A 47739-nucleotide genomic window follows, 5' to 3' on the forward strand; every position below is an offset into this window, starting at 1 on the left:
CGCGGTCCGCAACAAGGAAGACGGCCACCTCGATCCGTCGGGCGTGACGCATGCCTATGCCAAGGCCGCGCGGAAACTGGGGGCGGAGGTCGAGCGCTTCACCAAAGTCGAGGACATCGTGCGCCGCCCGGATGGGCTGTGGCGCGTCATCACCAACAAGGGCGAGGTCATCGCCGAGCATGTCGTCAATGCCGGCGGTCTATGGGCGCGCGAGGTCGGCCGCATGGTCGGGCTCGAATTGCCGGTGCTGGCCATGGAGCACATGTACCTGATCACCGAGGATATGCCGGAGGTCGCCGACTGGAACGCCAAGACGGGCACCGAGATCATCCACGCGGTCGATTTCGACGGTGAGCTTTATTTGCGCCAGGAACGCGGCGGCATGCTGATGGGCACCTATGAGAAGGCCAACAAGGTCTGGTCCGAATTTTCCACGCCATGGAATTTCGGCCACGAGCTGCTGGAGCCGGATATCGATCGGATCGCGCCGTCGCTGGAAGTCGGCTTCCGCCATTTTCCCGCCTTCCAGAAGACCGGCATCAAGCAGATCATCAATGGCCCGTTCACCTTCGCGCCCGACGGCAATCCGTTGGTCGGCCCGGTGCGCGGCCTGCCCGGTTTCTGGGTCGCCTGCGGCGTCATGGCGGGATTCAGCCAGGGCGGCGGCGTCGGGCTCGCGCTCTCCAACTGGATGATCGAGGGCGATCCGGGCGCCGACATCTGGGCCATGGACGTGGCGCGCTATGGCGACTGGGCGACGATGGCCTACACCAACGCCAAGGTGCGCGAGAATTACTCGCGGCGCTTTTCGATCCGCTTCCCCAATGAGGAGCTGCCGGCCGGGCGTCCGCTCAAGACGACGCCAGTCTACGACACGCTTGCCGCCAAAGGCGCGCAATGGGGCGTGTCCTACGGGCTGGAAGTGCCGCTCTGGTATGCGCCGGACGGCGTCAAGGATGAATTCTCGTGGCGGCGCTCGACCGACTTCGACCATGTCGGCAAGGAGGTTGCGGCGGTCCGCAACTGTGTCGGCCTGTCGGAGATCTCCAACTTCGCCAAATATACGGTGACAGGCGCAGGCGCGGCTGCTTGGCTCGACCGCATCTTTGCCTGCAAGTTGCCGAAGCGCGGTCGCATGACGCTGGCGCCGATGCTGAAGGACGACGGCAAGCTGATCGGCGATTTCACTTTAGCTAATATCGACGATAACGAATGGTTCATCGCCGGCTCCGGCATCGCCGAGCAATTCCACATGCGCTGGTTCGAGGCGCATTTGCCCAAGGACGGTTCGGTGCGCATCGAGGCCTTCGGGCAAAAGCTCACCGGCCTCGCCATCGCCGGGCCGCGGGCGAGGGCGGTGCTGGCGAAGGTCACCCGCGCCGATGTCTCCAACGCCGCATTCCCCTTCATGGCGGTTGCCAGGATGGACATCGGCATGGCGCCATGTCTTGTCGGCCGGGTCAGCTACACCGGCGATCTCGGCTACGAAATCTGGGTGGCGCCGGAGTATCAGCGCGCCGCTTATCAGGCGCTGCTGGCGGCGGGCGAGGAATTCGGCATCGGCCTGTTCGGCTCACGCGCGCTTAATGCGCTGAGGCTCGAAAAGAATTACGGCTCATGGGCGCGCGAATACCGGCCGATCTATGGGCCGCTGGAAGCCGGGCTCGACCGGTTCGTCGCTTACGGCAAGGACGCCGATTTCGTCGGCAAGCAAGCGGCGCTCGCCGAGCGCAAGCAAGGCGGCAAGCTCCGGCTGCGCGCCTTCATCGTCGATGCTGGCGACGCCGATGTCATCGGCGACGAGGCGATCTGGCATGATGGCGCCGTGCAGGGCTGGGTGACGTCCGGCGGCTATGCGCACAACGCCAAGAAATCGGTCGCCTTGGGCTATGTGCCGAAGGAGATCGCCGACAACACAGATGGATTCGAGATCGAGATCCTCGGCAAGCGTCACGCGGCTCGACTTCAATCGGCGCCGCTGTTCGATGCCAATTTCGAGCGGATGCGCGGCTGAGCCAGACGCCCATCGTCGCGGAGCTTCAGGCGTTGCGGCGGTTGTCCAGCGCGAAGGCGCCGGCGCCGGCGAACACCAGATAGAGGAAGATGAAGCAGAACGAGATCGCCGCGTCGCCGCTGTTGTTGACGGGGAAGAAGTCGCGCGGGAAGTGCGCCGTGAAATAGGCGATCGCCATTTCGCCGGCCAGCAGGAATGCGACGGGCCGGGTGAACAGGCCGAGCGCCAGCAGGATGCCGCCGGCGAATTCGAGAATGCCGGCTGCCGTCGTCAGCCCGGTGAGGGCGTGCGGCTGTGCGCTGACCGGGAAGTTGAACAGTTTCTGCGAACCGTGTTCGACGAACTGCAACGCCGTCATGATGCGCAATATGCCCAGCGCCTGGGTCCGGTACTGGGCAAGGCCCTCGAAAAGCTTCATCTAAAACTCCATTTTTCCGACCGTCGGCCCGGCCATAGATTATCGCCTGGCGAGGGACTATTCACATCCCATGGCCGGCCATCAACATTCGGTGATGGAAATGGGTTCCCCCGCTTCGATCTTGTATAATTTTGTTCTCTCTATGGTTGCATTTATATCGCTATGGTTGTATTGATATCCGGATGCTCCAACCCATGTGGATTCCCTTCGTCATGAAAAAAATCGTCATCAGCCTCTTCGCGATCCTTGCAGGCACCGGCTTTGCCATGGCTGACGATGCCGGCTGTGCCGCCTTCAAATGGCCTGTGGCGCGTGAGCAATCCTTGTTTGCGACAGCGCCCGCCGCGCAGCCTGGCGCCTCCGTTACGGTTGGCGCAGCCGCGGATCTGAAACTTGCGCCGGTCGACACGATCAGCTTCGCCGTACCGCCCGGGCACGCCCCGGCTGCCGGCACGTTCGGCGCGACGGCGAATGTGACTGTGCCGCCGGAAGGCGAGCTCCAGATCAGCCTGTCCGGCGACGCCTGGATCGATGTCGTCCAGGACGGCCATGCCACGAAGTCGGCGGCGTTCAGCGGCGTGAAGACCTGCCCGGGCATTCGCAAGAGCCTGCGTTTCAAGCTCGCCGGCGGCGCTGCGATCATTCAGGTCAGCGGCGCCAAGACGGCCGAGCTCAAGGTGGCGGTGCTGGCGCCTGAGTGAGACCGGCGTCAGTTTGTCGAGTGCCGGTCAGCGCGCCGGTGCAATCAGCGCGAAATGCGCGCCTTGCGGGTCTTGGCACTGGATGATCCATTGCCCGCTCGGCACGTCCATGGGACCCATGATGACCTTGCCGCCATTGTCCGTTACGCGTTTGGCAGCGGCGTCGATGGCATCGACGTTGAAATAGAATTGCCAAAACGGAACCGGGATCTGCGGCGGCTTGTTCATGATGCCGCCGCCGGATTCCGGGCCGGCCGAGAAAGTCTGATAGATGCCCATCTCGCCCATGTCGAACTGGCCGGCGCTCGTCCAGCCAAACTGGCTGGAATAGAAGTCGAAGGATGTTTTCCAGTCGACTGTGTAGAGCTCGTGCCAGCCGACATGGCCGAGTGTCGTCGCCGGCACCGGGGGCTGGTCGGGTTGGTTCGGCTTCAGGAACATGAAGGAAGCGCCCTGCGGGTCGGCTACGACGGCGAAACGGCCAACGCCGGGGATGTCGTCCGGGGCTCGGTGGACAGCGCCGCCGGCCTTCTTCACGGCCTCAGTCGAGGCGTCGACATCCCGGGAATAGATATAGCCGATCCAGGACGGCGGCATGCCCATCTTGGCGGCATCTTCCGGCATGGTCATCAGGCCGCCGACGCCGCGCACATTTGAATTCACGACAATGTAGCGCGGCATGCCCGGCGCCTTGTCGAAAGGCTCGGCCTTCCAGCCGACGACGGCGGTGTAAAATGCCTCGGCGGCATCGAGGTCGGTGGTCATCAGTTCGTACCAGAAGAAGGGCGTTTGGGAATTCGGCATGGTCGGTCTCCTCACCGGTTCAGGCAGCGATCGCGGTTCGATCCATCCTAGGACGTTCTCGGCAACAGGAATCCGACATCTGGGCCAGAAATCAGCAACGGCAAGGCGCTTGGCTTCCGATCTTGCGTGGGCGGCGATTTTCGACTTTGCTTAAGTCAAAGAGGGGCCTGCATTTCCATGCGTCGAATGTCGCTCACGCCTGAGCTTGTCGCGCTCTGCCATCGCGAAGAGGTCGATCCCGGTCCGAACGGGGCGTGGACGCAGCTTGGCGATGAAGATTATCAAACACTCGCGCTACGTCTCGCCGATGAAGCCGACGAGGGACCGCTCTGGGTGTTCGCCTATGGCTCGCTGATCTGGAAGCCGGCCTTCGAATCGGTCGACCAGCGGCGTGCGGCGGCGCATGGCTGGCACCGCTCGTTCTGCCTCGACATACAACGCTGGCGTGGCAGCCGCGAACAGCCTGGATTGATGATGGCGCTGGAACGCGGCGGGCGCTGCGACGGCGTCATCTACCGCCTGCCGGACGGCGACAAGCCCGCACAGATCGAACGGCTGTTGCGACGCGAGATAGACGACCGTGAAAGCGTCAGTTCGGTGCGATGGGTTCCGGTGCGCACAGCCCAGGGCCGGTTGCGGGCGTTGGGCTTCTGGGTCGGGGTGACCGGCAGAGGCACGTCCCTCGGGCAGCCGCTAGAGAAGGTGGCGCAAATACTGGCACGCGCCTGCGGCCATGTCGGCTCAGGCGCCGAATATCTCTACAACACCGTCAGCCACCTCGAGACCTTCGGCATTCATGACCGCAATCTGTGGCGGCTGCAAGAATTGGTGGCGGACGAGATCCGGTCGATCCATCCTTCCAGGATCGAAAGCGCGGGGCTGCCTGACGTCGCGACCATGGCTATAACATGACTACTTTTATCATGTTTTTATGCAAGCAATACAGTGCCTTGGCCAAAAATTGACCAATTGATAAAAAAATAAAACGTGCTAGCCTTCCCCAAAACGACAAGAAGGGGAACTGGAATGGCGACTGGTCATTTCCTCGAAGGCATTGCCGGCGGCCGGCTGTCGTCCGAGCAATATGCCGATAATTTTTCCGACCTGCACCCGCCGCTCGACCATCACGAGGCGCTCGTCGAATCCGACCGCTGCTACTTCTGCTACGATGCGCCATGCATGAATGCATGCCCGACCTCGATCGACATTCCGCTGTTCATCCGCCAGATCGCGACCGGCAATCCTCTGGGGTCTGCAAAGACCATTTTCGACCAGAACATTCTGGGTGGCATGTGCGCCCGCGTCTGCCCCACCGAGACGCTGTGCGAAGAGGTCTGCGTGCGCGAGGTGGCGGAAGGCAAGCCGGTGCAGATCGGCCGGCTGCAGCGCTACGCCACCGACGTCGCCATGAGCGAGGACAAGCAGTTCTACAAGCGCGCCGAGCCGACTGGGAAGACGGTTGCCGTGGTCGGCGCTGGACCGGCCGGGCTGGCGGCCGCGCATCGGCTCGCCCGCCACGGTCATGACGTGACGATCCTGGAGGCGCGGCCGAAGGCCGGCGGCCTCAACGAATACGGCATTGCCGCCTATAAGAGCGTCGACAATTTCGCCCAGGCCGAGGTCGACTACGTCACCGCGATCGGCGGCATCGACATCCAGAACGGCAAGGCGCTCGGTCGCGATTTCCAGCTTTCGGATCTGATGCGCAACTACGACGCCGTGTTCCTTGGCATGGGGCTGGGCGGGGTCAACGCGCTGCGCGCCGATGGCGAGGAAACGGACGGCGTTGCCAACGCCGTCGAGTTCATCGCCGAGCTGCGGCAAGCGAGGGACCTTTCCAGCCTGCCGGTCGGCCGCCGCGTTGTCGTCATCGGCGGCGGCATGACAGCGATCGACGCCGCTGTGCAGTCCAAGCTGCTCGGCGCCGAAGAGGTGACGATCTGCTACCGGCGCGGCCAGGAGCATATGAACGCTTCCGGGTTCGAGCAGGATCTGGCCGCCGCCAACGGCGTCACCATTCGTCATTGGTTACAGCCCAAGCGCGTCATTGCCGAGAACGGCAAGGTGTCTGGAATAGAGCTCGAATACACCGCGATGAATGGCGACAGGCTCGCCGGCACCGGCGAGACGCTGACTTTGGTCGCCGACCAGGTGTTCAAGGCGATCGGTCAAAGTTTCACGCCCGCGGTGCTCAACGGCAGCGGCGAACAGATCGCGCTTGAAGCCGGCCGCATCAAGGTCGATGCCGAAGGCCGCACCTCGCTGACGAAAGTCTGGGCCGGCGGCGACTGCATCTTTGGCGGCGACGACCTGACCGTCTCTGCCGTGGCGCAAGGGCGCGACGCTGCCGAGAGCATCAACCGGGCACTGACCTCGAACGGGAGGGCATGAGCATGGCAGACATCCGCAACAATTTCGTTGGCATCAAGTCGCCCAATCCATTCTGGCTGGCCTCGGCGCCGCCGACCGACAAGGCCTACAACGTCATCCGCGCTTTCAAGGCAGGGTGGGGCGGCGTGGTGTGGAAGACGCTTGGTGAGGAAGGCCCGCCGGTCGTCAACGTCAACGGCCCGCGCTACGGCGCGATCTGGGGTGCCGACCGGCGCCTGCTTGGCTTGAATAATATCGAGCTGATCACCGACCGCGACCTGCAGACCAATCTGCGCGAGATGAAGCAGGTCAAGATGGATTGGCCGGATCGCGCGCTGATCGCCTCGATCATGGTGCCTTGCGAAGAGGCGAGCTGGAAAGCGATCCTGCCTTTGGTCGAGGAAACCGGCGCTGACGGCATCGAGCTCAATTTCGGCTGCCCGCACGGCATGTCGGAACGCGGCATGGGCGCCGCCGTCGGCCAGGTGCCGGAATATATCGAAATGGTAGTGCGCTGGTGCAAGCAGTATACGCGCATGCCCGTCATCACCAAGCTGACGCCCAACATCACCGACATTCGCAAGCCCGCAAGGGCGGCGCATGCCGGCGGCACCGACGCGGTGTCGCTGATCAACACCATCAACTCGATCACAGGCGTCGACCTGGACAGTTTCGCGCCGATGCCGACCATCGACGGCAAGGGTTCGCATGGCGGCTATTGCGGCCCGGCGGTGAAGCCGATCGCCATGAACATGGTGGCCGAGATCGCGCGCGATCCCGAAACAAGCGGCCTGCCGATCTCGGGCATCGGCGGCATCACCACCTGGCGCGACGCGGCCGAATTCCTGGCGCTTGGCGCCGGCAATGTTCAGGTCTGCACGGCGGCGATGACCTACGGCTTCAAGATCGTCCAGGAAATGATAGCCGGTCTTGAAAACTGGATGGACGAAAAGGGCCATCGCTCGCTCGACGATATCATCGGCCGCGCCACGCCCAACGTCACCGACTGGCAGTATCTCAACCTCAACTATGTCGCCAAGGCGCATATCGACCAGGACGCCTGCATCAAATGCGGCCGCTGCCACATCGCGTGCGAGGACACCTCGCACCAGGCGATCACCAGCATGGTCGACGGCTTGAGGCACTTCGAGGTGATCGAAGCCGAATGCGTCGGCTGCAATCTGTGCGTCAATGTCTGCCCGGTCGAAGGCTGCATCACCATGGAGCCGCTGGCGGCGGGCGCCATGGACGAGCGCACCGGCAAGCCGGTGTCGCCGATCTACGCCAACTGGACGACGCACCCGAACAACCCGATGGCCAAGGTGGCCGCGGAGTAGGGTGGCCTTAGCAGAATTTGGGTTCCTCGCCCCCCGATCGACGGCTACATCTTCTGTGACTGGCGTGACTGATCGGCCCGAGGCTTGATTGCCAGGTGGTTCCCCCAATCCGTCGCTGCTTCGCAGCGCCACCTTTCCCCCCTCCGGAGGGAAAGGAAGGGAGCGTTGCGGGACGAGACGGCAAAAGCTTGGCGCCTTCCTCTACCCCGTCGATCGGGGAAGAGGTGGCTCGGCGAAGCCGAGACGGAGTGGGGGTCGACCAGCGCAGCATTAGACAATGCATGCGCCGAGCTGGCATGCACGCTATCGCCAAGACCAACCGCATGGAAATGTGTGCACCCCGTAGCGCAGAGCGGGGTGCGAGGAACCCAAGTCATGTGAAGCCATAGCGAACGTGTGGAATTCGCGTTTTTCCATTGCAGATAAAAATTATCCACGATATAAGACATCCATGAATTGGAGACCAACACCATGAAGCTGGGCGAGGGCGTTGAGGCGGCCATCCACTGCGTGTCGACGCTGGCGAGCGTCGACGGCAACAGCACCATGCCGGGCGCCGCACTGGCGGAGTGTTTCGGCCTTTCGCCGAGCTATCTCCTGAAACATCTCAACCAGCTGACCGCGGCGCGCATTCTGGAATCGGTGTCGGGTCCTGCCGGCGGGTACCGGCTGGCGCGGCCGGCCGAGCACATCACGCTGCTCGACATCGTGCTGGCGGTCGAGGGTCGCGAGCCGGCGTTTCGCTGCGGCGAAATCCGCCGCAACGGCCCGGTCAAGATCGATGCCTCAGCCTATGTCAAACCCTGCGGCATCAATGCCGCGATGCTGAAAGCGGAGCGCGCCTATCGCGCCGCGCTCGCCGAAGTGAAGATCTCCGACGTTGTGGCCGACTACGCCGCGGAAGGCGATCCGCGATCGTACGCCGCGAGCTGCGCATTCGTCGCGCGGCACCAGCGGCCGCAGAAAGCCGCTTCACGCAAACAGATTTAACCCGCCAGACAAATGTGAAAGGCAAAGACGATGAAACAGAGACTGCAATTTTTCGCCAAGGCGCCGCAAATCATGAAAGCGGTGTCGGCGCTCAACGAAGCGGTCGAGAAATGCGGGCTCGATGCCGGCCTGATGCATCTCGTCAAGCTTAGGGCTTCGCAGATCAACGGCTGCTCCTATTGCGTCGAGATGCACAGCCGTGAGGCGAGGCGCGACGGCGAGACCGAGACCAGGCTCTATCTGGTCGCCGCCTGGAAGGAATCGCCGCTGTTTTCCGAGCGCGAGCGCGCTGCATTGGCCTGGACCGAGACGGTGACGAACATTTCCGACAATGGCGTTCCGGACGATCTCTATGCGCGCACGCTCGAGCATTTCTCCGAAGAGGAACTGGTCAAGCTCACCGTGGTGATCGGCATGATCAACACCTGGAACCGGCTCTGCATTTCCTTCCACGCCATCCATCCGATGCCGTCGGCGAAGGCTGCTTGAACGATTGAGCAACGCCGAGGGGCGGTTGTCGGCGAGCTGTTTTGTTGATGCCGGCGCCCCCCCTCATTGCCCTGCCGGGCATTTCTCCCCGTGAACGGGGAGAAGATGGCGGCAGCCAGATGAGGGGCAGCGCAGACATTCGATTTGCCGCCATGCCATTTACGCCGCGAACCTAAGGCCACCATCGCAGGTCAGCACCTGGCCGGTCATGAAGCCGTTGGAGACGAGGAAGGCAATCGCGTCGGCGACATCCTCGGCGCGGCCGATGCGGCCGACCGGGGTCTTGCCGGCATATTCGGCGAACACCGCCCGCCGCTGCTCGCCGGGCAGGAAATCCCACCACGGCGTGTCGATGACGCCCGGCGCCACGACATTGACGCGCAGCGGTTTCAGCTCGACCGCCAGGATCGGCGCGACAGTCAACAGCATGCCGTTGATGGCGCCGATGCCGGCGACGCCGGGCGCCGTCATCTGAGCGGATACTGCCGAGATGAAGGTGACCGATCCGGATTTGTTCAGCGTCGGCAGGGCCGCTTGCAGACAGGACAATTGCGGCCGCACTTTCTCCTCGACGCCGCTGCCGATATCGGCAAGGTCGAGGGTTCCGAACGGCCCCAGGCCCTTGCCGCCGCTCGCCGCCAGCACGAGGTGATCGAACGGGCCGAGACGTTCGAAGAATTGACGGACCTCATCGGGTTTCGAAGCGTCGAAGGCGGCCTTTTCGGCGGCGCCACCAAGGCCCTTCCAGGCGCTGACGAGTTTGTCCTGGTTGCGCCCGGTGATGGTCACCTTCATGTCCGGACCGAGGAGCTTGCGCGCGGTTGCCAGGCCGATGCCGGAGGAACCGCCGATGATAACGGTGTGCTCTGTTTTGCTGGTCATGAATTCTGTTCCTTGAATTTTGAGGCAGCCAGTCCGACAAGGTCGAGGCTTAGGCTTCGCAATTGTTGTCTTGCCCTGGCGTCGTATGCCTGGGCATCCGCGCGAGACTCGCGCTGGCCGTCGAAATAGAGGCCGCTGCGCCCCTCGAGCGCCGGCGACGTTGCAAGGTTGAGGATGGCGTCGGCGCCGGTCTCGACCGAGCTCCACGGCTGGACGCCGGCCTGGCGGACCATGGTCGTGTCCATGTAGCTCGCCGGATGCAGGGCGTTAACCGTGACGCCGGCGCCTTTGAGCTGTTCGGCCAGATCGACGGTGAACAGGATTTGCGCCAGCTTGCTCTGGCAGTAGGCGCGCACGCCGCTATAGCCATGCGTCAGCATGACGTCGTCGAAGTCGATCGCCTGCTGGCCGGCCGAGGCGACATTGACGATGCGCGCCGGTGCGCTGGTCTTCAGCAATGGCAGAAGTTCGGAGGTCAGCAGGAAACCTGCAAGATAGTTGACGGCGAAACGCAATTCGTAGCCGTCGGCGCCGAGCTGCCGCTTGGCGCTTGCCGTGCCGACGCCGGCATTGTTGATCAATATGTCGAGCCGGTCGGTCCTGGCCCGGACGGCATCGGCAAGCCGCCGTACCTCGGCCAGCGACGACAGGTCGGCGATAAGGAATTCGGCCTTGCCGCCTTTGGCTTCGATGGCGGCGACGACTGTCTTGGCGCGGCCCTGGTCGCGGCCATGCACCAGCACACGGGCGCCGGCGGCGCCAAGCCGTTCGGCAACGACGCGGCCGACACCGTCGGTCGAGCCGGTGACGAGAACTGTTTTGTTTGTGAGATCCATGTTCAGAGCCTCCTTGTGCTGCTCTGAACGCAAAGATGGGACAAAGCGCCGATCCCAAACAGTTCAAACTTTATCCTGGTATCGGTACTGCTATAATAGCTCCATGGACACCATCGCCCCCGAAGATCACCGCCGCCGCGAGCTTGGCGCTTTCCTGCGCTCGCGCCGCGAGCGGCTTGCGCCCGAAACCGCCGGCATTGCCTGTGGCGCGCGGCGGCGCACGCCGGGCCTGAGGCGTGAGGAAGTGGCGATGATCGCCGGTGTCGGCACCACCTGGTACACCTGGCTGGAGCAGGGCAGGGACGTGCGGCCGTCGGTCGAGGTCCTGACCGCGTTGTGCGAGGCGCTGCGGCTCGACGGCGCCGAGCAGCGGCATCTGTTCACGCTCGCTGGCCGCCAGCAGCCCGAACAGCGGCGCATCGTTGCGGGAAAGGTCGAGGGGCCCTTGCTGCATATGCTGCAGAGCCTGGTGCTGCAGCCCGCTTACATCGTCGGCCCGCGCTGGGACGTGCTGGCATGGAATGACGCGGCGGTTGCCATCTTCGGCGACTACGGCCTGCTCGAGGGCGACGCCCGCAACATCATCCACGGCGTGTTCACCGATCCGCACCGGCGGCATTTGCTGGTGGACTGGGAACAGCTCGCCCGCGCGACCCTTGCCGCGTTTCGCGCCGAGAGCGCGAAATATGTCGGCGATCCAGATTTCGAACGGCTGATCGCACTGATGATGCGCTCAAGTCCCGAGTTCCGGGAATGGTGGCCGCAGCGCGATGTCGTCCACCGCCTGTCCGGCATGAAGCATCTGCGCCACCCGGTCGCCGGCGCGATGGTGTTCGAGCACATGAGCCTGTCGATCGATGACGGCTCGGACATGAAGCTGATCGTCTACACGCCGCTGGCCGAACAGAACTCGATCGCCAAGCTGCGCAAGTTGCTTGAGGCGCGGCCGGCGGAGAAGCGCAGCGCTTGAGGGTGGCTGGTGGCAGCCCCTCCGCCTCGCCCTAGAATGACGAAACCATTTTTAGCCTTTCGGCTTCAGCCCATCCAGGAACAGCTGCTCCAGGAAACGTGCCGCGTCCTCGAAGCGGCCGTCGCCGCCGCGGTCGGGCCCAAGCACCGCGCGGACCTGGACGTCGAAATCGGCATAATGCTGCGTCGTTGCCCAGATCGAGAAGATCAGGTGCCAGGGATCGGTTCGGGCGATCTTGCCGGCGCGCATCCAGCCCTTGATGACGTTGGCTTTCTCGTTGACCAGCGTCTTCAGCTCGCCCTCCAAGAGCGGCATGATGCGCGGCGCGCCTTGCAGGATCTCGTTGGCGAACAGCCGGCTCTCGCGCGGGAAATCGCGTGCCATTTCAAGCTTGCGGCGGATGTAGCTCCTGAGCTCAGTCAGCGGATCGCCGATGTCGTCCAGTTCCTTGAGCGGCGCCAGCCAGGTGTCGAGCAGGCGCTGCATCAACGTCTCGTGAATGTCTTCCTTGCGACGGAAGTAATAGAGAAGGTTCGGCTTCGACATGCCGGCGGCATCGGCGATCTGGTCGATGGTCGAGCCGCGAAAACCGTTGGTCGAGAACACCTCAAGCGCGGCTTCCAGGATGAGCTCACGCTTTTCCTGCTGGATGCGGGTACGACGAGGGGCTTCCGTACCGGTGTTCACCGTTGCCAACCCTCGTGTTGATGGCCGTCTGGACCAATTCTCTGGACCAGTTTTTCCCCAGGCTGTGGAACGCACTTCAGCAGCCGCATTTCCGCTAGTAATCCCTTGACCGCCGACAGGGCGGTGCTAACGTTTGTCCAACCGGTCAAAATTTTGCGTAGCACGAAAACGCAGCAAAGACCAAGCGTTGGCCGCATCGAAACAGGTTACAAGGGGAAGTCTTGGTCATGTCCAACCGGCTGAAAGTCACGCCGAACGATCTCAGCGCATTCTGGATGCCGTTTACGGCAAACCGGCAGTTCAAGCAGGCGCCGCGCATGTTCGTGTCCGCAAAGGACATGCATTACACCACCAGCGATGGCCGCAAGGTGCTGGACGGCACCGCCGGCCTGTGGTGCGTCAATGCCGGCCACTGCCGGCCGAAGATCACCGAGGCGATCCAGAGCCAGGCCGCCGAGCTCGACTATGCGCCGGCCTTCCAGATGGGCCATCCCATCGTCTTCGAGCTGGCGAACCGCCTGGTCGACATCGCGCCGCAGGGCATGGACCATGTCTTCTTCACCAATTCCGGTTCGGAATCGGTCGAGACCGCGCTGAAAATGGCGATCGCCTATCACCGCGTGAAGGGCGAGGGCTCGCGCACCCGTCTCATCGGCCGCGAGCGCGGCTATCACGGCGTCAATTTCGGCGGCATCTCGGTCGGCGGCATCGTCACCAACCGCAAGATGTTCGGCACGCTGCTCGGCGGCGTCGACCATCTGCCGCATACGCATCTGCCGGAGAAGAACGCTTTCACCAAGGGCGTGCCGGAATATGGCGCGGAGCTCGCCAATGAACTGGAGCGGCTCGTCACGCTGCATGACGCCTCGACCATCGCGGCCGTCATCGTCGAGCCTGTCGCCGGCTCCACCGGCGTCATCCTGCCGCCGAAAGGCTATCTGCAGAAGCTTCGGGAAATTTGCACGAAGCACGGCATATTGTTGATTTTCGATGAAGTGATCACCGGTTTCGGCCGTCTCGGCGCGCCGTTCGCGGCTGATTATTTCGGCGTCGTTCCAGACATCATGACCACCGCCAAGGGCGTCTCCAACGGCGTCATCCCGATGGGCGCGGTGTTCGTGAAGAAGGAAATCCACGACGCCTTCATGACCGGCCCCGAGCACATGATCGAGTTCTTCCACGGTTACACCTATTCGGGCAATCCGATCGCCTGCGCCGCCGCGCTCGGCACCTTGGACACCTACAAGGAAGAGGGCCTGCTCACCCGTGGCGAAGAGCTGGCGCCGTATTGGGAAGACGCGCTGCATTCGCTGAAGGGCGAGCCGCATGTCATCGACATCCGCAACATCGGCCTGATCGGCGCGATCGAACTGGCGCCTATTCCCGGCAGCCCCACCAAGCGGGCCTTCTCGGCCTTCGTCAAGGCGTTCGAGCGCGGCGCGCTGATCCGCACCACCGGCGACATCATCGCGATGTCGCCGCCGCTGATCATCACCAAGGGCCAGATCAACGAACTGATCGACCATGTGCGTGAAGTGTTGAGGTCGATAGACTGACCGATCCAAGCCAACCGGGCGGTGGCGGGAACCACCGCCCGGCTGGCGACATGAAATAAGAGGGTTTTGAATGGCCGCCCCCGGCGAGAATCTGCGAATCAATTCAGACCGTTTGTGGGACTCCCTGATGGAGATGGCGAAGATCGGCCCCGGCATTGCCGGCGGCAACAATCGCCAGACCGTGACCGATGAGGACGGCGAGGGCCGGCATCTGTTCAAGCGTTGGTGCGATGCCGCCGGGCTCGAAATGGGCGTCGACGAGATGGGCACCATGTTTGCCCGTCGCGAAGGCGCCGACCCAAGCCTGCCGCCGGTCTATGTCGGCAGCCACCTCGATACGCAGCCGACCGGCGGCAAGTATGACGGTGTGCTCGGCGTTCTCGGCGGGCTGGAGATCATCCGATCGCTCAACGATCTCGGCATCAAGACCAGACACCCGATCGTCGTTACCAACTGGACCAACGAAGAAGGCTCGCGCTTTGCCCCGGCGATGATGGCGTCGGGCGTGTTCGCCGGCGTGCTCGACCAGGCCGATGTTTATGCGCACACCGACAAGGCCGGCAAGAAATTCGGCGAGGAGTTGGAGCGCATCGGTTGGAAAGGCACCGAGAAGGTCGGTGATCGCAAGATCCACGCCTTCTTCGAATTGCATATCGAGCAGGGGCCGATCCTGGAAGATGAAGGCATCGACATCGGCGTCGTCACCCATGGCCAGGGCCTGAAATGGCTGCAGGTGACGCTGACCGGCAAGGAAGCGCATACCGGCTCGACACCGATGCCCAAGCGCCGCAATGCCGGGCTCGGCATGGCCCGCGTCATCGAGCTGGTGCATGAGATCGCGATGGACTACCAGCCGGACGCCGTCGGCGCGGTCGGCCATATGGAGATCTATCCCAATTCGCGCAACATCATTGCCGGCCGCACCGTGTTCACCATCGACATCCGCTCGCCGGAAAAGGAAGTGCTGGATGCGATGAACGCCCGCATCCGCGAAGGCATCGACACGATCTGCGAGGCGCTCGACATCAAGCATGAAATCCAAGAGGTCGGCGCTTTCGATCCGGTGACCTTCGACAAGAGCTGCGTCAAGGCGATCCGCGACGCGGCCGAACGCCTCGGCTATACGCACCGCAACATCGTGTCCGGCGCCGGTCACGACGCATGCTGGATCAACCGCGTCGCACCGACCGCCATGGTGATGTGCCCGTGCGTTGACGGGTTGTCACACAACGAGGCCGAGGAAATCTCCAAGGAATGGGCGAGCGCCGGCGCCGACGTTTTGTTCCACGCGGTGGTGGAAACGGCGGGAATCGTGGCGTGAACTGAAATCCGGTTTCAAACGACGCTCAAAAGAAGCGCGGCAAGAACAAGGGAACACGACAATGACCAAAGTTATCCGCAACGGGACCGTTGTGACCGCCGACCGCAGCTGGAAGGCGGACGTGCTGATGCAGCACGGCAAGATCGTCGCCATCGGCTCTAACCTGCATGGCGATCATGAGTTCGACGCCACAGGCTGTTATGTCATGCCGGGCGGCATCGATCCGCACACGCATCTCGAAATGCCCTTCATGGGCACCTATTCGGCCGACGATTTCGAATCCGGCACCCGTGCAGCGCTTTCCGGCGGCACCACGATGGTCGTCGATTTCTGCCTGCCGGCGCCGCAGCAGTCGCTGCTCGAAGCGCTGCAGATGTGGGACAACAAAACCTCGAAGGCGGCCTGCGACTACTCCTTCCACATGGCGATCACCTGGTGGGGCAAGCAGGTGTTCGACGAGATGGCTAAAGTCGTCGACCGCGGCATCACCTCGTTCAAGCACTTCATGGCCTATAAGGGCGCGCTGATGGTCGACGACGACGAGATGTATGCGTCGTTCCAGCGCTGCGCCGATTTGGGCGCGCTGCCTTTGGTCCATGCCGAGAATGGCGACGTCGTCGCGGCGCTGTCGCAAAAACTGCTGGCGGCCGGCAACAACGGGCCGGAAGGTCACGCCTATTCGCGTCCGCCGGAAGTGGAAGGCGAGGCGACAAACCGCGCCATCATGATCGCCGACATGGCCGGCGTGCCGCTCTATGTCGTGCATGTCTCGTGCGAGCAGAGCCATGAGGCGATCCGCCGGGCGCGCCAGAAAGGCATGCGCGTGTTCGGCGAGCCGCTGATCCAGCATCTGACGCTGGATGAGACCGAATATTTCAACAAGGACTGGGACCATGCGGCGCGGCGCGTGATGAGCCCGCCCTTCCGCAACAAACTGCATCAGGATTCGCTGTGGGCCGGCCTGCAGGCCGGATCGCTGCAAGTGGTGGCGACCGACCATTGCGCCTTCACCACCAAACAGAAGCGCAACGGCGTCGGCGATTTCACCAAGATCCCCAACGGCACCGGCGGCCTCGAAGACCGGCTGCCGATGCTGTGGACGACCGGCGTCAACACCGGCCGGCTGACGATGAACGAGTTCGTCGCGGTGACCTCGACCAACATCGCCAAGATCCTCAACATGTATCCGAAGAAGGGCGCGATCGTCGAAGGTGCGGATGCCGACATCATCGTCTGGGATCCGAAGCGCAAGAAGACGATCACAGCCGGAAAGCAGCAGTCGGTGATCGACTACAACGTCTTCGAAGGGTTCGAGGTGACCGGCCTGCCGCGCTTCGTCTTCTCGCGTGGCGAACTCTCGATCCAAGAAGCCGAGGTCAAAGCCAAGATGGGCCATGGCGAGTTCGTCGCCCGTGAGCCGAACGCCGCAGTCAACCGGGCGCTGTCGACCTGGAAGGAGATTTCCGCGCCGCGCAGGGTCGAACGTACCGGCATTCCGGCGACGGGGGTTTGAGATGCGGCGCGGGGGGCTGGTTTTCACCGCTGTCTTGATCGTTGCCGCCAGCCATGCGTCGGCGGCCGGCATCGACCTTTCGAAGCCCTATGGCGACAAATATGGCTGCATCAATCGGAATGGCCAGGAAGTCGCCGCCGACCAGATGCTGCTTTTGACCGACAAGGAACTGATCACGGCTGCCAGCGCCTGCACCTTCAGCGACACCAAGGCACAGGCCGACGGATCGTTGGGGGTCACCGCAAAATGCGAGGCGGAAGGCGAAGAGGGGCAGGCGCCGACCAAGTTCACCATCAAGCGCAGCGCAAAGAACGCAAAGAAGCTGGTGGTGGCCGATGACGACGGCAATGTGATGGGCGAAGTCTCCCGGTGCAAATGACGACGGGAGGGTTTCACCCTGTTTCAGGCAACCAGCGCATCCAGTTCCGGCAGCAGCACGACGCTTTCCTGCTCGTTGGGATCGGTGCGGGCGATCACGGCCGAAGAGGGGGCGTTGCTCAGATTGGCCGGCAGATGCGGCACGCCAGCCGGGATGTAGAACAGGTCGCCGGCCTTGACGACGATGTGGTGTTCGAGCCGGTCGCCATACCAGGTGTGAACCTCGCCGGAGAGCACGTAGATCGCGGTCTCGTGGTTCTCGTGCAGATGCGCCTTGGCGCGAGCGCCGGGCGGCATGGTGAGCACATGCATGCAGATGCCGGAGGAGCCGACCGACTCCGTGGCGATGCCGGCGAAATAGGTCAATCCCTGCTTGCCTTCATAAGTGCTTTCAGGGCGGATAAGATGACAGGTGGGTTTGGGCGACATCGGCAAAGCTCCGGGCGTCGATCAGTTGGGACTGGACGAGTGGAAAACAACATCAAGGCAAATGCAATCGCATTTCATCCGGCACGGCAGCGGCTGCGAAAGGCAGGCGCCAACCAATGACGGACACATCGCCAGCCGTCGTTTCGGCAAGCAAACTTGGCCTCACCTTCCAGACCAATGACGGTCCGGTGCAGGCGCTGTCCAATGTCGACCTGAGCATCGGCAAGGGCGAGTTCGTCTCCTTTATCGGACCTTCCGGCTGCGGTAAGACCACGCTGCTGCGCGTCATCGCCGATTTGGAAAAGCCAACCTCGGGGACCATTTCGGTCAACGGCATGTCGCCGGAGCAGGCGCGCGAGAAACGCGCCTATGGCTACGTCTTCCAGGCCGCGGCGTTGTTTCCATGGCGCACCATCGAGCGCAATGTCGCGCTGCCGCTGGAGATCATCGGTCTCAGCCAGGCCGAGCAGGCGCAGCGCATCAAGCGCACGATGGAACTCGTCAACCTCGCCGGCTTCGAGAAGAAATACCCCTGGCAGCTTTCCGGCGGCATGCAGCAGCGCGCTTCGATCGCCCGCGCACTCGCCTTCGATGCCGATCTCTTGTTGATGGACGAGCCGTTCGGCGCGCTGGACGAGATCGTGCGCGACCACCTCAACGAGCAATTGCTGGAATTGTGGGGCCGCACCAGCAAGACGATCTGCTTCGTCACCCATTCGATCCCGGAGGCGGTGTATTTGTCGACGCGCATCGTGGTGATGTCGCCAAGGCCTGGCCGCGTCACCGACATCATCGAATCGACGCTGCCCAAGGAGCGGCCGCTCGATATTCGCGAGACACCGGAGTTCTTGGCCATTGCGGCAAGGGTGCGCGACGGGCTGCGGGCCGGGCACAGCTATGATGATTGAGCGGGGCGAGTTTCCTCCTCTCCCCACCGGGGAGAGGGTGGCCGGAGCGAAGCGGAGGTCGGGTGAGGGGCCGTCTACTGGCCCGACCAAAAGAACAGCGGGCGCAACGGCCCGAGCCCGAGAGCTTCGGCTTGACGAAACCGAGGCTGAGTACAGGCTCTGGGGCGAACTGAGAGGGCGCCATCTCAATGGCTACAAGTTCGTGAGGCAAGTGCCGCTAGGCCCTTTCTTCGCGGATTTTGTTTGTCGTGAGAAAGCGTTGATTGTGGAAATAGACGGTAGCCAGCACGCGGAATCTCCAACGGATGCAGCCAGGACCGCTTGGCTGAATCGCCACGGCTATTCTGTTCTCAGGTTCTGGAATCAGGAGGTTCTCGCCGAGCGACGGGCGGTGCTGGATACTATCCTGGCTGTGCTTGAGGGGCGGATACACTCACCCTCACCCGGCCTCCGCTTCGCTCCGGCCACCCTCTCCCCGGTGGGGAGAGGAGGGGGCGCCCATGGATAGCTTCCGCTCCAAACTCATCCCCGTCACCTCGATCCTCCTGGGTGTGGTGGTCGTCTGGTACGTCTTCGCCGTCATCCTCAACGCGCCGTTCCAGCGCGATCTCGACCGCCGCGCCAACCAGGCCCCCGGCACCATCGAATTCATCGGCAAGACGCTGGCGCAGCCGAAGCCGACGCTGCCGGCGCCGCATCAGGTGGCCGTGAATTTCTTCGAGAACACCTTCCTGCGGCCCGTCAATTCGAACCGCAGCCTTGTCTACAATGCCTGGGTGACGCTGTCCTCGACGCTGCTCGGCTTTGCCTTCGGCACGGCGCTCGGCATCATCATTGCCGTCGGCATCGTGCATGTGGCGACGCTCGAGCGCAGCCTGATGCCGTGGATCATCGCCTCGCAGACCATTCCGATCCTGGCCGTGGCGCCGATGATCATTGTCGTTTTGGCGGCGGTCGGCATCACCGGGCTGATTCCGAAGGCGATGATCTCGACCTATCTGTCGTTCTTCCCGGTGACGGTCGGCATGGTGAAGGGGCTGCGCTCGCCGGAGATCATGCATCTCGACCTGATGCACACCTACAATGCCAGTTCCTCGCAGACCTTCTGGAAATTGCGTGTGCCAGCCTCGGTGCCGTTCCTGTTCACCTCGATGAAAGTGGCGGTCGCCGCGAGCCTGGTCGGCGCCATTGTCGGCGAATTGCCGACAGGTGCCGTTGCCGGCATCGGCGCCAAGCTTCTGGCCGGCGCCTATTACAGCCAGTCCATCGACATCTGGTCGGCGCTGGTCGCCGGCTCGATCGTGGCCGCACTTCTGGTGATGGCTGTAGGCATCGCCGGACGCATCGTCGACCGCGCCATGGGCGGGAGGCCGGCATGAACTGGCTGAGGCCCTCCTGGCAGGCGGTGCTTGCTGTCCTTCTTTGCCTTATCGCCGTGGCGCTCGGCGCCATGTCGAAACCGGAAGTGGCGGCCCTGGCGCAACCCACTGCGAGCATTGCCTATCCCTATATGGGGGCAAAGAACTTGATCATCGGCTTGCTGCTGATCGCGGCCTTGATCTCGATGGCGAGGCTGACGCCGATCGTCGAGGCCGTCTTGCTGTTCGTCGGCGCTCATGCCGCCGCCTGGCTCCTGATCAAAGGCATAGCCGGCTTTGAGGGCACGGCACTGGCGCCATATTTCCTGCTGCTTGCCGCCGCCTGGCTGCTTGCCTGGCGCTGCGTTGCCTTGCTGTCCTCATTGCGCCCAAGCGAAAGCCTGGCGAGGACCGCGCTGCGCCTCATCATCCCGGCGATCTTCGGCGCCTGGATCCTGATCATCTGGGAAGCGGTGACGCGCGGCGCCGGCGTGCCGTTCATCCTTTTGCCGCCGCCGAGCGCCATCGGCGTGCGTATTGCCAGTTCGCTGCCGATACTCGGTGCCGATGTACGGCAGACGATCCTCAAGGCAGTGATCTTTGGCTACATCGTAGGCAATCTCTCCGGCTTCGCCGTCGCCATCCTGGCCGACCGCGTGACGTTTCTCAGGCGCGGCTTGCTGCCGATCGGCAATATGGTGTCGGCGCTGCCGATCATCGGCGTGGCACCGATCATGGTGATGTGGTTCGGCTTCGACTGGCCGTCCAAGGCGGCGGTCGTCATCATCATGACCTTCTTCCCGATGCTGGTGAACACGGTCGCCGGGCTTGCCGCTTCCGGCCATATGGAGCGCGACCTGATGCGCACCTATGCGTCGGGCTATTGGCCGACCTTGCTGAAGCTCCGGCTGCCGGCGGCAATGCCTTTCATCTTCAACGCGCTGAAGATCAACTCGACGCTGGCGCTGATCGGCGCCATCGTAGCGGAGTTCTTCGGCACGCCGGTCGTCGGCATGGGCTTTCGCATCTCGACCGAGGTCGGGCGCATGAACATCGACATGGTATGGGCCGAAATCGCAGTTGCAGCCCTTGCGGGTTCGGTCTTTTATGGCGTGGTCGCTCTCATCGAGAGAGCCGTCACGTTTTGGCATCCCTCTGTCCGAGGTGGATAGGGGCGGTGGGTTTGGGTGCTAACTTCAGAGGGTAAAAACATGAAAAGACTGCTGATTTCCGCTTTGGCCGGCGCCATGTCGCTGGCCGCCTTCCAGGCGATGGCCGCCGACAAGGTGACGCTGCAATTGAAATGGGTCACGCAGGCCCAGTTCGCCGGCTACTATGTCGCCAAGGCCAAGGGTTTTTATGACGCCGAAGGCCTCGACGTCGACATCAAGCCGGGCGGCCCGGATATTGCGCCGGAACAGGTGATTGCCGGCGGCGGCGCCGACGTCATCGTCGACTGGATGGGCGGCGCTCTGGCCGCCCGCGACAAGGGCGTGGGGCTCGTCAACATCGCCCAGCCCTTCAAGAAGGCGGGCATGGAACTGGTCTGCCCGAAGGACGGCCCGATCAAGACCGAGGCCGACTTCAAGGGCCATACGCTCGGCGTCTGGTTCTTCGGCAACGAATATCCGTTCTACGCCTGGATGAACAAGATCGGCCTCAAGACAGACGGCGGCGCGGACGGCGTCACCGTCTTGAAGCAGAGCTTCGACGTGCAGCCGCTGATCCAGAAGCAGGCCGACTGCATCTCGGTCATGACCTACAACGAATACGGCCAGGTGCTCGATGCCGGCTACAAGCCCGAAGACCTGACCGTGTTCAACTACTCGGCCATGGGCAACGATCTGTTGGAGGACGGGCTTTATACGCTTGAGGACAAGCTCAAGGATCCGGCCTTCGAGGACAAGATGGTGCGCTTCGTGCGCGCCTCGATGAAGGGCTGGAAATACGCCACCGAGAACACCGACGAGGCGGCGGGCATCGTCGTGGACGCCGGCGGCCAGGACGAGAACCACCAGAAGTTCATGATGAAGGAAGTGGCCAAGCTGATCGACAACGCCGACGGCAAGCTGATCCCGGCGGCCTACGAGCGCACCGCCAAGGCGCTGCTCGACCAGAAGATCATCACCAAGGAGCCGACCGGCGCCTACACGACCGCGGTGACCGACAAGGCGATCAAGTAAGCTCGGCCGAACATTTCGACTTTGAACGCGGCGCCTCTGGATAGAGCGGTTCGACAGAACCGCTCTATCTGTTTTGTTTGATGCATGTCGTCGTCCCAAAACCGCCGCACACTTTTGGGCGACATGCATCGGCGTCAGTGGCGCCGTTCCTTTATGGTGTTCATGACGAAGCTGGTCTCGATCGACGCGACGCATTTCAGCCGCGCGATCTTTTCCTTGATGAAGCGCTCATACTGTTCAAGGTTGCCGGTCACCACTTTGAGCACATAGTCGCGCGAACCGGTGACGAGGTGGCATTCCAGCACCTCGTCCCAGCCACGGATCGCGTCCTCGAACATGACGATCTCGTCCTCGTTCTGGCGGCTGAGCCGTATGGTGGCGATGGCGACCATGCCCCAGCCGAAGGCTAACGGGTCGACCAGCGCGGTGTATCCTCTAATCACGCCGGTCTCCTCCAGGCGCCGTACGCGCCTCAGGCAGGGCGACGGCGACAGGCCGATCCGCTCGGCAAGCTCGTTGTTGGTGATGCGGGCATCGGCCTGCAGTTCGCGCAGGATCTTGCGGTCGAAATCGTCGGCTATCTTCTGCTGCACTTTTCATCTCTCCAGGCAGTTTGTTGCCGAGAGGCAGCCATGCGAGGTCAAAAATAGCAAGGACTGGCTGATCGGGATCGCATAAATTGCCAAGCGACATCACTCGAAAAGCAGGAAAAGCCATGACCGCGCCGCGCCCGTCGAAGACCCATATCGGCAACCATAAGCTCCATCCGGAGACACTGATGCTGAGCTATGGCTTCGATCCGCAACTGTCTGAAGGCGCCGTCAAGCCGCCGGTGTTTTTGACCTCGACCTTCGTGTTCAAGTCGGCGGAAGAGGGGCGCGACTTCTTCGACTACACGTCTGGCCGCAAGGACCCGCCGAGCGGCACGGCATCGGGTCTCGTCTATTCGCGCTTCAACCATCCCAACAGCGAGATCGTCGAGGACCGGTTGGCGATCTACGAGGGAACGGATGCCTGCATCCTGTTTTCGTCCGGCATGTCGGCGATCGCGACGACGCTGCTAGCCTATGCCCGGCCGGGCGATGTCATCCTGCATTCGCAGCCGCTTTATGGCGGCACCGAGACGCTGCTGACGCGTACGCTCGCCGGCTTCGGCATCGATGCAGTGGGCTTCGCGGATGGCGTCGACGAGAAGGCGGTGCGTGCGGCCGCTGACGCCGCCACGGCCAAGGGCCGCGTTTCGGTGATCCTGATCGAGACGCCGTCGAACCCGACCAACAGCCTTGTCGACATCGCGCTGATGCGCAGGATCGCCGACGAGATCGGCGTTAGCCAAGGCACGACGCCGATCATCGTCTGCGACAACACGCTGCTCGGCCCGGTGTTCCAGCGGCCGATCGAGCACGGCGCCGATGTTTCTGTCTACTCGCTGACCAAATATGTCGGCGGCCATTCCGACCTGATCGCGGGCGCCGCCATGGGCGGCAAGGCGGTCACCAAGCCGATCAAGGCACTGCGCGGCGCGATCGGCACGCAGCTTGACCCACATTCCTGCTGGATGCTCGGCCGCTCGCTGGAGACGCTGTCGATCCGCATGGAACGGGCCAACGACAATGCGCGGCTGGTCGCCGAATTCCTGCGCGATCATGCCAAGGTCGAGAAGGTCCACTATCTGCCGTTCCTGGGCGAGGATACGGCGGCGGGGCGCGCCTACAGGGCGCAATGCACTGGTGCTGGCTCGACCTTCTCCTTCGATATCAAAGGCGGGCAGAAGGCGGCTTTCGCCTTTCTGAACAATTTGCAGATCTTCAAGCTGGCGGTGAGTCTCGGCGGCACGGAATCGCTCGCCAGCCATCCTGCGGCGATGACCCATTCCGGCATTCCCTTTGACGTTCGCCAGCGCATCGGCGTGCTCGAAACCACCGTCAGGCTGTCAATCGGCGTCGAGCATCCTGACGATCTGATCGCCGACCTGACGCAGGCGCTGGCGGCGGTCTGACGTCCGGTCTTTGGAAAAGGGGGCGGGCAGCCGCGCCATTTTATGGTGCGCGGTAAAATAAGCGTGTCCAGGGATACATCGGGTCGCTCAACCGTTTGAGTGATGCATCCGCGCGCCGGGGAGCCGTGGAGGGTGTTTGCAATCAACGGAGGTTCTTCATGCGCATCCTATCCGTGCCGATGCTTTCGGCGCTGGCCGTTTCGACCGCTTTCCTGCTCGCATCCCCGGCCATGGCCGAGGTGGTGAAGTACAAGGCGACGCTCGACGGCAGCCAGCAGAGCCCGCCCGTCACCACCAAGGGCAAGGGAACCGCGACGTTCACCTATGACACCACCAAGAAGAAGCTGAGCTGGAACGTGAAATATTCCGGCCTCAGCGGGCCGGCGATTGCTGCTCACATCCATGGGCCGGCGGCGATGGGGGCGAATGCCGATCCGGTTATTCCGTTCAAGGGCAAGCTGAAGAGCCCGATCAAGGGATCGGCGACGTTGACCGATGCGCAGGCGACCGACCTCGAAGCCGGCAAGTATTATGTCAACGTCCACACCGCCGCGAACAAGGATGGCGAAATCCGCGGCCAGATCGAGAAGGCCGGCGGCGCGATGTAAAGACGCAAAAGGGGCGGTTCGCCGCCCCTTTTGTCGTGCGGCAGCAGAAGGCCTGCCTCAACTCCTGTCGCGGATCTGCGTCAGCGTGCGGGTCGGCGTGATCGCTTCGGGATCGAGCTTGATCTCGACGATCGCCGGCTTGCCGCTGGCGCGCGCGCGTTCGAAAGCAGGCGCGAAGTCTTCGGTCTTCTCGACCGTCTCGCCATGGCCGCCATAGGCGCGGGCCAGCGCGGCAAAGTCCGGGTTCTTCAGATCGGTGGCGACGACGCGGCTCGGATATTCCCGCTCTTGATGCATGCGGATGGTGCCGTAAATGCCGTTGTTAACGACGATGACGATGATCGGCAGGTCATATTGGATCGCCGTCGCGAATTCCTGGCCGTTCATCAGGAAGCAGCCGTCGCCGGCAAAGGCAACCACGGTGCGATCCGGGAACAGCGATTTGGCGGCGACCGCGGCCGGCGTGCCGTAGCCCATCGAGCCTGAAGTCGGCGCTGCCTGCGTGCCGAAGCGGCGCGAGCGGTAGAAGCGATGCACCCAGGTCGCGTAATTGCCGGCGCCGTTGGTGAGGATGGCGTCTTCCGGCAGAACCTTCGCGAGATGCTCGATGATCGGACCCATATGAACGGCGCCCGGACCGGTCCGGGGCGGCGTCGACCATTCCAGATAGGCGGTATGCGCCTTTTCCGTCTCACCCGCCCATACAGGCTTGGCCGCCGGCTTGCGCTTGGCGAAGGCTTCGACGAAGGCGGCGGGCGAAGCATTTATCGCCACGGTCGGCCGGTAGACGCGGCCCAGTTCGCCGGCGTCGGCATGGACATGCACAAGCGCCTGGTCGGGGTAGGGGCTTTTCAACAGCGTGTAGTCGGAAGACGGCATCTCGCCCATGCGGCCGCCGATCAACAGCACGACGTCGGCCGCCTTGATCTGTGCCGCCAGCTTGGGATTGATGCCGATGCCGACATCGCCGGCATAATTTTGATGAAGATGGTCGAACAGCATCTGGCGGCGGAAGGAACAGCCGACCGGCAGCGACCATGTCTCGGCGATCGCGCGGATATCAGCCACCGCTGCCTCGTTCCAGCGTGTGCCGCCGAGGATGACGAACGGGCGCTTGGCATTGCTCAATAGCATCTGCAGCGCATCGAGCTCGGCTTCACCGGGACGGGTCTCGACCGGCGTGTGAGGAAGCGCTTTGGGAGCGTCGACCTCGCTGGTCAGCATGTCCTCGGGCAGCGAGATGACGACCGGGCCGGGCCGGCCCGAGGTCGCGACCGCGAAGGCGCGGGTGACGAATTCGGGAATGCGCGCGGCATCGTCGATCTCGACCACCCATTTGGCGATGTCGCCGAAGAAGCGCTTGTAGTCGACCTCCTGGAAGGCCTCGCGCTCCTTGGCATGGCTGGCGACCTGGCCGATGAACAGGATCATCGGCACGGAATCCTGCATGGCGATGTGGACGCCGGCCGAGGCGTTGGTAGCGCCGGGGCCGCGGGTAACGAAGCAGATGCCGGGCTTGCCGGTCAGCCGCCCCTGGCAATCGGCCATCATCGCGGCACCGCCTTCCTGGCGGCAGACGATGGTGCGGATCGCCGAGTCGTGCAGCGCGTCGAGCACCGCGAGGTAGGATTCGCCAGGAACGCAAAAGATGCGGTCGGTGCCGTTGGCTTCGAGCGCCTCGACGATCAGTTGTCCGCCGGTCTTCATTTGGCTGATCTCTCCAGTTCGGCAAGAATTTCTTGTGTGTGTTCGCCAAGGCGCGGCGAGGGGCGCTCATAGACCAGTGGCGTGCCCGACATCACCATCGGCGCGCGCACCGAAGGCAGCAGATTGCCGTGGCCGTCGTCAAGATCGAGGCGCATGCCGCGCGCGATCGTCTGCGGGTCGGAAAACATCTGGCCGATGGTGTTGATAGGGCTCGCCGGCACGCCGGCGGCTTCGAGTTTGGCCAGCAGCGGATCGCGGTCGAGCGTTGCCAGCCTATCGACGATCGTCTCGCGCAGTTTCACGCGATTGGCAACGCGAGCCGGATTGGTGGCGAAATCGGGGTTGGCAGGCAAATCCGTCAGGCCGACCGCGGCGCAGAATTTGCCGAACTGGCCGTCATTGCCGACCGCCAGGATGATATGGCCGTCCTTGACCGGCAGCACCTCGTAAGGCGCGATGTTCATATGGGCATTGCCCATCTGCACCGGCGACTTGCCGGAGACCAGATAATTGAGGTTCTGGTTGCCGAGCGCCGAGATCTGGCTGTCGAACAGCGCCATGTCGATATGCTGGCCTTCGCCGGTCTTTTCAGCGTGGCGCAGCGCTGCCTGGATGGCGATCACCGAATAGAGGCCGGTGAACAGGTCGGAGATGGCGACGCCGGCCTTCTGCGGCTCGCCACCGGGCTCGCCGGTGATCGACATCATGCCGGCCATCGCCTGGATGATGAAATCGTAGCCGGCGCGTGGCGCATACGGCCCGTCCTGGCCGAAGCCGGTGATCGAGCAATAGACGAGGCGCGGATTGATCGCCTTCAGGCTCGCATAGTCGAGGCCGTATTTCTTGAGGCCGCCGAGCTTGAAGTTTTCGATCAGCACATCGGCGGTGGCAACGAGCTGGCGAAGTGTCGCGGCGCCTTCCGGCTTGGAGAAATCGACGGCGATCGAGCGCTTGCCGCGATTGCAGGAATGGTAATAGGCGGCCGACAGGTTCTCGCCGTCATGGCTCATGACGAAGGGCGGACCCCATTTGCGGGTATCGTCGCCGCCGTCCGGGCTCTCGACCTTGATGACATCGGCGCCGAGATCGGCAAGCAGCTGCCCGGCCCAGGGGCCGGCCAGGATGCGGGCGAGTTCGATAACGCGGATGCCTTTCAGCGGGGGTTCGGCCATGGATCACCGTGGTTGGATGAAGGGCAGCCTCTAGCAACAGCGGCCGGCTATGTCACGATTCATGCGATAGGCCACGCCGATCAGGGTTTCAGCACGCCATCCGCCCATGCAACGAAATCGTCCATGACGGCGTCGCGGTTGATCTCGTTCAGGCTTTCGTGGCGGGTCTCGGCGTAAACCTTTGAAACCAGATTCGAAAAGCCCATTGCGCGCATACGCCGGGCAAGGTGATCGACCGCCTTGCCGTAGTCGGAAGCGGGATCCTTCTCGCCGCCGACGATGCTGACGGGGAGATCACGCCTGATGCCGGTAAAGCCGGAATCCTTGCCGCCATTCAACGCCATGCTGACGACGTCGCGCCACATCGAGATAGAGGCGTCCCAGCCGCACAGCGGATCGGCGATGTATTTCGCCACTTCGGCCTCGTCGCGCGACAGCCAGTCGAATAATGTCTTGTGGTTGGGCACGGCCTTGCCCCAGGCCTGGAAGGTCAGCCTGGGCAAGATACGCGAAGGGACATCGGAGCCGAGCCTGAACCGCTCATAAGCGAGGATCGCGAGCGCAAGCTGACCAAGCAGGCCTTGCGAGAAATTGCCGTTCCAGATTGCGGCGGCGTGGATGCGCGGCGAGTGCGCCAGCAGGAAGTTCAGCGCAACCGATGCGCCAAAGGAATGGCCAAACAGAATGACCGGCAGGCCAGGGCGGTCCTTGGCGACCAGATCGTGGACAGCCGCGACATCGGCAATGACCTTGGACGGGCCATCGTTGCCGGCGAACCTGCCGAGCGGCGCGTCGGGCGCCTTTGTCGTGCCGTGGCCGCGATGGTCATGGGCGTAGACGTGAAAGCCGCGCGTACTGAGGAAATCGGCGAAGCGGGCGTAGCGCGCCGCATGCTCGGCCAGTCCATGATTGATCTGGACAACCGCGCGCGGATTTCCCGCCGCCTGTTTCACATAGAGATTGAGGTCGGCCCCGGTCGGTGAGGCCAGCCTGGTCTGCTTGTCGAATGGCATGTGTCGCTCCCTAGAGCGACATGATTTCAAGTCGATTCGACCTGAAATCATGGCGCTCTAAATCCCAGAGATAGAGCATGATGACGCCCGAAAACCGCATCACACTTTTCGGCATCATGCTCTGGGCGACTGTTGGGCGAGGGTTTGGTCGGCGTCAAGAGAGCAACGCGTAGCGCCCGGCCCGGGCTCAAATCCGGCAAAGGCATTGAACCGGCAGTGGATCGCCTGGGGATTGTTTCTTCGTGACATGAAAAAGATCGCAATTCTGACACGACGGCTGTTCTAGTGTGATGAGTCCGGTTCGGATGAATGATTGCTGGGAGACGTGGAATGCGGGTTTCGGGACTGTGGGGTGCAATTGTTCTGGCTGTGGCTGGCGCGAGCGCGGCGCATGCGGACGTGAAGCTGAGCGGGACATTCGTATCCGACAGCGCCTGTCCGGCGACGCAGGCCATCAAAAGCGGGAAAAACCCGGGCAATATCTCGACCGAGGCGGGCAAGAGCTACCAGCTGCTCTCCGGCAACAAGGACCAGCCGACCCACTATCTCATCCAGGTGCCGGGCGCCGATCCGGATCGGCGCTGGGTGGCGATCGGCTGCGGCCATGTCACAGGCGGCAGTGCCGCGACCACGACGGCGCCGTCGCCGGCTGACCAGGGCAAGCCGTCGAAATCGGCTTCCGGCAAACCGGAATATATCTTCGCGCTGAGCTGGCAGCCGGCTTTCTGCGAAACCAAGGCCAGCAAGCCCGAATGCAAGGCGCAGAGCCCAAGCGAGTTCGACGCCTCGCATTTCACCTTGCACGGCCTTTGGCCCCAGCCCAACGGCAATTTCTATTGCCAGGTCCCGGCGAGCGACAAATCCAACGACAATCCGGCGCATTGGGGCGACCTGCCGGCCGTCAATCTCGACGCCAACACCCGCGCCGAACTCGACCAGGTGATGCCCGGCACCGCATCGAAGCTCGAGCGCCACGAATGGATCAAGCACGGCACCTGCTACGGCAAAAGCCAGCAGGAGTATTTCTCCGATGCGCTCAATCTGATGCGCGCGGTGAACGCCTCGCCGGTGCGCGACCTGTTCAACCAGAATATCGGCAAGCAGTTGACCTCGGACCAGATCCGCCGCGCCTTCAATGAAGCCTTCGGCGCCGGCGCCGGCGACCGTGTGCGCGTCTCCTGTCTGGTCGATCCGTCGAGCGGCCGCAGGTTGGTCGGCGAACTGACGCTCGGTATTTCCGGCCCGATCGGTCCCGACAGCAAGCTCGGCGACCTGATGATGGCCGCCGCGCCGACCGGCAAGGCCGGCTGCCCGAAAGGCACGGTCGACGCGATCGGCTTCCAATAAGTCGTACCCCTGTCGCTTTGCCGACGCGGTGATATGCTGCCCGGGCATTTCATTCGGCGGGGTGGCGATGAGCGGAATGACGAGCGGTGCCCTGGCGCGGCTGGCGTTCTGGGCCAGGGGCATGACGGCGATCCAGGACGCCCGCATGGAATGGCCCGGCTTTTCCTACACCGAGCCCGAGTGGGCGCGCATGCGCGTGCTTGCCGCGCCGATCGGAGCCGCCAGGTACCAGCTCTTCACGATGGTCAATGCCGCGATCTTTATCGCAATCGCGGCGCTCGGCATCTTTTGCGTCTTCCTTCCGATGGCGACCTTGTTGTTCCCGGTGCCGGCCGAGACCAGCGCACTAAAATTCTCGCTTCTGCTGGCGGCTTGCGCTTTCCTGATCATCGGCCTCGGCCTGCCGGTCTCGCTTCGGCTGTCGAGCATGCTTGTGGCCTCCAAGGAGATACGCGTCGGTCTGGTTGCCGAAGCGGGCGACGAGGCGTTGGCGGCAAAAGTCTCGTGGCAGATCAACCGCATCATGCTGGTCATGTGCGGGCTGCTCGTCCCTGGCATCCTGCTGTTCATCACCTACAACATCGATGCCGGTCCGATCATCGCCACGCTGAAGTGGGTGGCGATCGTCCTGATGGGTATTTCGACTACGGTCGGCGCCCTGCGGCGCAAGCGGAGCTGATCGCGTCTGCGAGCTTTTAACGGCTCTAAGCCGTTTTCGGAGCCGCCTTCAGGATGATCGCTTCGCTGCCCGGCTCGCCGACGACGCGATCGCGGCCGCTCAGCTTGGCCTTGTAGAGACGCTGGTCGGCTAGCGCGAAAATATCGGCCAGGCAGCGGGTCGTCTCGCTGACGGTTGAGACGCCGGCACTCACCGTTATCTTGAAGCGGTTGGTGTGTACCGAGGCCTTGACGGCATTTCTGATGCTTTCACCGAGCAATCTGCCGCCTGCATGCGGCTGTTGGCAAAGGATGGCGAATTCCTCGCCGCCGATGCGGAAGACCTGGTCGTTGCCGCCGACCGTCTCGGCGAGCATAGCGGCCATCGATTTCAACACCTTGTCGCCCTCGGCATGGCCGAAGCGGTCATTGATCGACTTGAAATGATCGACATCGACGATGAGCAAGCTGAGCGGTCTGCCGGTCCTGATGGCGCCGGCGACGGCGGACTCGCCGTCGGCGTCGAAGCTGCCGCGATGGAGCAGGCCGGTCAGTCCGTCGCGGCCGACATATTTGATCAGCGCCTCGTAACGCTCACGGTAGGTGAGGGTATCGAAGATGTCGGAGAGGCCACGCGGGACCGCGATATCGGTATCCTCGACCCATCGGAGATAGGCGATGAGCATGCCGCTATAGGCAAGTGCCGCCGCCATCTTGGCGAACCAGCCGCCGAAGAACACCTCAATCGGCGCGCCGGCGACGAAATGCAAGGCGGTGAAGAAGCCGATCTGGTCGAAGGTCAGCACGCAGGCGACCGATGCCAGGATGCGGACGAACGGCCTCTGGCGCAGGAAGGCGCCGAGCTTCTCGTAAAGCAGGATGATCAGGATGGCGTCGATGAAGAGCAGCGTGGTGCCCCAGACCATCAGCCAGCCCATTTCGTCGATGAAGCCGATATCGGGCACCTTGCCGTCCGGAAGCACCGCGATCGCGTGCAGGCGCAGAATCAGCACCAGGCCGATCATCAGCGCGTTGCCAAGCAGCAGGCCGTAGATCGGCTGGCGCACGGTCGCGGCGTCCTCCTTCATGTAGAGCAACAGGAGCATGACCAGCTTGCCGGAGAAGAGTACGGCCGAGCCCGGCGAGACCATGCCGAAGGGCAGCGCGACATAAAAGACGCTGGCGAGATAGGTTTCGAGGAAGTGCATGGCGCCGAGCGCGCAGATGAACACGCCAAGGCCGATGCGGCGCCTGAAGCGAAAAAGCGTGACCATGGCGCCGAAATACAGAACCGCTTCGGCAAGGAGCAGGGCACCGTTCAGCACTTCGTCGATCCGATCCTTCCCCGAAATCGCGGCCTGGCCGAGATTCCCAACCTATTATCGTTTTGAAGGCGAATGGTTAACCGCTTCTTTCGGCGAGCGAGGAAAGCTGTAAACGCCGATTGTCCGTGAAGGAGCCTCGATTGGCCGCCGTCACACCGAAAGCGATTGCCGTTCGGCGCTTCATCGCCTACATAGCGGCCAACCCCCATTCAAACCTGACACTCAAGTATCCAGGGAAAGCGCGCGTGGCACGCCAGTTCATCTATCACATGTCCGGCCTGTCGAAGGCCTATGGCACCAAGAAGGTGCTCGATAACGTTCACCTGTCCTTCTATCCAGACGCCAAGATCGGCATTCTGGGCCCCAACGGCTCGGGTAAGTCGACGATCCTGCGCATCATGGCCGGGCTCGACAAGGAGTTTCAGGGCGAGGCGTGGCTGGCCGAGGGCGCCACGGTTGGCTATCTGCCCCAGGAGCCGCATCTCGACCCGAACAAGACCGTGATGGAAAACGTCATGGAAGGCGTCGCCAAGAAGACCGCCATCATCGAGCGCTACAACGAGCTGATGATGAACTATTCCGACGAGACGGCGGATGAGTCCGGCAAGCTCCAGGACGAAATGGACCGGCTCAATTTGTGGGATCTCGAGCAGCAGGTCGAGATGGCGATGGATGCGCTGCAGTGCCCGCCAGGCGATTCCGAAGTGACCAACCTGTCGGGCGGCGAGCGTCGCCGCGTCGCGCTTTGTCAGCTTCTGTTGCGCCAGCCCGACCTTTTGCTGCTCGACGAACCGACCAACCATCTCGACGCCGAGACCACGGCGTGGCTGGAAAAGCACCTGCGCGATTATCCGGGCTCGGTGCTGATCATCACCCACGACCGCTACTTCCTCGACAACGTCACCGGCTGGATCCTCGAACTCGATCGCGGCCGCGGCATTCCTTACGAGGGCAACTACACCAGATATCTCGATGCCAAGGCCAAGCGCCTGATCCAGGAAGGCCGCGAGGACGACGCCCGCCAGAAGTCGATCTGGCGCGAGCGCGAGTGGATCCAGTCCTCGCCCAAGGCGCGCCAGACCAAGTCGAAGGCGCGTATCAAGGCCTATGAGGAATTGGTCGAGCAGTCGCAGAACCGCAAGCCGACCGACACGCAGATCGTCATCCCGTCGAGCGAGCGTCTCGGCAATGTCGTCATCGAGGTCGAGGGTCTCAACAAGGGTTTTGGCGACGAGCTGCTGATCGAGAACCTGTCGTTCAGGCTGCCGCCGGGCGGCATCGTCGGCGTCATCGGCCCGAACGGCGCCGGCAAGACGACGCTGTTCAAGACCTTCACCGGCCAGGAAAAGCCGGATGCCGGCACTGTGCGCATCGGCGAGACGGTCAAGCTCGGCTATGTCGACCAGAGCCGCGACGCGCTGGATGGCAGCAAGACCGTGTGGGAGGAAATCTCGGGCGGCGCCGAAATCATCAAGCTCGGCAAGCACGAGATCAACAGTCGCGCCTATTGCTCGTCCTTCAACTTCCGTGGCGGCGACCAGCAGCAGAAGGTCGGCAACCTCTCCGGCGGTCAGCGCAACCGCGTGCATCTGGCCAAGATGCTGAAGAACGGCGGCAATGTCCTGCTGCTCGACGAACCGACCAACGATCTCGACACCGAAACGCTGGGCGCGCTGGAAGACGCGCTCGAAGCCTATGCCGGCTGCGCCGTCATCATCAGCCACGATCGCATGTTCCTCGACCGCATGGCGACCCATATGCTCGCCTTCGAGGGCGACGCGCATGTCGAATGGTTCGAAGGCAATTTCGAGGAATATGAGAAGGACAAGCTGCGCCGCCTCGGCGCGGAAGCGGCAGCCCCGCACCGCATGACGCACAAGCGGCTGACGCGGTAGGCCAGCCGCGATCCGTTGCAGGCGGTGTTCGTTTGACCTAAATTGATCAGGTGGAGTCGTCCATGATCACAGTCAAACTGTCGCAAAAAGCCGAGAAGCTGTTAGCCGAAATGGCCAGGGCCAGCGGGCGCACGCCTGATCAGGTGGCGACCGAAGCGATCCTCGAGGCCATTGAGGATTGGCACGATGCAGAGGTCGCGAACGAACGCCTGAAAGACGATGACGGCGCGCGCATTCCGCTGGACGAGGTGATGCGGAAGGTCGAGCGTCGTGAGATCGAGGAGCGCCGCAAGAAGCCCGCCGCCGAATGACGTGGCGTGTCGAGTTCACGCCGCGCGCCGAGAAGGACATCGAACGGCTTTCGACCAAGGATCAACGGCGCATTCTGGATTTTTTGAATCAGAGAGTTTCGGCGCATCCCGATCCGAGAGCCCTTGCCAAACGCCTTACAGGTACCAGGGAAGAGACTTGGCGGTTTCGCGTCGGTGATTACAGGATCATCACTCAGTTCCAGGACAGCAGGCTGGTCGTGCTCGTCGTGGAGGTCGGCAACCGTCGCGAGGTCTATCGGTGAACAGCACAGCCGCAACACAAAAACCTGACTGGTCCGCTGCCCAATACCTGAAATTCGAGGACGAACGCACGCGGCCCGCGCGCGATCTCGTGGCGCAGGTGCCTGTCGATTTTCCGCGCCGCGTCGTCGATATCGGCTGCGGTCCGGGCAATTCGACCGAGCTTCTGGTCGAGCGCTGGCCGAATGCCGAAGTCAGCGGCTTCGACACGTCGCCCGACATGATCGAGAAGGCGCGGGCGCGGCTACCCAACGTCAATTTCGAGCTGGCCGACGCCACCAAATGGCAGCCGGAGCAGCCGGTCGACGTGATTTTCGCCAACGCCGTGTTCCAATGGCTGCCGGAGCATCCGGCGGTGTTCCAGCGCCTCATCGGATTGCTGGCACCGGGCGGCGCCTTGGCAGTCCAGATGCCCGACAATCTCGGCGAGGCCTCACACCAGCTGATGCGCGACACGGCGGCCGAGATGCCGTTTTCGGCCAAGCTCAAGGGCGCGGCGCGCGGGCCGTTGCCGCCGGTGTCGTTCTACTACGATCTGTTGTCGCCGCTCGCCGACCTGCTCGACATCTGGCACACGGCCTACAACCACCCGCTCGCCGATGCCGAGGCGATCGTCGAATGGGTCAAGGCGACCGGGTTGAAGCCATTCCTCGATCCGCTCGACGCGGAGGAGAAAAAGCAGTTCCTCGACAGCTACACGGCCAAGATCGCCAAGGCCTATCCGAAGACCGCGAACGGCAAGGTGCTCTTGCGTTTCCCGCGCATCTTCATCGTCGCCAAGCGAGCCTGAACGCAACGTAAGGCAACTCGCCGCGATGCCAGCAAGGGTTGTCGATTTAAGCTGGCATAAACCGGTCAAATACGACAAGGGTTGCGCCGGGCAATCTCGGCGCCCACATCAGAGCCCGTAATGCCCGTGCCTCGGACGGATTGAACATGCATCGCGTCATCATCAGCGGCATCGGCGCCGAAATCCCTGAACCCGTCATCACCAATGAAGAACTGGTCGCAAGCTTCAACAGCTGGGTCGACACCGAGAATGCGCGCCGCGCTTTGACCGGCGAGACGCTGCTGCAGAAATCGGACAGCGACTTCATCGTCCATGCGTCGGGCGTCAAGAGCCGCCATGTTATCGAGCGCGAGGGCATCCTCGATCCGACCCGTATGGCGCCGCGCATTCCGGCCCGGCCGGACGACGCGCTGTCGCTGGAAGCGGAGTTCGGCGTGGCTTCGGCAAAGAAGGCGCTCGCTCATGCCGCTGTCGATCCGGCCGACGTCGACCTGGTGATCTGTTCGGCCTCGCACCATCAGCGGCCCTATCCGGCGATCGCCATCGAGATGCAGGAGGCGCTGGGCACCAAGGGCGCCGGTTTCGACATGGGCCTTGGCTGCTCTTCCGCCGCGGCGGCCCTTCACATGGCGGTCAATCTGGTGCGTTCGGGTGCGCACAAGCGCATCCTGGTGACCACGCCGGAAATCATCAGCGGCCATCTCAATTTCCGCGACCGGCAGACGCATTTCATCTTCGGCGACGCCTCGGTGTCGATGGTGGTGGAGGGGCTCGCCCAGGGCGACAAGCGCCCAGAGCGTTTCGAGGTGCTGGACACCCGCATCTGGACGCAGATGTCGAACAACATCCGCACCAATCTCGGCTACCACACCCGCACCGCCCAGGATGATCCCTACATGATCAACCTTGAGGGCAATCTGATCAAACAGGTCGGCAACAAGGTGTTCAAGGAAGTCACCGTTGCCGGGCAACAATTCATCGTTGCGTTCCTCGCCGAGCATGGGCTGACGCCACAGGCAATAAGGCGCTTCTGGCTGCACCAGGCCAATGCGCGCATGAATGCGATGATCCTGAAACTGTCCTTCGGCCACGATGTCGATCACGACCGCGCGCCGATGGTTCTGGAGCGACTCGGCAACACGGCGGGCGCCGGCGCCATCGTGGCGCTGTCGGAAAACCACGCCGACATGAAGGCCGGCGATTTCGGTGTGATCTGCGCCTTTGGCGCCGGCTATTCGATCGGCGGCGCGCTGCTGCGCATGCTCTAACGACGGGCCGCTGTAGAGCAATTTCAGGAAAAGTGCGTAGCGGTTTTCCGTCTGGAATTGCGTGAAAACAAAGACTTAGAGCGGTTCGACGATTCCTTGAAACGCTGAACTGCTCTAGGCCGGCGCGAAAGGCACCAGCATCGGCACGCGCTTGGCATAGTCGTCATAGGCCGGGCCGAGCTCGCCGCGCAGGAAGTTTTCCTCGATCTTGGCTTTGACGACGACGCCGATGAGCAGCAGCGCGGCGCCAGCAATCCCCCATATCGTGCCCTTGACCGCCATGGTGGCGAGGATCGACAGCAGCAGGCCCGTATAGATCGGATGGCGGACGAGCCCGTAAGGGCCTGTGTCGACGATGCGATGATCGGCCTTGGCTGTCACCGTGGCGGACCACAGTCGGCCGAGATGCAAGCGCGCCCACCAGGCAAAAGCGATGCCGACCGCGATCAGGGCAACGCAGATCCAAGCCTCGGTAAGCGTTGGCATCCAGAGCCGAAACCGACCGACATAGCCGTGCGCCGGCACGAACATCAACGCGGTGCCGGCCAGCCAGAGGATCCGATAGCGGACCTCCGCCCTGATATCCGCGCGCTTTTGCGCGGGATCGGCCCAGGACGCGGCAAGCAGCCAGGATATCGCCCAGAACAGCCATAGGGCAGCGATTGCGTGTCCAACCATGATCGGCCTCTCGTCGTCGCGCCGCCATCAGAGCGGCGCGACGTGGCGAAAGCTAGTCCGAAGCCGGTAAGAACGTCGTGATAGGTTTATTCGTCCGGTCACGCAGCGGCGGCGGAAGCGGCTGCAATCAGCGCATCGCCTGTGTACTGCCTGTCACCGATGCCCCAGCCGCCGTCGGGCGCATTGACGATGTTGATCCAGGTGTTTTCCGGTTTGTGGCCCGGCACGCAGAACTCCCCGACAATTGCGGCGGCGGCGGTGATGAAGGCATTGCGGGCTTCGACCGTAGCGAGGCCGATATCGGGCAGCTTCAGTTCCACCATGACGACAGGCCGATTGGCGCCGCCGGCGTAGATTTGGTGTGGCGGCAGGATGTGGACCGTGCCGCCGACAATTGCGGTGAAGAACGAATTGCCGGTGGCGCCGGAGGCCTCGATCAGGGCGGCGCTGAGACGCGGCAGTATCTCGCGCTCTCCGGCTGACGTCAGTATGCCTTGCGGTGCGGTCACGGTGATAGGCATTTGGCTTGTCCTTTTGCTGGAGTTGCATGGCCTGCGTTTCGAGCTTGCCATGTTTCGTATCGATTGTTACGTTACGCAAAAGAGGCGAGTCAAGAGGTTTCGTAACGATCATTATGGAAAAGATGGAAAAGCCGCGCGGGGGCCGGCCACGCGCATTCAACCCGCAGGCCGCGCTCGACGCGGCCATGCATCTGTTCTGGGAGCATGGCTATGAGGCGACGTCGCTCGCCATGCTGCGTGACGCGATGGGGCTGACGCCGCCGCAGATCTACAACGCCTTCACCGACAAGGAGACGTTGTTCCGCAAGGCGCTGATGCGCTACCACGAGACCGAGATCGGATTTGCGCTGGACGCGCTGAGCGCGCCGGTGTCGACGGCGGAAGCGGTCCGGCGGCTGCTGTTGGGGGCTGCGCAGGCCTATACCAGGCCCGGCAAGCCTGGCGGTTGCCTGTTCGTCAGCGGCGCCCTGGCGGCCTCGCCGCAGGCGCAAGCCATTGCCGACGAACTCAAGACCTACCGCACGGCAAGCGAAGCCGCGATCGCGGAGCGGCTGGCCAAGGGCCAGGCGATGGGCGACCTGCCGGAGAGCGTCTCAACGCAAGGCTTCGCCAAATACCTGGCCGGCGTCATGAACGGCATGTCGATCCAGGCGCGGGACGGCGCCTCGGCCGATGAGTTGCGGACCTTGGCCGAAACTGCTCTTGCGGCGTTGCCCCTCAACCGGCAAAACGAGGGCACGTCATCCAAGGACTAAGCCATGCTGGATCTTTTCCCTGAAGCCGAGAATCCGGTTGAAATCATTGCGGCGCGAAAACTCGCCGCCAAGGTAACGTCGCTCTACGTTGCGCCGTCCGACCACTTCCAGACCCGCCCGGTTACAGAATTGCGGCTGGGTTTCGAAGGTATCGACGGCGACTTCCACGCCGGCGCCACGCGACGCTCCGGCGGCCGCGAACCCTGGTACCCGCGCGGCACCGAGATGCGCAACGAACGGCAATTGTCGATCGTGGCGGCGGACGAACTGGCCGTTGTCGCCGCCCAGATGGGGTTGGATGAAATCAAGCCGGAATGGATCGGCGCCAACATGCTGATCGAAGGCGTGCCGCATCTTTCGATGCTGCCGGCCGGTTCGCTGCTGTTCTTCAAGGGCGGCGCGACGATCAAGATCGACGCGCAGAACAAGCCATGCCGCATTGCCGGACGTTCGATTGCCGAGAATGCCGGCATGGCCGATCACGAGGCCGGCGCGCTGGCCTTCCCAAAAGGGGCGAAGCGGTTGCGCGGCCTTGTCGCCTGGGTCGAGAAACCGGGCAGCATCGCGGTCGGCGAAGAGATTTCCGTACGCGTGCCGGAGCAGTGGATTTATCAGGCCTGAGCGAAAGGGCCACGCCGCGCGAGGCAGCGTGGCCGAACGTTCCGGATCAAGCTTTCCGGTTCTTGTTGGCACCTTGCGCCATCACCGAAACATGGTCCCACTTTTCCCAGGTGGCGATGCGGTTGGCATATTCCTGCTTGATCATCGGCAGGCCGACGTCGCCGAAGAAGACCCTCAGCGGCGGCTCGGCCGCGTCGACGATCGCCAGCATCGCGGGGCCGGTCGCCTCCGGGTCGCCGGCCACCGAGCGGCTGCGGCGCTCGGCCATCGCCGCGCGGACCGGCTCATAGACGTCCATGCGCTTCGAGACTTTGGCCGACGGCCCGGCCCAGTCGGTGGAAAAGCCGCCCGGCTCGACCAGGGTGACGTGTATGCCGAATCCGGCGACCTCCTGGCTGAGCGACTGGCTGAAGGCTTCCAGCGCCCATTTCGAGGCGTGATAAAGACCGATCGAGGCGAAGGCGTTGACGCCGCCGATCGACGAGATCTGGATGATGTGGCCGGAATGCTGCGCCCGCATGATCGGCAGCGCCGCCTGCGTGACCCATAGCGCGCCGAAGACGTTGGTCTCGATCTGGTCGCGGGCTTCCTGCTCGGAAATCTCCTCGATGGCGCCGAAATGGCCGTAGCCGGCATTGTTGATGACGACGTCGAGCCGGCCGAAGCGCTTGTGCGCCTCGGCGATAGCGGCATCGACGGCTTTCTTGTCGGTGACGTCGAGCTTTATGGCGGCGATCTTGTCGCCGTATTTCTCGACGAGATCGGCGAGCGTGGCGGCGTCGCGGGCGGTGGCGGCAACGCTATCGCCACGGGCAAGTGCTGCCTCGGCCCAGACGCGGCCAAAACCCTTCGACGATCCGGTGATGAACCAAACCTTAGCTGTCATGATCTGTGATCCTTGCCCTTGGGGGCGGTAAAATCTCGGAGAATAAACGGAGGAAGCTCCGTTTTTGCCATATACGGCGCCGCCGGCGTTTTTCCAGAGGCGATGCCGGAATTATTGACGGGCCATCGGCCGCAGGAGCGGCGTCTCAAGGATTCCGCAGGCGAAACCGTTTTGTGCCGGTCTAATCTTGCTCGTCGTCTTCCTCAAGCAGCCGCGTCGCCCGCCAGCGGGTGAGCACTTCGTTGGTCCGCCCGATGACGAAGAAGCGCGCCGAGTCGCGATCATAGCCTTCGGCGAGCAGCTTTTCGTAATCGGTATGGGTGTGGCGGACATGGGCGATCGTCGCCAGCCATACAACGATTGTCGGCGGCAACGTCTTCATATGCACGGAGCCGGCATCGGCGCGGATCTTTTCCATGTCGGCGTAGGGCGCCAGCGGCAGAAGTACGGTCAGCGCCTTGGCGATGGCGCGGCGGCGGCCGGTCGGCGCGCTCATGTCTCGTCGCGCCCGGCAATGGTCGCGTCAGGCAACGCATCGGTCGAAGCATAGTAGGGCTTGATGTCGATGACCGGCGTGCCGTCGAGCACGTCGATGGCGTCGATCTCGATGCGGCCGGCGGCGATGTCGATGCCAACGAGTTTTGCTACGTGCAGCCCGATAGGGTTTGGCCGGGCAGGGGAGCGCAACGAGAAAACGCCTTTCGGTTCAGCCGCATGCCGCGGTTTTTGCACAATCAGATTCCGGGGCGCGTGATGGAGCCAGGACAGGATGACGACGTGGCTGGCGCGCTCGAGGTTTTGCAGTCCGGGTCGAAAGGCCTGGTCGAACACAATCGTTGCCGGCACTCCGGCTTCACGCGCCTGGCGCATGTTCTTCGGGCAATCCTCGCGGCTAGTCCAGGGCGAAACGATTCGGCCGATGAAGACGACATGCCCGTCCGGCGCCATTTCGGCGGGGTCGGTTTCCAGGCGTTGTTCGCCATCGCGCGTCTCGAACATCGTCCCGCTCAATTCCCGACGCCGCTTGCCAAGCCTGACTCACGGCTGCGGCATTTTCTTGTCCGGAAGCGACATAGCGCTTGCCAGGGTTTCAAAATCGACATAAACATATCTTTATATCTTTCGACGAAAGTCCGTACCATGCACGTATCACTCGACACAATGGTAGATACATTGAAGGCGGCGGCCGAATCCAGCCGCCTGCGCATTCTGGTGCTGTTGTCGCGCGGCGATCTCACCGTCTCCGACCTTACCGAGATCCTCGGCCAGTCGCAGCCGCGCGTGTCGCGCCATCTGAAGCTCTTGCTCGATGCCGGGCTGATCGGCCGCTACCAGGAGGGCTCTTGGGCGTTCTTCCGGCTGTCGGACGCGGACTCCTCGCGCGACTTCGTGCAGCGTCTTGTGTCGGGCGTTCGCGAGGCAGATCCGCAAGTGGTGCGCGATCTCGAAAGGCTGGCCTCGGTCAAGCGCAAGCGGCAGGACCGCGCCGCCGAATACTTTTCCGAGAATGCGGCAAGCTGGGACCACATCCGCTCGCTGCATGCGCCGGACCGTGCGGTGGAGGCGGCACTCCTCAAGCTTGTCGGCAAACGTCCTTTCCAGACGATGCTCGACCTCGGCACCGGTACCGGCAGGCTGCTTGAAATCTTCGCACCGCTCTACCGGCGCGGCATTGGCATAGACATGTCGCGCGAGATGCTGACCGTGGCGCGCGCCAATCTCGACAAGGCGGGTGTCGCCAATGCGCAGGTGCGCCAGGGCGATATCTTTTCGCCGCCGGTCGAGCGCAACGCCTTCGATCTCGTTACCATCCACCAGGTGCTGCATTATCTCGACGATCCGGCTCGCGCCATCGGCGAGGCGGCAAGGCTGCTGCGCCCCTCGGGCAGGCTGGTGATCGTCGACTTCGCGCCGCACTCTCTCGAATTCCTGCGCGACCAGCATGCGCATATGCGGCTCGGCTTTTCCGACCGGCAGATCGCCGACTGGTTCGCCGAGGCCGGGCTCGATCTCGAGGACAGCCAGGAGTTCGAGCCGCGCAGCCAGGCCGAGGCCAGGCTCACCGTCAAGCTGTGGCTCGGCCGCGACCGCCGCCTGCTCATCGCCGATCCGTCCAACAGCACCACACCTGCAAGGGAAATAGCCTGATGAACCAGTTCCGCTTTTCCCGCCGTCCCGACATTGGCGACAAGGTCCGGGTCTCGTTCGAGTTCTTCCCGCCGAAGACCGACGAGATGGAAGCAAGGCTTTGGGACACGGTCACGCGGCTCGAGCCGCTAAAGCCGAAATTCGTCTCGGTCACCTATGGCGCCGGCGGCTCGACGCGCGAGCGCACGGCGCGCACGGTCAAGCGCATCCTCAACGAGACGACGCTGACGCCGGCCGCGCACATGACTTGCGTCGACGCCGCCCGTGACGAGGTCGATGCCGTCATCCAGGAATTCGCCGGCATGGGCGTCACCCGCTTCGTCGCCTTGCGTGGCGATCCGGCGGCGGGCGTCGGCACCGCCTACAAGCCGCATCCGGATGGCTATGCCAATGGCGCGGAACTGGTCGGGGCGCTGAAGAGCGTCGGCGATTTCGACATCTCGGTCTCGGCCTATCCGGAAAAGCATCCGCAGAGCCCGGATTTCGCCACCGACATCGACATGCTGAAGCGCAAGGTCGACAATGGCGCGACGCGGGCGATCACCCAGTTCTTCTTCGACAACGATCTCTACGAGCGCTATGTCGAGCGGGCGCGGCGTGCCGGCATCTACATCCCGATCGTGCCGGGCATCCTGCCGGTGCATAACTTCACCCAGGTCGCCAATTTCTCCTCGCGCTGCGGCGCGCTGGTGCCGGCGTGGCTTGCCGAGCGCTTCGACGGGCTGGAGAACGACCCGCAGACGCATGCGTTGGTCGCCTCGGCCGTGGCGGCGGAGCAGGTGCTCGACCTCGTCGAACGCGGTGTCGGCGATTTCCATTTCTACACGATGAACCGTGCCGACCTGGTCTTCGCCGTCTGCCACATGATCGGTATCCGCTCGCATGAAACCGAGGTAGCCGGCTCAGCCGCGGCTTGAGGCAGGCAGAGGCGAGCCTCTAACGGAAAAGGCCGGGTAAACCCGGCCTTTTCGAACTTTGGACTAGTCTTGGTGCTGGTCTTCCCGGCTTTGGCGGGTCAGGGAAGAACACCTATGATAAGGGCGCCGATGAAGGCGAAAGCGAAACAAATCATCAATGCGTTGATCGGCCTCGTCAGTCCCATGCCATAGCCTCCTCTTAAAGAGCTATGTCTGGAGTCTAGGGTCATTTGGGCCACAGGCAAGCGGAAAATATGCTGCAATGCGACGTGATTGTGGAATTTGCGACCTACGGTTTTCCGTTAGCCGTTGAAACTGTTCGGCAAAAGTCGGCTCAAGGGTTGTGAATAAATTGTGGCCGCTCCGTGGCATGGCGGCGCTACGTTGGAGCATGATCTGCTCCGAAAACCGGTTCCCACTTTTCGGGATCATGCTCTAGGTCTGCCCAACACGCGGCCGTCAATCGTGATCAGACCGAGGCCGATCAGCGTCATGCCGCCGACTTCGAACAGCGCCAGCCGCTCGCCCAGAAACAGGAAACCGAGCAGCACCGCGCTGACCGGCACGATGAGGGTGACCAAGGAAGCATTGGTGGCGCCGGCCGAGGCGACGAGGTTGAAATAGAGGATATAGGCAAAGGCGGTCGACAAAAGCGCCAGGCCGAGAACCGCGGCCCAGACCGGTGGCGAGACGGCGAAGAGCCCAGTCGGGCCATAAGCGATGAGCACGATCGGGATCATGATGATGGTCGACGCGGTCAATTGCCCGGTGGCGATCACCGGCGAAGGGATGCCCTTGAAGCGTCGCGCGATCATCAGCGCCACCGCGTAGGAGAGCGAAGCGCCGATCAACGCGAATTTGGCCCAGACCGGACCGCCGAGCCCGGCAAGCAGGCCGGGGCCGATCATCACGGCGGTGCCGGCAACGCCGAGCGCGATGCCGGCAAGCTTGTTCCAGGACAGTTTCTCGTCGGTGGTCAGCGCGTTGGCGAGGATCAACGTCCAGAACGGCGTGGTGGCGTTGAGGACCGAGGCAACGCCGGCGCCGAGTTGGGTCTGGCCGGCGAAGATCAACGAGAAGGGGACGACATTGTTGGTGAGCGCCAGCAGGAAGAACAGGCCGGCGCGAGGGAAGGCGAGGCGGAACGAAGGGCCGCGGATCGCCAGATAGAGCTGAAGCGCGATTGCGGCGATGGCGACACGAAACAGCACCAGCGTCAGCGGATGGATTTCGGACACCGCGATGCGGGCAAAGAAAAACGAACCGCCCCAGATCGCGCCGAGCAGCAACAGCTGCCCCCAATCCGTGAGCGTCATCGGTCCGCGCGCCGGCGCGGTCACAGCGGCTGTCATCTCTCTGTCCTCCCAGGCCGACGCAATTCCGGCCCATCCAACACCCACGATCCGATATCCGGATTGGCGGCAAGAGCCACCCGAAACCTGATCAGTGGTTTAGCGTTCGCGAAATGTGCGGCGGACCATGCGGCAGGGCCAGACACAGAACTGTTTTCTTTAGCCGCTAGCTAGGATTAATTGTGCGCGCTCCAGATCGAGGATTCGTCCATGCAGCGATTCGAAAATGCCCGCGAGGCGGCACTGGCGCTTCGTCCAGACGATCCGGTCTATTGCTTTCGTCCGCAGGTGCTGAAGGCCGACGCCTTGCAATTCATGGGCATGTTTCCCGGAAAGACCGCTTATGCGGTCAAGACCAACGGCGAGAACATCGTGCTGAAGACGCTGGTGGAAGCCGGCGTCACCGCCTTCGACGTAGCCTCGCCCGGCGAGTTCGCCGCCGTGCGCGCCGTCTCGCCAGACGCCGAGATGCTCTACATGCATCCGGTCAAGGCGCAGTCGGACATTAAGCTGGCGCTGGAAAAATACGGTATCCGCGTGATTTCGCTCGACCACGAGGACGAGATCACCAAGCTGACGCGGGTGGTCCGCGCCCTCGACATCGATCCCGGCGCGCTCACCGTGTTCGTGCGCATCCAGACCAAGGGTCATGCCGCTTACGAGCTGTCGAAGAAGTTCGGCGCCGGTCCGGCCAGCGCCGTCGAGCTTGCCGAACGGTTGAACCGCACCGGCTACAAGGTCGGCTTGTGCTTCCATGTCGGCAGCCAGATCGAGGACCCCGACACCTATGAACGCGCGCTGGCTTCCGCCGATTGGGTGCGCAACCGGCTGACCTTCGACATTGCCGGGCTCGATGTCGGCGGCGGCTTTCCAGCCGAATACGGCCATGATCCCAACCGAAAGCAGGTCGAGATGCCGTCGCTCGGGCAGCTCATGTCGCGGCTGTCCGGCGACCTCAAGGAATATCAGTTCGATCAGATGCCGCTGGTTGCCGAACCGGGCCGCGTGATCGTGGCGCGGTGCCTGTCGTTGATCGTGCGGGTGCTTCTGCGCAAGGGCAAGCGGCTCTACATCAATGACGGCATCTGGGCCTCGCTGTCGGATTCATGGACCGGCAAGATCACGCTGCCGGCCCGTTTCATTCCGGACCCGGCGATCCGCACCCGCAATGGCAATGAGAACACCATCGTGCCGTTCAAGGTGTGCGGCGCGACCTGCGATTCCGTCGATATCCTGTCGCGGCCGTTCTGGCTGCCGGAAACTGTCGATACCGGCGACTGGATCGAGATCGGCAATATCGGCGCCTACTCGCTGTCGCTGCGGACCCGCTTCAATGGCTTTTATCCCGATACTTTTGTCGAGGTGACCACGCCGTTCGACGAAGGTGACGCGCCGCAGGGGTTTGCTAGTTTGGAGACGATGGCGGATTAGGAAGTAGTGAGTAGTGAGTAGTGAGTAGTGAGTAGTTATCCCGGTCCTCTAGTATTTTCACTACTGACTACTGACCACTGACTACTGACTAATCCCTACTCAGGCCACGCCGCCGCCTGCCTGGATGTTCTCGCCAGTCAGCCAGCGGGCTTCGTCGGTGGCGAGGAACACAGCGACATCGGCAACGTCGTGCGGTGCGCCGATGCGTCCGAAGGGCGACATGCCGGCGGCAACGGCGCGATCCCGCTCAGGCAACAGCTCGGTGTCGGTGAAGCCTGGCGACAGCGCGTTCACGGTGACGCCACGCGGTCCGAGCTCGCGCGAGAGCACGCGCACGAATTGTTCGACAGCGCCCTTGCTGCCCAGATAAAGCGCCGTCTGCGTGAAGAACATCCTGGTGCCGCCAGTCGAGACCGCGATGATGCGGCCGCCGTCGCGGACACGTTTGGCCGCTTCCTGCAGGGTGAAGAGGGTTCCTTTGGCGTTGGTGCCGAAGACGAGATCGAAATCGGCTTCCGTTGCCTCGATAAGCGGCTTGATGACGGCGATGCCGACATTGGCAACCACGATGTCGATCGTGCCCAGCTGGCGCTCGGTCTCGTCGAAGAGACGGCGAATATCGGCAGGCGAGGAAATGTCGGCCTGGACGGCGATCGCCTTGCCACCTTTGCCGGTGATGGCGGATACCACTTCGTCCGCGGCGCCCTTGTTGCCGACATAGTTGACGACGACGGCTGCGCCACTGGCGGCAAGCCCTTCGGCGATGGCGCGGCCAATGCCGCGCGAGCTGCCGGTAACGATTGCGGTTTTGCCTTGCAACGACTGAGACATGATCTTTTTCCTTCACCTTCAGGGTCCCGCCGGCTCATGCGTGGCGTGGCTGATGGCAAAGAAATAGCGACCTCCAATTGATCGGATAATGCGCTATTATCTGATTGGCTTGTTAATTAGGAAATACACAATGCGTGGCTCCGAGTTCAACGAACTCAAGGCCTTTTCGGCGATCGTCGAGGAGGGCAGCTTCGTTCGCGCCGCCGCGCGGCTGCGCGTGTCGCCGCCGGCGCTCAGCCAGACGATCCGGAAGCTGGAGGCGCGGATTGGTGTGAGGTTGCTCAACCGCACGACGCGCAGCGTCTCGCCGACTGCGGCCGGCGAAACTCTCTTTGCGCGCCTGGCGGTGGTCTTCGGCGAACTGGACGGTGCCGTCGCCGAAGTCCAGGCCGGACGCGATCAGCCGGCGGGCGCATTGCGCATCAACGTTTCGCGTGTCGCGGCGATGCGTTTCGTCGCGCCGATCCTCGGCGACTTCCAACGTGCCTATCCCGATATTGCGTTGACGGTCATCGTCGACGACATGCTGACCGACATTGTGCAGAGGCGGTTCGATGCCGGTATTCGGCTTGGCGAGCGGCTGGAGCAGGATATGGTCGCTGTCAAACTAAGCGACGAGCTGCAGATGGCGGCGGTAGCGGCCCCGGCCTATCTCGAAGGCCGTTCAATTCCGCGCCACCCGCAGGACCTGCATCAGCATCGCTGCATCAATTTCCAATGGGTCGGAGGCGGCGACATCTACCGGTGGGAGTTCTCGCGCGGCAAACGATCGCTGGACATCGCCGTCAACGGAAACCTCATCGTCAACGATACCGAGCTGATGATCCGCGCCGCGCTGGATGGGGCGGGCATTGCCTATATGATCGACTATCAGGTCCAGCCGTGGATCGAAAAGGGCAGGCTGGTCCGGTTTCTCGAGCCGTGGTCGCCCCGTTTCCCGGGCTTTTACCTGTACCACCCAAGCCGGCGGCATGTGCCGCCGGCGCTGCGCGCGTTCATCGATTTCGTGAAGAATAGGGGAGTAGGGAGTAGGGAGTAGGGAGTAGGGAGTAGGGAGTAGGGAGTAGGGAGTAGGGAGTAGGGAGTAGGGAGTAGGGAGTAG

50 protein-coding genes (1 of these 50 only partly in view) are annotated in these 47739 nt (G+C 62.9%); 32 read left to right on the forward strand and 18 right to left on the reverse strand.

The window, feature by feature from the left end:
• Positions 1 to 2014, forward strand: the 3' portion of a protein-coding gene (locus tag AB6802_RS11490) for an FAD-dependent oxidoreductase (protein ID WP_371010213.1). It extends 413 nt beyond the left edge of the window; the window shows 2014 of its 2427 coding nt (coding positions 414–2427); its start codon lies beyond the left edge, outside the window; the stop codon is at positions 2012 to 2014.
• Positions 2015 to 2039: 25 nt separating this feature from the next.
• On the opposite strand, the gene AB6802_RS11495 is transcribed toward AB6802_RS11490, so the two are convergent.
• Complete coding sequence (locus tag AB6802_RS11495; RefSeq protein ID WP_371010214.1) at positions 2040 to 2432, reverse strand: DoxX family protein; 393 nt, start codon at positions 2430 to 2432, stop codon at positions 2040 to 2042.
• 212 nt (positions 2433 to 2644) lie between these two features.
• Between AB6802_RS11495 and AB6802_RS11500 the strand changes: the two genes are divergently transcribed.
• Positions 2645 to 3133: a hypothetical protein gene (locus AB6802_RS11500; protein ID WP_371010215.1), complete on the forward strand. Its 489-nt coding sequence runs from the start codon at positions 2645 to 2647 to the stop codon at positions 3131 to 3133.
• A 27-nt stretch (positions 3134 to 3160) separates the two neighbouring features.
• Here the strand turns inward: AB6802_RS11500 and AB6802_RS11505 are convergent, their stop codons facing one another.
• Positions 3161 to 3937 carry a VOC family protein gene (locus AB6802_RS11505; RefSeq protein WP_371010216.1) on the reverse strand — a complete coding sequence of 259 codons (777 nt, stop codon included), beginning with the start codon at positions 3935 to 3937 and terminating at the stop codon, positions 3161 to 3163.
• Between the two features lie 177 nt (positions 3938 to 4114).
• Between AB6802_RS11505 and AB6802_RS11510 the strand changes: the two genes are divergently transcribed.
• The 5 genes from AB6802_RS11510 (at position 4115) to AB6802_RS11530 (ending at position 9123) form a co-directional block, all read left to right on the forward strand.
• On the forward strand, positions 4115 to 4849 hold the full coding sequence (locus AB6802_RS11510; RefSeq protein ID WP_371010217.1) for a gamma-glutamylcyclotransferase: 735 nt from the start codon (positions 4115 to 4117) through the stop codon (positions 4847 to 4849).
• Positions 4850 to 4963: 114 nt separating this feature from the next.
• Positions 4964 to 6328: an NAD(P)-dependent oxidoreductase gene (locus AB6802_RS11515; protein ID WP_371010218.1), complete on the forward strand. Its 1365-nt coding sequence runs from the start codon at positions 4964 to 4966 to the stop codon at positions 6326 to 6328.
• Between the two features lie 2 nt (positions 6329 to 6330).
• Positions 6331 to 7644, forward strand: coding sequence for an NAD-dependent dihydropyrimidine dehydrogenase subunit PreA (preA, locus tag AB6802_RS11520; RefSeq protein ID WP_371010219.1), 1314 nt, complete (start codon positions 6331 to 6333; stop codon positions 7642 to 7644).
• Between the two features lie 471 nt (positions 7645 to 8115).
• Positions 8116 to 8634 carry an Rrf2 family transcriptional regulator gene (locus tag AB6802_RS11525; RefSeq protein ID WP_371010220.1) on the forward strand — a complete coding sequence of 173 codons (519 nt, stop codon included), beginning with the start codon at positions 8116 to 8118 and terminating at the stop codon, positions 8632 to 8634.
• Between the two features lie 30 nt (positions 8635 to 8664).
• Entirely contained in the window at positions 8665 to 9123 is a 459-nt protein-coding gene (locus tag AB6802_RS11530; protein ID WP_371010221.1) for a carboxymuconolactone decarboxylase family protein, read from the forward strand.
• 159 nt (positions 9124 to 9282) lie between these two features.
• Here AB6802_RS11530 and AB6802_RS11535 read toward each other — a convergent pair whose 3' ends face one another.
• Both AB6802_RS11535 and AB6802_RS11540 read right to left on the reverse strand, forming a co-directional pair.
• Entirely contained in the window at positions 9283 to 10005 is a 723-nt protein-coding gene (locus AB6802_RS11535; protein WP_371010222.1) for an SDR family oxidoreductase, read from the reverse strand.
• Positions 10002 to 10841, reverse strand: coding sequence for an SDR family oxidoreductase (locus tag AB6802_RS11540; protein WP_371010223.1), 840 nt, complete (start codon positions 10839 to 10841; stop codon positions 10002 to 10004). The genes AB6802_RS11535 and AB6802_RS11540 overlap by 4 nt, the downstream gene beginning before the upstream one ends.
• Positions 10842 to 10944: 103 nt before the next feature.
• Between AB6802_RS11540 and AB6802_RS11545 the strand changes: the two genes are divergently transcribed.
• A complete protein-coding gene (locus AB6802_RS11545; protein ID WP_371010224.1) occupies positions 10945 to 11811 on the forward strand; it encodes a helix-turn-helix transcriptional regulator in 867 nt (288 codons plus the stop codon).
• 51 nt (positions 11812 to 11862) lie between these two features.
• On the opposite strand, the gene AB6802_RS11550 is transcribed toward AB6802_RS11545, so the two are convergent.
• Positions 11863 to 12498, reverse strand: a complete 636-nt coding sequence (locus tag AB6802_RS11550; protein ID WP_371010225.1) for a TetR family transcriptional regulator C-terminal domain-containing protein — start codon at positions 12496 to 12498, stop codon at positions 11863 to 11865.
• Positions 12499 to 12725: 227 nt separating this feature from the next.
• Here AB6802_RS11550 and AB6802_RS11555 point away from each other — a divergent pair, with 227 nt between their 5' ends.
• The 4 genes from AB6802_RS11555 (at position 12726) to AB6802_RS11570 (ending at position 17267) form a co-directional block, all read left to right on the forward strand.
• Complete coding sequence (locus tag AB6802_RS11555; protein ID WP_371010226.1) at positions 12726 to 14054, forward strand: aspartate aminotransferase family protein; 1329 nt, start codon at positions 12726 to 12728, stop codon at positions 14052 to 14054.
• Between the two features lie 70 nt (positions 14055 to 14124).
• Positions 14125 to 15375 (forward strand): Zn-dependent hydrolase, encoded by a 1251-nt coding sequence (locus AB6802_RS11560; RefSeq protein WP_371010227.1) that lies wholly within the window; start codon positions 14125 to 14127, stop codon positions 15373 to 15375.
• A 61-nt stretch (positions 15376 to 15436) separates the two neighbouring features.
• Complete coding sequence (gene hydA, locus AB6802_RS11565; RefSeq protein ID WP_371010228.1) at positions 15437 to 16888, forward strand: dihydropyrimidinase; 1452 nt, start codon at positions 15437 to 15439, stop codon at positions 16886 to 16888.
• 1 nt (position 16889) lies between these two features.
• Complete coding sequence (locus AB6802_RS11570) at positions 16890 to 17267, forward strand: hypothetical protein (RefSeq protein ID WP_371010229.1); 378 nt, start codon at positions 16890 to 16892, stop codon at positions 17265 to 17267.
• 23 nt (positions 17268 to 17290) lie between these two features.
• Here the strand turns inward: AB6802_RS11570 and AB6802_RS11575 are convergent, their stop codons facing one another.
• Positions 17291 to 17695: a cupin domain-containing protein gene (locus AB6802_RS11575; protein ID WP_015317160.1), complete on the reverse strand. Its 405-nt coding sequence runs from the start codon at positions 17693 to 17695 to the stop codon at positions 17291 to 17293.
• Positions 17696 to 17811: 116 nt separating this feature from the next.
• Between AB6802_RS11575 and AB6802_RS11580 the strand changes: the two genes are divergently transcribed.
• The 5 genes from AB6802_RS11580 to AB6802_RS11600 are packed head-to-tail and all read left to right on the forward strand — an operon-like array spanning position 17812 to position 22144.
• Entirely contained in the window at positions 17812 to 18603 is a 792-nt protein-coding gene (locus AB6802_RS11580) for an ABC transporter ATP-binding protein (protein WP_371010230.1), read from the forward strand.
• Positions 18596 to 19111, forward strand: coding sequence for an endonuclease domain-containing protein (locus tag AB6802_RS11585; RefSeq protein ID WP_371010470.1), 516 nt, complete (start codon positions 18596 to 18598; stop codon positions 19109 to 19111). Before AB6802_RS11580 ends, AB6802_RS11585 begins: the two co-directional genes overlap by 8 nt.
• A complete protein-coding gene (locus tag AB6802_RS11590) occupies positions 19104 to 19982 on the forward strand; it encodes an ABC transporter permease (RefSeq protein WP_371010231.1) in 879 nt (292 codons plus the stop codon). The genes AB6802_RS11585 and AB6802_RS11590 overlap by 8 nt, the downstream gene beginning before the upstream one ends.
• On the forward strand, positions 19979 to 21133 hold the full coding sequence (locus AB6802_RS11595) for an ABC transporter permease (RefSeq protein WP_371010232.1): 1155 nt from the start codon (positions 19979 to 19981) through the stop codon (positions 21131 to 21133). The genes AB6802_RS11590 and AB6802_RS11595 overlap by 4 nt, the downstream gene beginning before the upstream one ends.
• A 39-nt stretch (positions 21134 to 21172) precedes the next feature.
• Positions 21173 to 22144 (forward strand): ABC transporter substrate-binding protein, encoded by a 972-nt coding sequence (locus tag AB6802_RS11600; protein WP_371010233.1) that lies wholly within the window; start codon positions 21173 to 21175, stop codon positions 22142 to 22144.
• A gap of 134 nt (positions 22145 to 22278) precedes the next feature.
• Here the strand turns inward: AB6802_RS11600 and AB6802_RS11605 are convergent, their stop codons facing one another.
• Positions 22279 to 22737, reverse strand: a complete 459-nt coding sequence (locus tag AB6802_RS11605; RefSeq protein ID WP_371010234.1) for an Lrp/AsnC family transcriptional regulator — start codon at positions 22735 to 22737, stop codon at positions 22279 to 22281.
• Positions 22738 to 22859: 122 nt separating this feature from the next.
• Between AB6802_RS11605 and AB6802_RS11610 the strand changes: the two genes are divergently transcribed.
• Both AB6802_RS11610 and AB6802_RS11615 read left to right on the forward strand, forming a co-directional pair.
• The gene (locus AB6802_RS11610) at positions 22860 to 24143 is read left to right on the forward strand and encodes a cystathionine gamma-synthase family protein (protein ID WP_371010235.1); all 1284 of its coding nucleotides are present in this window, start codon (positions 22860 to 22862) and stop codon (positions 24141 to 24143) included.
• Between the two features lie 158 nt (positions 24144 to 24301).
• A complete protein-coding gene (locus AB6802_RS11615; RefSeq protein WP_371010236.1) occupies positions 24302 to 24751 on the forward strand; it encodes a CHRD domain-containing protein in 450 nt (149 codons plus the stop codon).
• A gap of 57 nt (positions 24752 to 24808) precedes the next feature.
• Here the strand turns inward: AB6802_RS11615 and AB6802_RS11620 are convergent, their stop codons facing one another.
• From AB6802_RS11620 to AB6802_RS11630, 3 genes are all read right to left on the reverse strand, one after another.
• The gene (locus AB6802_RS11620; protein ID WP_371010237.1) at positions 24809 to 26458 is read right to left on the reverse strand and encodes a thiamine pyrophosphate-binding protein; all 1650 of its coding nucleotides are present in this window, start codon (positions 26456 to 26458) and stop codon (positions 24809 to 24811) included.
• Positions 26455 to 27630, reverse strand: a complete 1176-nt coding sequence (locus AB6802_RS11625) for a CaiB/BaiF CoA transferase family protein (RefSeq protein WP_371010238.1) — start codon at positions 27628 to 27630, stop codon at positions 26455 to 26457. Before AB6802_RS11625 ends, AB6802_RS11620 begins: the two co-directional genes overlap by 4 nt.
• An 80-nt stretch (positions 27631 to 27710) precedes the next feature.
• Complete coding sequence (locus tag AB6802_RS11630; protein WP_371010239.1) at positions 27711 to 28643, reverse strand: alpha/beta fold hydrolase; 933 nt, start codon at positions 28641 to 28643, stop codon at positions 27711 to 27713.
• Between the two features lie 330 nt (positions 28644 to 28973).
• Between AB6802_RS11630 and AB6802_RS11635 the strand changes: the two genes are divergently transcribed.
• Together AB6802_RS11635 and AB6802_RS11640 are read left to right on the forward strand one after the other, a co-directional pair.
• Positions 28974 to 29990, forward strand: a complete 1017-nt coding sequence (locus tag AB6802_RS11635; RefSeq protein ID WP_371010240.1) for a ribonuclease — start codon at positions 28974 to 28976, stop codon at positions 29988 to 29990.
• 76 nt (positions 29991 to 30066) lie between these two features.
• A complete protein-coding gene (locus AB6802_RS11640) occupies positions 30067 to 30669 on the forward strand; it encodes a hypothetical protein (protein ID WP_371010241.1) in 603 nt (200 codons plus the stop codon).
• A gap of 25 nt (positions 30670 to 30694) precedes the next feature.
• On the opposite strand, the gene AB6802_RS11645 is transcribed toward AB6802_RS11640, so the two are convergent.
• A complete protein-coding gene (locus AB6802_RS11645; RefSeq protein ID WP_371010242.1) occupies positions 30695 to 31972 on the reverse strand; it encodes a GGDEF domain-containing protein in 1278 nt (425 codons plus the stop codon).
• Positions 31973 to 32217: 245 nt separating this feature from the next.
• Between AB6802_RS11645 and ettA the strand changes: the two genes are divergently transcribed.
• The 5 genes from ettA to AB6802_RS11670 all read left to right on the forward strand — a co-directional run bounded on the left by ettA (position 32218) and on the right by AB6802_RS11670 (position 36497).
• Entirely contained in the window at positions 32218 to 33867 is a 1650-nt protein-coding gene (gene ettA / locus AB6802_RS11650; RefSeq protein WP_371010471.1) for an energy-dependent translational throttle protein EttA, read from the forward strand.
• 62 nt (positions 33868 to 33929) lie between these two features.
• A complete protein-coding gene (locus AB6802_RS11655) occupies positions 33930 to 34178 on the forward strand; it encodes a DUF6290 family protein (protein ID WP_371010243.1) in 249 nt (82 codons plus the stop codon).
• The gene (locus tag AB6802_RS11660) at positions 34175 to 34441 is read left to right on the forward strand and encodes a type II toxin-antitoxin system RelE/ParE family toxin (protein WP_371010244.1); all 267 of its coding nucleotides are present in this window, start codon (positions 34175 to 34177) and stop codon (positions 34439 to 34441) included. Before AB6802_RS11655 ends, AB6802_RS11660 begins: the two co-directional genes overlap by 4 nt.
• Positions 34438 to 35229, forward strand: coding sequence for a trans-aconitate 2-methyltransferase (gene tam / locus AB6802_RS11665; RefSeq protein ID WP_371010245.1), 792 nt, complete (start codon positions 34438 to 34440; stop codon positions 35227 to 35229). Before AB6802_RS11660 ends, tam begins: the two co-directional genes overlap by 4 nt.
• Before the next feature lie 146 nt (positions 35230 to 35375).
• Positions 35376 to 36497, forward strand: a complete 1122-nt coding sequence (locus AB6802_RS11670) for a beta-ketoacyl-ACP synthase III (protein ID WP_371010246.1) — start codon at positions 35376 to 35378, stop codon at positions 36495 to 36497.
• A 114-nt stretch (positions 36498 to 36611) separates the two neighbouring features.
• Here the strand turns inward: AB6802_RS11670 and AB6802_RS11675 are convergent, their stop codons facing one another.
• Both AB6802_RS11675 and AB6802_RS11680 read right to left on the reverse strand, forming a co-directional pair.
• Positions 36612 to 37175, reverse strand: a complete 564-nt coding sequence (locus AB6802_RS11675; protein ID WP_371010247.1) for an isoprenylcysteine carboxylmethyltransferase family protein — start codon at positions 37173 to 37175, stop codon at positions 36612 to 36614.
• 98 nt (positions 37176 to 37273) lie between these two features.
• The gene (locus AB6802_RS11680; protein WP_371010248.1) at positions 37274 to 37696 is read right to left on the reverse strand and encodes a hypothetical protein; all 423 of its coding nucleotides are present in this window, start codon (positions 37694 to 37696) and stop codon (positions 37274 to 37276) included.
• A gap of 122 nt (positions 37697 to 37818) precedes the next feature.
• Between AB6802_RS11680 and AB6802_RS11685 the strand changes: the two genes are divergently transcribed.
• Complete coding sequence (locus tag AB6802_RS11685) at positions 37819 to 38451, forward strand: TetR/AcrR family transcriptional regulator (protein ID WP_371010249.1); 633 nt, start codon at positions 37819 to 37821, stop codon at positions 38449 to 38451.
• Between the two features lie 3 nt (positions 38452 to 38454).
• Complete coding sequence (locus tag AB6802_RS11690; protein ID WP_371010250.1) at positions 38455 to 39072, forward strand: MOSC domain-containing protein; 618 nt, start codon at positions 38455 to 38457, stop codon at positions 39070 to 39072.
• A 46-nt stretch (positions 39073 to 39118) separates the two neighbouring features.
• On the opposite strand, the gene AB6802_RS11695 is transcribed toward AB6802_RS11690, so the two are convergent.
• From AB6802_RS11695 to tsaA, 3 genes are all read right to left on the reverse strand, one after another.
• A complete protein-coding gene (locus tag AB6802_RS11695; protein WP_371010251.1) occupies positions 39119 to 39958 on the reverse strand; it encodes an SDR family oxidoreductase in 840 nt (279 codons plus the stop codon).
• Positions 39959 to 40139: 181 nt separating this feature from the next.
• The gene (locus tag AB6802_RS11700; protein WP_371010252.1) at positions 40140 to 40454 is read right to left on the reverse strand and encodes a DUF2293 domain-containing protein; all 315 of its coding nucleotides are present in this window, start codon (positions 40452 to 40454) and stop codon (positions 40140 to 40142) included.
• Positions 40451 to 40957, reverse strand: a complete 507-nt coding sequence (gene tsaA / locus AB6802_RS11705) for a tRNA (N6-threonylcarbamoyladenosine(37)-N6)-methyltransferase TrmO (protein ID WP_371010253.1) — start codon at positions 40955 to 40957, stop codon at positions 40451 to 40453. Before tsaA ends, AB6802_RS11700 begins: the two co-directional genes overlap by 4 nt.
• Before the next feature lie 141 nt (positions 40958 to 41098).
• Between tsaA and AB6802_RS11710 the strand changes: the two genes are divergently transcribed.
• Both AB6802_RS11710 and metF read left to right on the forward strand, forming a co-directional pair.
• The gene (locus AB6802_RS11710; protein ID WP_371010254.1) at positions 41099 to 42106 is read left to right on the forward strand and encodes an ArsR/SmtB family transcription factor; all 1008 of its coding nucleotides are present in this window, start codon (positions 41099 to 41101) and stop codon (positions 42104 to 42106) included.
• Complete coding sequence (metF, locus tag AB6802_RS11715; RefSeq protein WP_371010255.1) at positions 42106 to 43023, forward strand: methylenetetrahydrofolate reductase [NAD(P)H]; 918 nt, start codon at positions 42106 to 42108, stop codon at positions 43021 to 43023. Before AB6802_RS11710 ends, metF begins: the two co-directional genes overlap by 1 nt.
• Positions 43024 to 43451: 428 nt before the next feature.
• Here the strand turns inward: metF and AB6802_RS11720 are convergent, their stop codons facing one another.
• A complete protein-coding gene (locus AB6802_RS11720; protein ID WP_371010256.1) occupies positions 43452 to 44375 on the reverse strand; it encodes a DMT family transporter in 924 nt (307 codons plus the stop codon).
• 210 nt (positions 44376 to 44585) lie between these two features.
• On the opposite strand from AB6802_RS11720, the gene AB6802_RS11725 reads away from it, so the two are divergent.
• The gene (locus AB6802_RS11725; protein WP_371010257.1) at positions 44586 to 45806 is read left to right on the forward strand and encodes an alanine racemase; all 1221 of its coding nucleotides are present in this window, start codon (positions 44586 to 44588) and stop codon (positions 45804 to 45806) included.
• 99 nt (positions 45807 to 45905) lie between these two features.
• Here the strand turns inward: AB6802_RS11725 and AB6802_RS11730 are convergent, their stop codons facing one another.
• A complete protein-coding gene (locus AB6802_RS11730; protein WP_371010258.1) occupies positions 45906 to 46637 on the reverse strand; it encodes an SDR family oxidoreductase in 732 nt (243 codons plus the stop codon).
• Between the two features lie 88 nt (positions 46638 to 46725).
• Here AB6802_RS11730 and AB6802_RS11735 point away from each other — a divergent pair, with 88 nt between their 5' ends.
• Positions 46726 to 47676, forward strand: a complete 951-nt coding sequence (locus AB6802_RS11735; protein WP_371010259.1) for a LysR family transcriptional regulator — start codon at positions 46726 to 46728, stop codon at positions 47674 to 47676.
• Positions 47677 to 47739: the final 63 nt, after the last annotated feature.

This window comes from Mesorhizobium sp. RCC_202 (assembly GCF_041355295.1).
Classification (GTDB): domain Bacteria; phylum Pseudomonadota; class Alphaproteobacteria; order Rhizobiales; family Rhizobiaceae; genus Mesorhizobium.

Excerpts from the sequence above, each read along its gene's own strand:
- AB6802_RS11670 (WP_371010246.1), top strand. The coding sequence starts at position 35,376 with ATGCATCGCGTCATCATCAGCGGCATCGGCGCCGAAATCCCTGAACCC.
- AB6802_RS11630 (WP_371010239.1), bottom strand. The coding sequence starts at position 28,643 with ATGCCATTCGACAAGCAGACCAGGCTGGCCTCACCGACCGGGGCCGAC.
- AB6802_RS11515 (WP_371010218.1), top strand. The coding sequence starts at position 4,964 with ATGGCGACTGGTCATTTCCTCGAAGGCATTGCCGGCGGCCGGCTGTCG.
- AB6802_RS11625 (WP_371010238.1), bottom strand. The coding sequence starts at position 27,630 with ATGGCCGAACCCCCGCTGAAAGGCATCCGCGTTATCGAACTCGCCCGC.
- preA (WP_371010219.1), top strand. The coding sequence starts at position 6,331 with ATGGCAGACATCCGCAACAATTTCGTTGGCATCAAGTCGCCCAATCCA.
- AB6802_RS11585 (WP_371010470.1), top strand. The coding sequence starts at position 18,596 with ATGATTGAGCGGGGCGAGTTTCCTCCTCTCCCCACCGGGGAGAGGGTG.
- AB6802_RS11700 (WP_371010252.1), bottom strand. The coding sequence starts at position 40,454 with ATGAGCGCGCCGACCGGCCGCCGCCGCGCCATCGCCAAGGCGCTGACC.
- AB6802_RS11640 (WP_371010241.1), top strand. The coding sequence starts at position 30,067 with ATGACGAGCGGTGCCCTGGCGCGGCTGGCGTTCTGGGCCAGGGGCATG.
- AB6802_RS11720 (WP_371010256.1), bottom strand. The coding sequence starts at position 44,375 with ATGACAGCCGCTGTGACCGCGCCGGCGCGCGGACCGATGACGCTCACG.
- AB6802_RS11610 (WP_371010235.1), top strand. The coding sequence starts at position 22,860 with ATGACCGCGCCGCGCCCGTCGAAGACCCATATCGGCAACCATAAGCTC.
- AB6802_RS11655 (WP_371010243.1), top strand. The coding sequence starts at position 33,930 with ATGATCACAGTCAAACTGTCGCAAAAAGCCGAGAAGCTGTTAGCCGAA.
- metF (WP_371010255.1), top strand. The coding sequence starts at position 42,106 with ATGAACCAGTTCCGCTTTTCCCGCCGTCCCGACATTGGCGACAAGGTC.
- AB6802_RS11660 (WP_371010244.1), top strand. The coding sequence starts at position 34,175 with ATGACGTGGCGTGTCGAGTTCACGCCGCGCGCCGAGAAGGACATCGAA.
- AB6802_RS11525 (WP_371010220.1), top strand. The coding sequence starts at position 8,116 with ATGAAGCTGGGCGAGGGCGTTGAGGCGGCCATCCACTGCGTGTCGACG.
- AB6802_RS11685 (WP_371010249.1), top strand. The coding sequence starts at position 37,819 with ATGGAAAAGCCGCGCGGGGGCCGGCCACGCGCATTCAACCCGCAGGCC.
- AB6802_RS11510 (WP_371010217.1), top strand. The coding sequence starts at position 4,115 with ATGCGTCGAATGTCGCTCACGCCTGAGCTTGTCGCGCTCTGCCATCGC.
- AB6802_RS11675 (WP_371010247.1), bottom strand. The coding sequence starts at position 37,175 with ATGGTTGGACACGCAATCGCTGCCCTATGGCTGTTCTGGGCGATATCC.
- AB6802_RS11500 (WP_371010215.1), top strand. The coding sequence starts at position 2,645 with ATGAAAAAAATCGTCATCAGCCTCTTCGCGATCCTTGCAGGCACCGGC.
- AB6802_RS11725 (WP_371010257.1), top strand. The coding sequence starts at position 44,586 with ATGCAGCGATTCGAAAATGCCCGCGAGGCGGCACTGGCGCTTCGTCCA.
- AB6802_RS11595 (WP_371010232.1), top strand. The coding sequence starts at position 19,979 with ATGAACTGGCTGAGGCCCTCCTGGCAGGCGGTGCTTGCTGTCCTTCTT.
- hydA (WP_371010228.1), top strand. The coding sequence starts at position 15,437 with ATGACCAAAGTTATCCGCAACGGGACCGTTGTGACCGCCGACCGCAGC.
- AB6802_RS11730 (WP_371010258.1), bottom strand. The coding sequence starts at position 46,637 with ATGTCTCAGTCGTTGCAAGGCAAAACCGCAATCGTTACCGGCAGCTCG.
- AB6802_RS11695 (WP_371010251.1), bottom strand. The coding sequence starts at position 39,958 with ATGACAGCTAAGGTTTGGTTCATCACCGGATCGTCGAAGGGTTTTGGC.
- AB6802_RS11545 (WP_371010224.1), top strand. The coding sequence starts at position 10,945 with ATGGACACCATCGCCCCCGAAGATCACCGCCGCCGCGAGCTTGGCGCT.
- AB6802_RS11590 (WP_371010231.1), top strand. The coding sequence starts at position 19,104 with ATGGATAGCTTCCGCTCCAAACTCATCCCCGTCACCTCGATCCTCCTG.
- AB6802_RS11495 (WP_371010214.1), bottom strand. The coding sequence starts at position 2,432 with ATGAAGCTTTTCGAGGGCCTTGCCCAGTACCGGACCCAGGCGCTGGGC.
- AB6802_RS11600 (WP_371010233.1), top strand. The coding sequence starts at position 21,173 with ATGAAAAGACTGCTGATTTCCGCTTTGGCCGGCGCCATGTCGCTGGCC.
- tsaA (WP_371010253.1), bottom strand. The coding sequence starts at position 40,957 with ATGTTCGAGACGCGCGATGGCGAACAACGCCTGGAAACCGACCCCGCC.
- AB6802_RS11680 (WP_371010248.1), bottom strand. The coding sequence starts at position 37,696 with ATGCCTATCACCGTGACCGCACCGCAAGGCATACTGACGTCAGCCGGA.
- AB6802_RS11560 (WP_371010227.1), top strand. The coding sequence starts at position 14,125 with ATGGCCGCCCCCGGCGAGAATCTGCGAATCAATTCAGACCGTTTGTGG.
- AB6802_RS11620 (WP_371010237.1), bottom strand. The coding sequence starts at position 26,458 with ATGAAGACCGGCGGACAACTGATCGTCGAGGCGCTCGAAGCCAACGGC.
- AB6802_RS11540 (WP_371010223.1), bottom strand. The coding sequence starts at position 10,841 with ATGGATCTCACAAACAAAACAGTTCTCGTCACCGGCTCGACCGACGGT.
- AB6802_RS11535 (WP_371010222.1), bottom strand. The coding sequence starts at position 10,005 with ATGACCAGCAAAACAGAGCACACCGTTATCATCGGCGGTTCCTCCGGC.
- AB6802_RS11635 (WP_371010240.1), top strand. The coding sequence starts at position 28,974 with ATGCGGGTTTCGGGACTGTGGGGTGCAATTGTTCTGGCTGTGGCTGGC.
- AB6802_RS11690 (WP_371010250.1), top strand. The coding sequence starts at position 38,455 with ATGCTGGATCTTTTCCCTGAAGCCGAGAATCCGGTTGAAATCATTGCG.
- AB6802_RS11505 (WP_371010216.1), bottom strand. The coding sequence starts at position 3,937 with ATGCCGAATTCCCAAACGCCCTTCTTCTGGTACGAACTGATGACCACC.
- AB6802_RS11530 (WP_371010221.1), top strand. The coding sequence starts at position 8,665 with ATGAAACAGAGACTGCAATTTTTCGCCAAGGCGCCGCAAATCATGAAA.
- AB6802_RS11735 (WP_371010259.1), top strand. The coding sequence starts at position 46,726 with ATGCGCTATTATCTGATTGGCTTGTTAATTAGGAAATACACAATGCGT.
- AB6802_RS11615 (WP_371010236.1), top strand. The coding sequence starts at position 24,302 with ATGCGCATCCTATCCGTGCCGATGCTTTCGGCGCTGGCCGTTTCGACC.
- AB6802_RS11710 (WP_371010254.1), top strand. The coding sequence starts at position 41,099 with ATGCACGTATCACTCGACACAATGGTAGATACATTGAAGGCGGCGGCC.
- AB6802_RS11575 (WP_015317160.1), bottom strand. The coding sequence starts at position 17,695 with ATGTCGCCCAAACCCACCTGTCATCTTATCCGCCCTGAAAGCACTTAT.
- AB6802_RS11570 (WP_371010229.1), top strand. The coding sequence starts at position 16,890 with ATGCGGCGCGGGGGGCTGGTTTTCACCGCTGTCTTGATCGTTGCCGCC.
- AB6802_RS11580 (WP_371010230.1), top strand. The coding sequence starts at position 17,812 with ATGACGGACACATCGCCAGCCGTCGTTTCGGCAAGCAAACTTGGCCTC.
- AB6802_RS11555 (WP_371010226.1), top strand. The coding sequence starts at position 12,726 with ATGTCCAACCGGCTGAAAGTCACGCCGAACGATCTCAGCGCATTCTGG.